The sequence below is a fragment of the Paramesorhizobium deserti genome, from assembly GCF_001558695.1.
In the GTDB taxonomy this organism is placed as follows: Bacteria; Pseudomonadota; Alphaproteobacteria; order Rhizobiales; family Rhizobiaceae; genus Paramesorhizobium; species Paramesorhizobium deserti.
The window spans coordinates 1-57,671 of sequence record NZ_LNTU01000012.1 but is presented as its reverse complement, the minus strand read 5'-3'; the positions used below and the strand labels follow the sequence as shown (position 1 = coordinate 57,671).

Annotated in this window: 49 protein-coding genes, 1 tRNA gene and 3 pseudogenes (1 of these 53 running past the window's edge); 25 read left to right on the top strand and 28 right to left on the bottom strand. The window is 60.5% G+C overall.

The annotated features are described in order from the left end of the window. Positions 1-26, bottom strand: partial view of a YciE/YciF ferroxidase family protein gene (locus ATN84_RS09360; RefSeq protein ID WP_068881401.1) — the 5' end (the start) only. 478 nt of this gene lie to the left of the window's left edge; 26 of the gene's 504 nt are visible here — the first part of the coding sequence; it begins with the start codon at positions 24-26; the stop codon falls past the left edge of the window. A 257-nt stretch (positions 27-283) separates the two neighbouring features. Between ATN84_RS09360 and gpt the strand changes: the two genes are divergently transcribed. Both gpt and ATN84_RS09345 read left to right on the top strand, forming a co-directional pair. Then, positions 284-781 (top strand): xanthine phosphoribosyltransferase, encoded by a 498-nt coding sequence (gene gpt, locus ATN84_RS09350; RefSeq protein WP_068881399.1) that lies wholly within the window; start codon positions 284-286, stop codon positions 779-781. Positions 782-924: 143 nt separating this feature from the next. Next, complete coding sequence (locus ATN84_RS09345) at positions 925-1,410, top strand: NUDIX hydrolase (RefSeq protein ID WP_425287387.1); 486 nt, start codon at positions 925-927, stop codon at positions 1,408-1,410. 13 nt (positions 1,411-1,423) lie between these two features. Here the strand turns inward: ATN84_RS09345 and ATN84_RS09340 are convergent, their stop codons facing one another. Then, positions 1,424-2,161, bottom strand: a complete 738-nt coding sequence (locus tag ATN84_RS09340; RefSeq protein ID WP_068881397.1) for a GGDEF domain-containing protein — start codon at positions 2,159-2,161, stop codon at positions 1,424-1,426. 713 nt (positions 2,162-2,874) lie between these two features. Here ATN84_RS09340 and ATN84_RS09335 point away from each other — a divergent pair. From ATN84_RS09335 to ATN84_RS09325, 3 genes are all read left to right on the top strand, one after another. Further along, positions 2,875-6,675: a vitamin B12-dependent ribonucleotide reductase gene (locus tag ATN84_RS09335; RefSeq protein WP_068881396.1), complete on the top strand. Its 3,801-nt coding sequence runs from the start codon at positions 2,875-2,877 to the stop codon at positions 6,673-6,675. 261 nt (positions 6,676-6,936) lie between these two features. Next, positions 6,937-7,308 (top strand): hypothetical protein, encoded by a 372-nt coding sequence (locus ATN84_RS09330; protein ID WP_068881395.1) that lies wholly within the window; start codon positions 6,937-6,939, stop codon positions 7,306-7,308. Next, positions 7,305-7,925 (top strand): TetR/AcrR family transcriptional regulator, encoded by a 621-nt coding sequence (locus ATN84_RS09325; RefSeq protein ID WP_068881394.1) that lies wholly within the window; start codon positions 7,305-7,307, stop codon positions 7,923-7,925. The genes ATN84_RS09330 and ATN84_RS09325 overlap by 4 nt, the downstream gene beginning before the upstream one ends. A 6-nt stretch (positions 7,926-7,931) precedes the next feature. On the opposite strand, the gene recJ is transcribed toward ATN84_RS09325, so the two are convergent. The 7 genes from recJ to ATN84_RS09290 form a co-directional block, all read right to left on the bottom strand. Beyond that, positions 7,932-9,743: a single-stranded-DNA-specific exonuclease RecJ gene (gene recJ / locus ATN84_RS09320; protein ID WP_068881393.1), complete on the bottom strand. Its 1,812-nt coding sequence runs from the start codon at positions 9,741-9,743 to the stop codon at positions 7,932-7,934. Between the two features lie 71 nt (positions 9,744-9,814). Continuing rightward, positions 9,815-10,222, bottom strand: coding sequence for a type II toxin-antitoxin system VapC family toxin (locus ATN84_RS09315; protein WP_068881392.1), 408 nt, complete (start codon positions 10,220-10,222; stop codon positions 9,815-9,817). Continuing rightward, positions 10,219-10,452, bottom strand: coding sequence for an AbrB/MazE/SpoVT family DNA-binding domain-containing protein (locus tag ATN84_RS09310; protein ID WP_068881391.1), 234 nt, complete (start codon positions 10,450-10,452; stop codon positions 10,219-10,221). Before ATN84_RS09310 ends, ATN84_RS09315 begins: the two co-directional genes overlap by 4 nt. 93 nt (positions 10,453-10,545) lie before the next feature. Next, a complete protein-coding gene (gene glpX, locus ATN84_RS09305) occupies positions 10,546-11,532 on the bottom strand; it encodes a class II fructose-bisphosphatase (RefSeq protein ID WP_068881390.1) in 987 nt (328 codons plus the stop codon). Between the two features lie 179 nt (positions 11,533-11,711). Then, positions 11,712-13,028, bottom strand: a complete 1,317-nt coding sequence (locus ATN84_RS09300) for a homoserine dehydrogenase (RefSeq protein WP_068881389.1) — start codon at positions 13,026-13,028, stop codon at positions 11,712-11,714. 50 nt (positions 13,029-13,078) lie between these two features. Then, positions 13,079-14,299 (bottom strand): LL-diaminopimelate aminotransferase, encoded by a 1,221-nt coding sequence (locus ATN84_RS09295; RefSeq protein ID WP_068881388.1) that lies wholly within the window; start codon positions 14,297-14,299, stop codon positions 13,079-13,081. Positions 14,300-14,437: 138 nt separating this feature from the next. Then, positions 14,438-14,785, bottom strand: a complete 348-nt coding sequence (locus ATN84_RS09290) for a hypothetical protein (protein ID WP_068881387.1) — start codon at positions 14,783-14,785, stop codon at positions 14,438-14,440. Between the two features lie 96 nt (positions 14,786-14,881). Here ATN84_RS09290 and ATN84_RS09285 point away from each other — a divergent pair, with 96 nt between their 5' ends. Continuing rightward, on the top strand, positions 14,882-16,714 hold the full coding sequence (locus ATN84_RS09285; RefSeq protein WP_068881386.1) for a PHA/PHB synthase family protein: 1,833 nt from the start codon (positions 14,882-14,884) through the stop codon (positions 16,712-16,714). A 272-nt stretch (positions 16,715-16,986) separates the two neighbouring features. After that, a complete protein-coding gene (locus ATN84_RS09280; protein ID WP_244491052.1) occupies positions 16,987-18,180 on the top strand; it encodes a YcbK family protein in 1,194 nt (397 codons plus the stop codon). Positions 18,181-18,224: 44 nt separating this feature from the next. On the opposite strand, the gene ATN84_RS09275 is transcribed toward ATN84_RS09280, so the two are convergent. Continuing rightward, positions 18,225-18,521 carry a hypothetical protein gene (locus ATN84_RS09275; RefSeq protein WP_068881385.1) on the bottom strand — a complete coding sequence of 99 codons (297 nt, stop codon included), beginning with the start codon at positions 18,519-18,521 and terminating at the stop codon, positions 18,225-18,227. A 174-nt stretch (positions 18,522-18,695) separates the two neighbouring features. Between ATN84_RS09275 and ATN84_RS09270 the strand changes: the two genes are divergently transcribed. The 7 genes and pseudogenes from ATN84_RS09270 to ATN84_RS09240 all read left to right on the top strand — a co-directional run bounded on the left by ATN84_RS09270 (position 18,696) and on the right by ATN84_RS09240 (position 29,507). Then, a tRNA-Glu gene (locus tag ATN84_RS09270) sits at positions 18,696-18,771 on the top strand. 118 nt (positions 18,772-18,889) lie between these two features. Beyond that, on the top strand, positions 18,890-19,597 hold the full coding sequence (gene sfsA / locus ATN84_RS09265; protein ID WP_068881384.1) for a DNA/RNA nuclease SfsA: 708 nt from the start codon (positions 18,890-18,892) through the stop codon (positions 19,595-19,597). A gap of 11 nt (positions 19,598-19,608) precedes the next feature. After that, a complete protein-coding gene (gene map, locus ATN84_RS09260) occupies positions 19,609-20,436 on the top strand; it encodes a type I methionyl aminopeptidase (RefSeq protein WP_068881383.1) in 828 nt (275 codons plus the stop codon). Positions 20,437-20,478: 42 nt separating this feature from the next. Beyond that, positions 20,479-21,129, top strand: a pseudogene (locus ATN84_RS09255) (JAB domain-containing protein); the annotation flags it as partial. 881 nt (positions 21,130-22,010) lie between these two features. Continuing rightward, positions 22,011-23,300 (top strand): pPIWI_RE_Y domain-containing protein, encoded by a 1,290-nt coding sequence (locus ATN84_RS09250; protein ID WP_201026350.1) that lies wholly within the window; start codon positions 22,011-22,013, stop codon positions 23,298-23,300. Further along, entirely contained in the window at positions 23,297-26,857 is a 3,561-nt protein-coding gene (locus tag ATN84_RS09245; protein WP_161939566.1) for a pPIWI_RE_Z domain-containing protein, read from the top strand. The genes ATN84_RS09250 and ATN84_RS09245 overlap by 4 nt, the downstream gene beginning before the upstream one ends. Then, a complete protein-coding gene (locus ATN84_RS09240; RefSeq protein ID WP_068881381.1) occupies positions 26,850-29,507 on the top strand; it encodes an RNaseH domain-containing protein in 2,658 nt (885 codons plus the stop codon). The genes ATN84_RS09245 and ATN84_RS09240 overlap by 8 nt, the downstream gene beginning before the upstream one ends. A gap of 7 nt (positions 29,508-29,514) precedes the next feature. Here the strand turns inward: ATN84_RS09240 and ATN84_RS09235 are convergent, their stop codons facing one another. The 10 genes from ATN84_RS09235 to ATN84_RS09190 all read right to left on the bottom strand — a co-directional run bounded on the left by ATN84_RS09235 (position 29,515) and on the right by ATN84_RS09190 (position 44,779). Further along, on the bottom strand, positions 29,515-32,802 hold the full coding sequence (locus ATN84_RS09235) for a UvrD-helicase domain-containing protein (RefSeq protein ID WP_068881380.1): 3,288 nt from the start codon (positions 32,800-32,802) through the stop codon (positions 29,515-29,517). Next, positions 32,799-35,450, bottom strand: a complete 2,652-nt coding sequence (locus ATN84_RS09230; RefSeq protein WP_082766202.1) for a PD-(D/E)XK nuclease family protein — start codon at positions 35,448-35,450, stop codon at positions 32,799-32,801. Before ATN84_RS09230 ends, ATN84_RS09235 begins: the two co-directional genes overlap by 4 nt. A 106-nt stretch (positions 35,451-35,556) precedes the next feature. After that, complete coding sequence (locus tag ATN84_RS09225; protein ID WP_068881379.1) at positions 35,557-37,218, bottom strand: UvrD-helicase domain-containing protein; 1,662 nt, start codon at positions 37,216-37,218, stop codon at positions 35,557-35,559. Next, a complete protein-coding gene (locus ATN84_RS09220) occupies positions 37,215-39,155 on the bottom strand; it encodes an ATP-dependent nuclease (protein WP_068881945.1) in 1,941 nt (646 codons plus the stop codon). The genes ATN84_RS09225 and ATN84_RS09220 overlap by 4 nt, the downstream gene beginning before the upstream one ends. A 166-nt stretch (positions 39,156-39,321) precedes the next feature. After that, positions 39,322-40,248: an HNH endonuclease gene (locus ATN84_RS09215; RefSeq protein ID WP_068881378.1), complete on the bottom strand. Its 927-nt coding sequence runs from the start codon at positions 40,246-40,248 to the stop codon at positions 39,322-39,324. Between the two features lie 45 nt (positions 40,249-40,293). Beyond that, positions 40,294-41,226, bottom strand: coding sequence for an HNH endonuclease (locus ATN84_RS09210; protein ID WP_068881377.1), 933 nt, complete (start codon positions 41,224-41,226; stop codon positions 40,294-40,296). 158 nt (positions 41,227-41,384) lie between these two features. Further along, the gene (locus ATN84_RS09205; RefSeq protein ID WP_068881376.1) at positions 41,385-42,302 is read right to left on the bottom strand and encodes a nucleotidyl transferase AbiEii/AbiGii toxin family protein; all 918 of its coding nucleotides are present in this window, start codon (positions 42,300-42,302) and stop codon (positions 41,385-41,387) included. Then, positions 42,289-43,080 carry a type IV toxin-antitoxin system AbiEi family antitoxin gene (locus ATN84_RS09200; RefSeq protein WP_068881375.1) on the bottom strand — a complete coding sequence of 264 codons (792 nt, stop codon included), beginning with the start codon at positions 43,078-43,080 and terminating at the stop codon, positions 42,289-42,291. Before ATN84_RS09200 ends, ATN84_RS09205 begins: the two co-directional genes overlap by 14 nt. Before the next feature lie 600 nt (positions 43,081-43,680). Further along, on the bottom strand, positions 43,681-43,950 hold the full coding sequence (locus ATN84_RS27460; protein ID WP_201026349.1) for a hypothetical protein: 270 nt from the start codon (positions 43,948-43,950) through the stop codon (positions 43,681-43,683). Beyond that, the gene (locus ATN84_RS09190) at positions 43,940-44,779 is read right to left on the bottom strand and encodes a hypothetical protein (protein ID WP_201026348.1); all 840 of its coding nucleotides are present in this window, start codon (positions 44,777-44,779) and stop codon (positions 43,940-43,942) included. The genes ATN84_RS27460 and ATN84_RS09190 overlap by 11 nt, the downstream gene beginning before the upstream one ends. A gap of 149 nt (positions 44,780-44,928) precedes the next feature. Here ATN84_RS09190 and ATN84_RS27780 point away from each other — a divergent pair, with 149 nt between their 5' ends. From ATN84_RS27780 to ATN84_RS28130, 5 genes and pseudogenes are all read left to right on the top strand, one after another. Then, positions 44,929-45,171: a helix-turn-helix domain-containing protein gene (locus ATN84_RS27780; RefSeq protein ID WP_082766201.1), complete on the top strand. Its 243-nt coding sequence runs from the start codon at positions 44,929-44,931 to the stop codon at positions 45,169-45,171. Positions 45,172-45,449: 278 nt separating this feature from the next. Beyond that, positions 45,450-45,833, top strand: a complete 384-nt coding sequence (locus ATN84_RS09185) for a transposase (protein WP_153020178.1) — start codon at positions 45,450-45,452, stop codon at positions 45,831-45,833. Next, the gene (gene tnpB, locus ATN84_RS09180; RefSeq protein WP_068881372.1) at positions 45,830-46,174 is read left to right on the top strand and encodes an IS66 family insertion sequence element accessory protein TnpB; all 345 of its coding nucleotides are present in this window, start codon (positions 45,830-45,832) and stop codon (positions 46,172-46,174) included. The genes ATN84_RS09185 and tnpB overlap by 4 nt, the downstream gene beginning before the upstream one ends. Positions 46,175-46,247: 73 nt before the next feature. After that, positions 46,248-47,840, top strand: coding sequence for an IS66 family transposase (gene tnpC, locus ATN84_RS09175; RefSeq protein WP_068881371.1), 1,593 nt, complete (start codon positions 46,248-46,250; stop codon positions 47,838-47,840). Positions 47,841-47,873: 33 nt separating this feature from the next. Beyond that, positions 47,874-47,954, top strand: a pseudogene (locus ATN84_RS28130) (transposase domain-containing protein); the annotation flags it as partial. A gap of 18 nt (positions 47,955-47,972) precedes the next feature. Here the strand turns inward: ATN84_RS28130 and ATN84_RS25950 are convergent. After that, positions 47,973-48,170 (bottom strand): annotated as a pseudogene (locus ATN84_RS25950) (helix-turn-helix domain-containing protein); the annotation flags it as partial. Between the two features lie 1,191 nt (positions 48,171-49,361). After that, positions 49,362-50,501 (bottom strand): RHE_PE00001 family protein, encoded by a 1,140-nt coding sequence (locus ATN84_RS09165; protein ID WP_068881369.1) that lies wholly within the window; start codon positions 50,499-50,501, stop codon positions 49,362-49,364. Between the two features lie 179 nt (positions 50,502-50,680). Between ATN84_RS09165 and ATN84_RS09160 the strand changes: the two genes are divergently transcribed. From ATN84_RS09160 to ATN84_RS09145, 4 genes are read left to right on the top strand one after another with little or no spacing between them, the layout of a single operon-like run. Continuing rightward, positions 50,681-50,938 (top strand): type II toxin-antitoxin system VapB family antitoxin, encoded by a 258-nt coding sequence (locus tag ATN84_RS09160; protein ID WP_068881368.1) that lies wholly within the window; start codon positions 50,681-50,683, stop codon positions 50,936-50,938. Beyond that, complete coding sequence (locus tag ATN84_RS09155; protein WP_068881367.1) at positions 50,935-51,336, top strand: type II toxin-antitoxin system VapC family toxin; 402 nt, start codon at positions 50,935-50,937, stop codon at positions 51,334-51,336. Before ATN84_RS09160 ends, ATN84_RS09155 begins: the two co-directional genes overlap by 4 nt. A gap of 31 nt (positions 51,337-51,367) precedes the next feature. Next, a complete protein-coding gene (locus ATN84_RS09150; RefSeq protein WP_068881366.1) occupies positions 51,368-51,655 on the top strand; it encodes a DUF7673 family protein in 288 nt (95 codons plus the stop codon). Continuing rightward, entirely contained in the window at positions 51,655-52,806 is a 1,152-nt protein-coding gene (locus ATN84_RS09145; protein WP_425287386.1) for a site-specific integrase, read from the top strand. The genes ATN84_RS09150 and ATN84_RS09145 overlap by 1 nt, the downstream gene beginning before the upstream one ends. Positions 52,807-52,887: 81 nt before the next feature. On the opposite strand, the gene ATN84_RS28005 is transcribed toward ATN84_RS09145, so the two are convergent. Genes ATN84_RS28005 through ATN84_RS09135 form a run of 4 tightly spaced genes read right to left on the bottom strand, consistent with a single transcriptional unit; the run spans position 52,888 to position 53,635 of the window. Continuing rightward, positions 52,888-53,019: a hypothetical protein gene (locus ATN84_RS28005; RefSeq protein ID WP_280139606.1), complete on the bottom strand. Its 132-nt coding sequence runs from the start codon at positions 53,017-53,019 to the stop codon at positions 52,888-52,890. A gap of 47 nt (positions 53,020-53,066) precedes the next feature. After that, complete coding sequence (locus tag ATN84_RS27775; RefSeq protein ID WP_244491050.1) at positions 53,067-53,213, bottom strand: hypothetical protein; 147 nt, start codon at positions 53,211-53,213, stop codon at positions 53,067-53,069. Then, complete coding sequence (locus tag ATN84_RS27455; RefSeq protein ID WP_201026364.1) at positions 53,206-53,367, bottom strand: hypothetical protein; 162 nt, start codon at positions 53,365-53,367, stop codon at positions 53,206-53,208. Before ATN84_RS27455 ends, ATN84_RS27775 begins: the two co-directional genes overlap by 8 nt. A 34-nt stretch (positions 53,368-53,401) precedes the next feature. Next, positions 53,402-53,635 carry a helix-turn-helix domain-containing protein gene (locus ATN84_RS09135; protein WP_068881365.1) on the bottom strand — a complete coding sequence of 78 codons (234 nt, stop codon included), beginning with the start codon at positions 53,633-53,635 and terminating at the stop codon, positions 53,402-53,404. A gap of 135 nt (positions 53,636-53,770) precedes the next feature. Here ATN84_RS09135 and ATN84_RS09130 point away from each other — a divergent pair, with 135 nt between their 5' ends. Together ATN84_RS09130 and ATN84_RS09125 are read left to right on the top strand one after the other, a co-directional pair. Beyond that, on the top strand, positions 53,771-54,604 hold the full coding sequence (locus ATN84_RS09130) for a hypothetical protein (RefSeq protein WP_068881364.1): 834 nt from the start codon (positions 53,771-53,773) through the stop codon (positions 54,602-54,604). Positions 54,605-54,667: 63 nt separating this feature from the next. Continuing rightward, positions 54,668-55,750: a HEPN domain-containing protein gene (locus ATN84_RS09125; RefSeq protein WP_068881363.1), complete on the top strand. Its 1,083-nt coding sequence runs from the start codon at positions 54,668-54,670 to the stop codon at positions 55,748-55,750. Positions 55,751-56,500: 750 nt separating this feature from the next. Here the strand turns inward: ATN84_RS09125 and ATN84_RS27765 are convergent. Then, complete coding sequence (locus ATN84_RS27765; protein WP_244491049.1) at positions 56,501-56,995, bottom strand: DUF3800 domain-containing protein; 495 nt, start codon at positions 56,993-56,995, stop codon at positions 56,501-56,503. A gap of 16 nt (positions 56,996-57,011) precedes the next feature. Then, positions 57,012-57,302, bottom strand: coding sequence for a DUF3800 domain-containing protein (locus ATN84_RS27760; protein ID WP_244491048.1), 291 nt, complete (start codon positions 57,300-57,302; stop codon positions 57,012-57,014). Positions 57,303-57,671 lie beyond the last annotated feature (369 nt).

Below are 57,671 nucleotides of genomic sequence, written 5' to 3'. Positions count from 1 at the left end.
TGGATGTCTTTTGAGAAAAAGCCCATGACCGTACCTTTCTTTTGGTTGTGGAACTGCCTTCAGCCCCGCGCGCTAAGGAACTTCTCTCGAACGTCGGCTCGGCGATTTGGTTCCGCCTCCGCAAGCTCATGGCGGCAAGAATGTTAAAGCCCCTCCCGGCGGGAGCGCCGGTCGGCATCTTCAACCGCCAGCGGGACTTGCAACGGGCGGATTTTTCCGGTTAACACCAGCCAATCCCCGGCGGTTTTACCGCAATCGTGAATTTGTGTGTTGGAGCGCGTCGATGTCCCTGCCCGAAAAAGCCTTTCCCGTTTCCTGGGACCAGTTCCACCGCGACGCGCGCGCCCTCGCCTGGCGCATCGCCGGCATGCAGCGCGAATGGCGCGCCATGGTCGCCATCACCCGCGGAGGCCTGGTACCGGCCGCCATTATCTGCCGGGAACTCGGCATCCGCCTCATCGAGACCGTCTGTGTCGCCTCCTATCATGACTATACCGAGCAGGGAAAACTCAAGATCCTGAAAGGCATCGGCGAAAGCCTTCTGGAAAATGGCGGTGAAGGCGTTCTGATCATCGACGATCTCACCGATACGGGCAAGACCGCGGCCATCGTGCGCGAGATGATGCCAAGGGCGCATTTCGCCACGGTCTACGCCAAGCCGCTCGGCCGTCCGCTGGTCGATACCTTCATCACCGAGGTAAGCCAGGACACCTGGATCTACTTCCCCTGGGATATGGGCTTCACCTATCAGGAGCCGATTTCGAAGTCGCATCGCGGCTGAACGCCGGATTTTTCAACTAAAATCGAACCAAAACGGCGCAAATCCTAGATTTTTCGGCGTATTCTTAGCGGTTTTTTCATTTACCGCATTGTTATCCTAACGAATCGACCCATGTTGTGAAGGATAAGTGGAAAGAAACTGCGGTGAAAATGGACCCGGCTCACATCATTGCCAGAGACAAACGGATCGAAACGCCTTCCGGCCGCTTGCGGCAGGTCGCGGCGCTCGTCTACCGTTATCACGACGGCAGGATGGACGTGCTCCTCATCACCAGCCGCGGTACGGGCCGCTGGATCATCCCCAAGGGCTGGCCGCAGGTCGGCAGGACGCTTTCGCAGGCCGCCCTTCGCGAGGCTTACGAGGAAGCGGGCGTGCGCGGCGCCGTCGCCCTGCAGCCGATCGGCAGCTACACCTATGAGAAGACAGATCTCCCGCCCCAGGCCAATGGTGCTTTCACGGTCGACGTTTTTCCCGTCCATTTCTCCCATCAGGAAGAAAAATTTCCCGAACGCGGCGAACGGCAGGACGAATGGGTGACGCCGGAGGAAGCGGCGGAGCGGGTAGATGAACCCGAGCTCAAGGCCCTTCTGCGTTCATTCGGGGCAGCCAGGGCAATGGCAGCCGAATAGGCCGGGTCGCGGTTCATGCCGTATAGCGCTGAAGATCGGCCACCACCGCGTTGCGCCCGCTCTCCTTGGCCACCCCCAGATTGCGGTCGGCCTGGCTCATCAGCACTTCCACGCTCTGCCCCGGCTTGTGCACGGCAAGCCCGATCGAGACCGACAGCTCCAACCCCTTGATTCCGAGTTCCGAGGACGCCTGGGAGACCTGCGTCCGCAGCCTTTCGGCGATGATCACCGCCTGCTTGAGATTGGCCCCTTCCAGAAACACCCCGAACTCCTGCCCACCGAGCCGCCCCATCAGATCGCTTGACCGCGAATTGTGGCGAATGCAGTCACCGATCAGCCGGATGGCGGCATCTCCCGCCTGATGACCGAACCGGTCGTTGATGATCTTGAAATGATCGGCGTCGATATAAGCCAGCACGCCGACGCTGCGATCCGCATCCCTGAGGAAAACGCTCAGGCGTTCCATGAAGACCTTGCGGTTGAGAAGACCGCTCATCCGGTCGCTTTGCAGAAGCTCGTGCATGGCGGCGTTGGCGAGTGTCAGCCGCTCGCGCAGAATCATGCCGTAGATGATGGCAGGCAGCGAGACCGCCGCGGTGATCAGGCCGGAAATGAGAAATTCCGAGCGCAGCCGCTCCGCGCCCATCGGGGCATAGTAGAGATAAACCAGCAACTCCACCCCCGCCAGAATGCAGGCGAACCAGATAACGACGTTCTTGGCGATCTCACCCGCCCTTAATTTCATTTCCATGTGCATGTTCCGGCCATTGCCGGACGAGCATATTTGAGAATACTTAAAAACAGGTTCAGGACGAAAAATCGCCGACGCCGAGCACAGGTCGACCCGTTCCACTGCCTCCAGTTTTCGGGAAATCAGCGCTTCGCGCAATAGCAATCCTCGCCCCTTGTCACCTATCCCTTCTCCCCGTTATCCACACCAGCCACACACAAGATATTGAGGTCACAAATTTGAAACAAACCAACCCTTGACGCTCGGGTCCGAGTCACCTTTTATGGTTTTTACGTTGAGTTTGTGACGTGGCCGGATATTCGAAAAGCCGGCTTTTCATCCGATATCAGAGCCTTATCGACGGGAAATGCATGTTCGTACATGCAGTTTTCGTGCGGGGTTCTTTGTGTCGGTTTTCGGGCATGCGATAAACGAGGATCGCCTGCTTAAAATGGACGGGGAACGATGCGTTAATACAAGATTTAGTATTTGCATCGATAATAAGCACCAGATAATGTAGGCGTCCCGTTGACGGGATCACAAAATATCAGGTGTCGACAGATGGGCCCGCGCGGCCTCCGACGACGGCCTTCATGGGCTGGATGACGAGGCGCGGTAAGGGAGAGCCGGTTTCGCGGGTGCGATGCCGGATGCGGCGGACATGCGGCCGCCCCGTGTCAGGGATATAAATGACATGGGAAAGCCGCTATATATACAAGATATGGATGGGACCAATGAAGATCGAACGTCGTTTCACGAAGGAGAATCAGTCGGCCTATGCGGATATCGCATTCCGTAAGGCGACGAGTGAGATCAAGAATCCCGACGGTTCCGTGGTGTTCCGCCTGGAAGGCATCGACGTGCCCGCCCAGTTTAGCCAGGTCGCGGCCGATATTCTGGCGCAGAAATATTTCCGCAAGGCCGGCGTGCCTGCACGGCTGAAGAAAGTCGAGGAGAATTCCGTTCCCTCCTGGCTGTGGCGCTCCGTGGCGGACGAAGAAGCGCTGGCGGCCCTCCCCGAGGACGAGCGCTACGGCTCGGAAATGGACGCCCGTCAGGTATTCGATCGTCTCGCCGGCACCTGGACCTATTGGGGCTGGAAGGGCGGCTATTTCGAGAGCGAAGCCGATGCCCTCGCCTTCCGCGACGAGCTTGCCTATATGCTCGCCACCCAGCGCGTCGCGCCCAACTCACCGCAATGGTTCAACACCGGCCTTCATTGGGCCTATGGCATCGACGGTCCCGGCCAGGGCCATTTCTATGTCGACTGGCAGACCGGCAAGCTGACGAAATCCAAATCGGCCTATGAGCATCCGCAGCCGCATGCCTGCTTCATCCAGTCCGTCGGCGACGACCTCGTCAACGAAGGCGGCATCATGGACCTCTGGGTGCGCGAGGCGCGCCTGTTCAAATATGGCTCCGGCACAGGCTCCAACTTCTCCTATCTGCGCGGCGAAGGCGAAAAGCTTTCCGGCGGCGGCAAGTCCTCCGGCCTCATGTCGTTCCTCAAGATCGGAGACCGCGCGGCGGGCGCCATCAAATCGGGCGGCACCACGCGCCGCGCCGCCAAGATGGTGGTGGTCGATATCGACCATCCGGATATCGAAGAATATATCGACTGGAAGGTGAAGGAGGAGCAGAAGGTCGCCGCCCTCGTCACCGGCTCCAAGATCGTCAAGCAGCACCTGACCGCCATCATGAAGGCCTGCGTCAATTGCGAGGCGGATAATGGCGATTGCTACGAACCGGCCAAGAACCCGGCGCTGAAGCGCGAGATCAAGGCCGCCAAGAAGAACCAGGTGCCGGAAAACTACATCAAGCGCGTCATCCAGTTCGCGCGTCAGGGCTATACCGACATCCAGTTCAAGACCTACGACACGGATTGGGATTCGGAAGCCTATCTCACCGTTTCGGGCCAGAACTCGAACAATTCCGTCTCGCTCAAGGATGAATTCCTGCGTGCCGTGGAGAATGACGGCGACTGGAATCTCACCGCCCGCAAGGACGGCAGGGTGCTGAAGACGCTGAAGGCCCGCGACCTCTGGGAGAAGATCGGCTATGCCGCCTGGGCCTCCGCCGATCCGGGCCTGCACTTCAACACCACGATGAACGACTGGCACACCTGCCCCGCCGCCGGCCCGATCCGCGCGTCGAACCCGTGCTCGGAATATATGTTCCTCGACGATACGGCCTGCAATCTGGCTTCCATCAACCTTCTGACCTATCGCCGGGCGGACGGCACCTTCGACATCGAGGCTTACGAGCATACGGTGCGTCTGTGGACCATCGTCCTCGAGATCTCGGTGATGATGGCGCAGTTCCCGTCGAAGGAAATCGCCCGCCTCTCCTATGAATACCGCACGCTCGGCCTGGGCTACGCCAATATCGGCGGCCTCCTGATGACCTCGGGCATCCCCTATGATTCCGACGAGGGTCGCGCCATCGGCGGTTCGCTGACGGCGATCATGACCGGCATCTCCTATGCCACGTCAGCCGAAATGGCGAGCGAGCTCGGCACCTTCCCCGGCTATGAGCCGAATGCGGCCAACATGCTGCGCGTCATTCGCAACCATCGCCGTGCCGCCCATGGCGAGTCTCAGGGCTATGAAGGCCTTGCCGTCAATCCCGTGCCGCTGAAGGCCGAGGATTGTCCGGATCAGGCGCTCATCACCCATGCCCGCGCCGCCTGGGACAAGGCGCTGGAGCTCGGCCAGAAGCATGGCTACCGCAACGCGCAGACGACCGTGATCGCGCCGACCGGCACGATCGGCCTCGTCATGGATTGCGACACGACAGGCATCGAGCCCGATTTCGCGCTGGTGAAGTTCAAGAAGCTCGCCGGCGGCGGCTATTTCAAGATCATCAACCGCGCCGTGCCGGAGGCGCTGCGTACCCTCGGGTACTCCGAGAGCCAGATCGCCGAGATCGAGGTCTATGCCGTCGGCCATGGCAATCTGAACCAGGCGCCGGCGATCAACCCCGGCTCGCTCAAGGCCAAGGGTTTCACCGACGAGAAGATCGAGGCGCTGAACGTGGCGCTGAAATCCGCCTTCGACATCAAGTTCGCCTTCAACCAGTGGACGCTCGGCGCCGACTGGCTGAAAGAGAACTTCGGCTTCACCCAGGAGCAGCTCGACGATTTCTCCTTCGAACTGCTCCCGGCGCTGGGTTTCTCCAGGAAGGATATCGAAGCGGCCAATATCCATGTCTGTGGCGCCATGACGCTGGAAGGCGCGCCGTTCCTGAAGGAAGAGCACTATCCGGTCTTCGATTGCGCCAATCCGTGCGGCAAGATCGGCAAGCGCTATCTCTCGGTGGAAAGCCACATCCGCATGATGGCGGCGGCGCAACCCTTCATATCGGGCGCGATCTCCAAGACGATCAACATGCCGAACGAGGCGACCGTCGAGGATTGCAAGAACGCCTATATGCTGTCCTGGAAGCTGGCACTCAAGGCGAACGCCCTTTATCGCGACGGCTCCAAGCTGTCGCAGCCGCTGAACAGCGCCCTCATCGCCGATGACGAGGAGGACGAGGACGATGCGGTCGAGGCGCTGATCGAGGCGCCGGCCAGCGCCCGCGCGGTGCAGGTAACCGAAAAGATCGTCGAGAAGATCGTCGAGAAGGTGGTGCGCGAGCGCGAGAAGCTCCCCAACCGCCGCCAGGGCTACACCCAGAAGGCGGTCGTCGGCGGCCACAAGGTCTACCTCAGAACCGGCGAGTTCGGTGATGGCCGCATCGGCGAAATCTTCATCGACATGCACAAGGAAGGCGCGGCCTTCCGCGCGATGATGAACAATTTCGCCATCGCCATCTCGCTCGGCCTGCAATATGGCGTGCCGCTGGAGGAATATGTGGAGGCCTTCACCTTCACCAAGTTCGAGCCGGCCGGCATCGTCCAGGGCAATGACGCGATCAAGAACGCCACGTCGATCCTCGACTATGTGTTCCGCGAGCTCGCCGTCTCCTATCTCGGCCGCCACGACCTCGCTCATGTCGATACCAGCGATTTCACCAACACATCGCTGGGCAAGGGCATCAAGGAAGGCAAGACCAACCTCGTCTCCACCGGCTGGACCCGCGGCTACAAGCCGACGCTGGTCTCCGCCAGCACCGAGCCGAAGGGATCGGCAGCCGCCTCCCCGGCCCCGAAGGCCTCCAATGTGACGGCGCTGAAATCCGCGTCCGCGACGGCAACGTCGGGCAACCGCCCGGCCATCGGTCTCGTGACCGACGGCGCCACCGCCTTCAAGCGCGATTATGAGGAGCAGGCCGAAAAGTCCGCTGCAGGCTTTGCCGAGGATGCTCCGGAGGACGCGACGGCGCTCTTCTCCGACCGGGCGGATGCCGAAGCGGCGAGCGCAAAGACGGAAGCGCAGACCGCCGCCAAGAAGGTCGAAGCCGACCGCCGGATGAAATCGATCATGCAGGGCTATACCGGAGACAGCTGCTCCGAATGCCAGAACTTCACCATGGTTCGCAACGGCACCTGCCTGAAATGCGACACCTGCGGCGCGACGAGCGGGTGCAGCTGATTGGTCGAAATTATTATCAGAAATCACAAAAATCCGGGCCGAAAGGCCCGGATTTCGTTTAAAGAACCCGCCGGTACGCAATGGGTGGGACGTTGCTGCTCCTGATATTCCATCACCGTTGGACCTATCGCACGTGCGAGGCCGTTTCGTAGCGCGTGCCCATTTTTGATGATGCGTATTGCAGGACAATTGTCCTTGACAAATCCGTACGCATCTATACGAATTATTTCCGTACGCATCAATACGGTTTGGAGGTTCCCGATGGCTGCAACCCGACCATATGCCCGCGCCCACGCGGCGTTGCTCGCACTCATCATCTTGCAGATCGTCATGCTGGCCGCGCTCTACACGCAGACGCCGCCGCATCCACCACGGGCGATTGCTTTATTCGCGCTCGGCCCGTTTCTCGGCGCATCCATAGCGATAGCCGCGGCAGCCATGGTGCTGGGCGCCATGGCGACGCGACAGGGAACGATTGCCAGCCTTTTGACGGCGATGCTCGCCCTTGTCTCTTTCGGGCCGCAGAAATGGGGTGATCCATCTATCGGCGAGATCTGGCCGGCCGTGCTCGTGGCGGAGATCGCCGCGGCTGTTCTCATTGTCGAAGCCTTCCCGGGGAAGCGAGCCGGATGACGCCGAAACAGGCCGCCCGGCGGGCGCGGATCGAGCAGGCCGCCTATGAGGTGCTCAGCGAAGTGGGCTACAACAGCGCCTCCCTCTTGACGATTGCCAAGCGGGCGTCGGCGTCCAACGAGACGCTCTATAAATGGTACGGCAACAAGCAGACCCTGTTCCGTTCCCTGGTCGAGGCCAATGCCAGCAAAGCCAGATCCATACTGGAAAAAGCGCTGGGGGAAGGAAGCGATCCGCTTGAGGCGCTGGCGCAGCTTGGCCCGGCGCTCCTTGCGCTGGTAACCGGCGAGCGGGCCGTTATCCTCAATCGTGCAGCGGCCGGCGATGTCAGCGACACGGGCACATTGGGCAAGGCGATCGCCAAGGCCGGCCGTGATATCATCGCACCATTGCTTCGCAAACTCTTGGACGGCGCACTGCAAAAAGGCCTGATCGACTGCGACGACCCGGCGGATGCGGCGGAAATCTATTTCCATCTTCTGATCGGCGATCTTCAGATCAGACGGGTGATCGGCACGATCGGCGAACTCTCGCAGCAGGAAGTCGAGCGCCGATCGGAGCGGGCCTTCAACCTGTTTTGCAAACTTTATGTGCCAGACGCAGAGAAGAGCAGCTGAAAGCCCCTAAACCGCTACGGCCGCATCCATGATGCGGATCTGCGCGGCTGACGATCCGTTCCAGTGGTTGATCGAGAGGTTGCCCGCGATATGGATCGACTGGCCGGACTGTCTCAAGAGGAACTCACCGAGCGCGCTTCCTGCGGAACGGAACGCGATGGCGTTGACACGCCTGCCGTCCGCACCTGCAAGCGTCGCGCGGATATGGTCCTTGCCGACGACGCTGGCACCAATGAGACGATGATGCGGCAGCACCAGCACCGGCTGCGGATGGCCCGAGCCGTAGGGACCCGCTCTTTCCAGCGCATCATGCAGGGCAAGCGTCGCGCCGGCGGCGGAGAGCGCGCCATCTATGGCGAGGCTCTGATTGTCACGCAGCCTGGCCACGGCCTCGCCGGCCGCTTCCTCGAAATAGGCGCGCAGCGCACCGAGCTTGTCGCGTTCGACGGTGATGCCTGCCGCCATTGCATGGCCCCCGCCTTTCACCAGCAGCCCCTTTTCCACCGCGCCGCGCACCATCCGCCCGAGATCGAAGCCGGTGATGGAGCGGCCCGAGCCGGTGCCGATGCCGTTCTGATTGAAGGCGATTGCAAAAGCCGGGCGCCGCGTCCGCTCCTTCAGCCGTGCGGCGATCAGCCCGACAATGCCCGGATGCCAGTCCTCGCTTGCGGTGACGATGATCGCCGGGCCCGGCCCTCCGCTCATCTCCACGGCGGCTTCGGCCTCCGCTTGCGCCAGCATCTGCAGTTCCATCGCCTGGCGTTCCTGATTGAGTCGGTCTAGTTCCTGCGCGATGCGCTCCGCCTCAACCGGATCGTCCAGGGTCAACAGGCGAGCGCCGAGCCCGGCATCGCCGATACGGCCGCCGGCATTGATACGCGGCCCGATAAGGAAGCCCAGATGAAAGCTGTTCAGCGGCTCGCCGATTCGCGCCACACGCGCCAGCGCCGCCAACCCGGCATTCTGCTGCGCACGCGCCACCATAAGGCCTTTGACGACAAAGGCCCGGTTCACCCCTTTAAGCGGCACCACGTCGCAGACCGTGGCAAGCGCCACCAGATCGAGAAGGCCGAGCAGATCCGGCGCACTGATATCGGCGGCGATCCGCCGTTCGCGCAAGGTCCGCAGCACCTGTACCAGCGTCAGAAATGTCACGCCCGCCGCACACAGATGCCCCTGTCCCGAAATATCGTCATCGCGATTGGGGTTCACCACCGCGAAGGCCGCCTGCGGCAAGAGGCCGCCGACCTGGTGATGGTCAATGACGACGACGTCGCTGCCCGCCTCGCGCGCCGCCTCGATGGCTGCGGCGCTGTTCGTCCCGCAATCGACGGTGACGATCAGGGATGCGCCCTTCTCCGCCAGCTCGCGCATCGCCTGGCTATTCGGCCCATAGCCTTCAAAGATGCGGTCGGGAATATAGATGGCGTTGGCGACGCCGTAATGGGTGAGAAAGCGCGACAGAAGCGCCGACGAACAGGCTCCATCGACATCATAATCGCCGAAGATCGCCACGCGTTCGCGCTTGGCAATGGCATCGGCAATGCGCCCCGCCGCCCGCTCCATGTCTGTCAGGGATGCCGGATCAGGCATCAGCGATTTGATCGTCGGCTCGACGAATAGCGGCGCCTCGTCGAGCGAAACGCCGCGTCCAGCGAGCACCCGCGCCACGAGATCGGGCATGCCGTGGTTCTGCGCGATCGCCAGCGCGATATTGGCCTCCCGCAGACCGAGGCGGTCAACCCATCTATAGCCGGTGACCGACTGGCTGACGCCGAGAAAGAAACGTTCCTGAACGAGGGTAGCAGAGCTTGGCATGCTCCGTTCAAACACGAGAGGCGGCATCTAGGCAATGGCGCGTCCGGGGTAATCCTCTGTTACCTGCGAGATCATGACAAACTGGGTGTGATCAGCGTAACTGTTGGAAAATAGGTCCGGTAACGGCCTTCATCACGCGTCAGTAACGACAGGTTCAGAACCGCTGCGTGAGCGCCGATGAAAAAATCAGACAAGACGCCAGTCCGTGTGCCGCCTGCCTTGCGATATCGGGTAAAAACCTTTCCAGCCAGAAACAGCGCTTCACGGGGAATGGCCTCCATTTCAACGCCGACCGTTTCGATGAAATTCTCCAGGTCGCGGATATGGTTATAACGAGCAGCAAGTTCCGCATAGATCACATCATTGATCAACAAGCGACCAATCATGCGCGCATCTTGAAGCTCTCCGAAGGACCATTCCGCCCAATGTGGATCCAGCGTTGCGATATCAAATAGAATATTGGTATCGACAAGGATCACGTTTCACCGCGCAACAGTTCCATGAGTTCGTCGGTGGTCGGCCCCGGCCCCGCATGGCCAAGAGCCTTTTCAAATCGGCTCGGTATCTTTTTTCCGTCTGCCCTGGCGATCACGATCTGCCCGTCAGCATTGCGACGAAACACCACTTCGGTACCTGGGGTGATCCCAAGATAGTCCCGAACTGCTTTTGGGATGGTGACCTGTCCCTTTGCAGTCGCTTTCGTAGCCATGTTTGCACCTCAAAGTAATACCAGTTTTAAATAAGGTATTACCTCGCAGGCGAAAGTTCAATGCCAGCGTAAGACGCCCGATCGGATCGCTCGCTAGAACTTCGTCAGATCCTGGTGGCGCGCCTTGATCTCGCGCACCGTCTGGGAATGGGCGCGCATGACGATGGTGTGAGTCTGGATATAGTCGCGGGCGAATTTGACGCCCGACAGCATGTTGCCGTCGGTGACGCCGGTGGCGGCGAACAGCACGTCGCCCTTCGCCATCTCCTCCATCGTATAGACCTTGTTGGGATCGGAAATACCCATCTTCGCCGCACGTGCGACCTTTTCGTCGGTGTTGAGCTGAAGGCGCCCCTGCATCTGGCCGCCGATGCAGCGCAATGCGGCGGCCGCCAGCACGCCCTCCGGCGCGCCGCCAATGCCGAGATAGATGTCGATGCCCGTTTCATCAGGATCGGTCGTGTGGATGACGCCCGCCACATCGCCATCGCCGATCAGGCGGATCGCCGCACCCGTGGCGCGAACTTCCTCGATGAGGCGCGCATGGCGCGGACGGTCCATGATGCAGGCCGTGATCTCATGGACAGGAACGCCCTTGGCCTTGGCGATGGCGTGGATGTTATCGGTCGGAGACGCGTCGATATCGACGACGCCAGCGGGATAGCCGGGGCCAACGGCGATCTTCTCCATATAGACGTCGGGCGCATAGAGCAGATTGCCCTTCTCGGCGATCGCGATGACCGCAAGCGAGTTGGGCAGGTTCTTGGCGCAGATCGTCGTGCCCTCGAGCGGGTCGAGCGCAATATCTACCTCTGGCCCCTGTCGGGTGCCGACCTCCTCGCCGATATAGAGCATAGGCGCCTCGTCGCGCTCGCCCTCGCCGATCACCACCGTTCCGTTAATCGGCAGACGGTTCAATTCCTGCCGCATGGCATCGACCGCCACCTGATCCGCGGCCTTCTCATCGCCCCTACCGCGCAGCCTTGCTGCGGCGACCGCCGCGCGCTCGGTCACGCGGACGAGTTCAAGCGTCAGGATACGATCGAGACCGTGGGAAGTCTGCTCAGCGGGTTTTGCCATGTGGGGAATGTCCTAACTCGAATTTCGTTGCTAACACCTGCACTGGAACATGGACCATATCAGGGCCATGCAAACCTTTTGTCAAAGTCGCAAAGGGGCCGCAAGTGCCGGACGAGCAGAAATCCGGCACAGCCAAAATCTTAATCGATTAAATGGGTTAGGCGGGGCAAGCCCGCCGATCAGCCGGCTCGCTCGATGCGGATCATCTGCGGCTTGTCCACCAGATGGCCATCGCGCAGAATGGCGTCGAGCGCCTTCTTCACCGCCGCTTCCGTGGTCTCGTGCGTCACCAGAATCACGGTCTTGCTGACCTCGCTTGCACCATTCATGGGCGGACGCTGCACGATGGATTCGAGCGAGATGTCGTTCTCCGCCATGCGCTTCGCGATCGCGGCGAAGACGCCGGTGCGGTCCTCAACCGTCAGGCGGATGAAATAACCACCTGCGTGCGAGCGCATCTTGGCCCGCTTATAAGGCTTCAGCGCCTTGGCCGGCGTGCCGAAGACAGGTCCGTGCTGGAAACCGGGGCGGCTCTTGGCGATGTCGGCGATATCGCCAAGCACTGCCGATGCCGTGGCATTGCCGCCGGCGCCGGGGCCGGAAAGCAACAGCTCGCCCAGGAGATCGGTTTCGATCGCCACCGCATTGGTGACGCCATGCACCTGCGCGATCACCGAAGAGGTCGGAACCATCGTCGGGTGGACGCGCTGCTCGATACCGGTATCGGTCTTCTGCGCAACGCCCAGGAGCTTGATACGGTAGCCAAGCTCGTCTGCGGCATGGATATCGGCGAGCGAGATGTTGCTGATGCCTTCCAGATAGATATCGTCGGCGGCGATCTGCGTGCCGAAGGCGAGGCTCGTCAGGAGAGCCAGCTTGTGCGCGGTGTCATTGCCCTCGATATCGAAAGTCGGATCGGCCTCGGCATAGCCCAGGCGCTGCGCGTCCTTCAGGCAGTCCTCGAACGATATGCCCTCGTCCCACATCCGTGTCAGGATGTAATTACAGGTACCGTTCATGATGCCATAGACGCGCGAGACCGTATTGCCGGTCAGCGATTCGCGCATCGCCTTGATGACGGGAATGCCGCCGGCGACCGCCGCCTCGAAATTCAAGAGCACGCCCTTGTCCTCGGCGATTTTCGCAAGCGCCACGCCATGTTTGGCAAGCAGCGCCTTGTTGGCCGTTACGACATGATGCCCGGCCTTCAGCGCCGCCTCGACCGATGCCCTGGCGGGGCCGTCATCACCGCCGATCAGTTCCACGAAGACGTCGATGTCGCCTGATTTGGCCAACGCAACCGGATCGTCGAACCATTCAACCGAGGAGAGATCGACCCCTCGATCGCGGGAGCGGTCGCGGGCCGAGACGGCTGCAACGACTATTTCCTTGCCGCATTGACGGGTCAGCATCTCGGCCTTGTCGCGCAAAATGCGTAAGACCGAACCGCCCACGGTGCCGAGTCCGGCAACGCCGATCCGCAATGCATCAGTCATGATCGTGCCTCTGAAATTATCCGAATGTCAGCTGAAAGCGCACCACCGGGTCAGCGGTGCGCATCAAGCGGGATGACGTTGTGCAGGTTTTCTTCCTTTGTGGCAAGGAAGCGCTTGATATTGCGCGCGGCCTGACGGATGCGGTGCTCGTTCTCGACGAGCGCGATGCGGACGTAATCGTCGCCATGCTCGCCGAAACCGACGCCAGGAGCAACGGCGACATCCGCCATCTCAATGAGAAGCTTCGAAAACTCAAGCGAACCGAGCGACCGGAAACGCTCCGGAATGGGCGCCCAGGCGAACATTGTGGCGGCGGGAGACGGGATGTCCCACCCCGCCCGCGCGAAACTGTCCACCAGCACATCGCGACGGCGCTTGTAGACGGCGCGGACTTCCGCGATGTCCGAGCCGTCGCCGTTAAGCGCGGCCGTCGCCGCCACCTGGATCGGCGTGAACGCGCCATAATCGAGATAGGATTTCACCCGCGTCAACGCCGCGATCAGCCGCTCGTTGCCGACGGCGAAGCCCATGCGCCAGCCGGGCATGGAGAAGGTCTTCGACATGGAGGTGAACTCGACGGCGACATCCATCGCGCCCGGTATCTGCAGCACCGACGGCGGCGGCGTATCGTCAAAATAGATTTCCGAATAGGCGAGATCGGAAAGGATGATGATCTCGTGCTTGCGCGCGAAAGCCACCACATCCCGATAGAAGTCGAGCGTGGCGACATGCGCGGTCGGATTGGATGGATAATTGAGGATCAGCGCCAGAGGCTTCGGGATCGAATGGCGCACCGCACGCTCCAGCGCCGGGATGAAATTCTCATCCGGCTTTGCCTGGATCGAACGGATGACGCCGCCGGACATGATGAAGCCGAACGCATGGATCGGATAGGTCGGGTCTGGACACAGCACCACATCGCCCGGCGCGGTGATCGCCTGCGCCATGTTGGCGAAGCCTTCCTTGGAGCCGAGCGTGGCGACGATCTGTGTTTCAGGATTAAGCTTCACGCCGAAGCGGCGCGCATAATATTGCGCCTGGGCGCGCCGCAGTCCGGGAATGCCCTTGGAAGCGGAATAGCGGTGCGTGCGCGGGTCCTGCACCGCCTCGCACAGCTTGTCGACGATGCTCTGAGGCGTCGGAAGATCAGGATTGCCCATGCCGAGATCGATGATATCCGCACCGGCGGCTCGCGCGCTGGCCTTCAGGCGATTGACCTGTTCGAAGACATAGGGCGGCAGACGGCGAACTTTATGAAACTCTTCAGACATTGTCCTGGTTCCGGTGCGGGTTGAAATTGCGTTTTCGCTATACACCTGTTCGCGCCGGGGGTCGATAGATCAGTGTTTCTTCACTGCATTATGCGGCACCAAGCGATTCTGCCTGGCTGCAAATGGAAAACCTATGCCCTAGTTGCTGCCGGTCTTCTCGATTTCCTTCAGCGTCTCCTCGGCCGCTTGCTGGGCTTGGCGGCGCGCCGCATCCAATTGCGCCTGGGTTGCCGGAGGCGGCGCGGCAACGCCCTGCTGAAGCCGCTTGTCGGCGTCGAGCGCGGAGGTGACGCTTGCGGTCTCCTGCGCCGTCAGCTGCTTGGTTTCGCCGCGCGGCGTGCGGGCAAATGTGGGAAAGGCGCCCGTATTGGCTGCACCCTGTTGCGGCACGCCCTGGAACTCGGGCCCGCGCGCGCAGGCGGAAAGACCGGCCAGCACGAGGGATATCATGAGGAAACGGGCGGAAAGCCCTGCGTGCTGTGACATAATATCTTACCCCTGCAGGAATGCTTTTGAGTGTTGAACCGATAGCATCAACTCATGCTACTATGTCAATAAGAGGTGTCGGAGGAAAAGCAGATCATGTCTGATACCGGGGATCGCAGCCGGAAAAAGCCGACTGACGAACCTTCCCTTGATGATTATCTTATCAAGGATCCCAGCAGCTTTGCGCTCAATCTTGCCCGCATGGTCGAGCAGGCGGGAAAGGCTGCGGCCGCCTGGATCGAACCGCGCGAAAAGGGGCTGAAGAGCGATCTTCTCGCGGAGCCGCTGACCGACATGGTCAGGACGCTTTCCAAGCTGTCGGAGTACTGGCTTTCCGATCCCGCGCGCGCCGTCGAGGCGCAGACGCTCCTCTTTTCAAACTATCTCGCCATCTGGACGAATTCCATTCGCCGTATGACAGGCGAGCCGACCGAAGATATCGCAGCGCCCGATCCGAAAGACAAGCGCTTTCAGGACGAGGACTGGTCGAAGAACGCCTTTTTCGATTTCCTCAAGCAGGTCTATCTCGTCACCGCCAAATGGGGCCTCGATCTGGTGGAAAAGGCGGAAGGGCTCGACGACCACACCCGCCGCAAGGCCGCCTTCTACGTGCGCCAACTCGTCAACGCCGCCTCACCCACCAATTTCGTTCTGACCAATCCTGAGCTCTTCAAGGAGACGGTCACCTCCAACGGTATGAACCTCGTCAACGGCATGCGGATGCTGACTGAGGACATCATCGCCGGCCAGGGCGATCTGCGGCTGCGCCAGGCAGATCACACGCATTTCCGGCTCGGCGAGAACGTGGCGACGACGCCGGGCAAGGTCGTGGCGCGTAACGATCTGGCGGAGATCATCCAGTATGCGCCCGCGACGGACAAGGTCTTCAAGCAGCCTCTCCTCATCTGCCCGCCATGGATCAACAAATTCTACATTCTCGATCTTAGCCCGGAGAGATCCTTCATACGCTGGCTCGTCGGACAGGGGCACACCGTGTTCGTGATCTCCTGGATCAATCCCGACGCCCGTCATGCGCACAAGGATTGGGAAGCCTATATCCGCGAAGGCATCCAGTTTGCGCTGGATACGATCGAGAGGAGAACCGGCGAGAAGAAGATCAATGCCGCCGGCTATTGCGTCGGCGGCACCCTGCTTGCCGCCGCCCTCGCCCTGATGGCGAAGGAGGGCGACAACCGGGTCAAAAGCGCGACCTTCTTCACCACACAGGTCGATTTCGAGCATGCCGGAGACCTCAAGGTCTTCGTCGACGAGGAGCAGATCAGCGCGCTCGAAGAGGCGATGTTCCGCGATGGGTACCTTGACGGAACAAAAATGCTGAGCGCGTTCAATATGTTGCGATCAAGCGATCTCATCTGGCCTTATGTCGTTAACAACTACATGAAAGGGAAAAGCCCCCTTCCCTTCGACCTTCTCTACTGGAACGCCGACGCCACGCGGATGAGCGCGGCCAACCATTCCTATTATCTGCGCAACTGCTATCTCGAGAACCGGCTTTCGCGAGGAAAGATGATGCTGGCGCGGCACAGGATTTCGCTCGCTGACATCAATATCCCGGTTTACAGCCTCGCAGCGAAGGAAGACCACATCGCGCCGGCGCTATCGGTCTTTGTCGGGAGCCAGTGTTTCGGCGGCGATGTCACCTATGTGCTTGCCGGGTCCGGCCATATCGCCGGGGTCATCAACCCGCCCGAAAAGCAGAAATACCAGTATTGGACCGGCGGCAAGGCCGAAGGCAATCTGAGCGACTGGCTTGATAACGCCGAAGAACATCCGGGATCATGGTGGCTGCACTGGCAGGATTGGATAGAAGCCCAAAGCGCGAAAAAAGTATCGCCTCGACATATCCGCGATAACGATTCGGACGTGCTTGGAGATGCGCCCGGATCTTACGTAATGATACGCATCTGAAACTATTCGTGATCGACCTTTGATGTCGATTCCGTGACACGACGATGTTTGCCGCGCTCCGATCTTGCCCGGGGTCATTGCGATTTTTCGGGAAAAGTAATATCAATCCAGACGCTTGCACCTTAACAAGCGCGTGCAGGTGCTGTTGCGAAGGTGGAATTTTCGGCTTTCGGCAAATTCGAAGCAAACGTCGCAAGGGTTTCTGCCCTCCTAAGAACGACCCATCCGGACCCAGTTCTGTGCCAGTCCGGAATAAAGCCCAGGGGATGGCATTGAGCGGACTGACGAAACATGCGGGGACCGGAAGACGCCGTTCTGTCGCATGGCTGATCGCCATGCTTTCGTTCGCCGTCACCTCCTGCACGTCCACCGGTCCGGGACTAACCCCACAGCTGCAGTCCCAGGGCGAGGAATCGTCCCTCCTTGCCGATACCATGGCGAGTGCAGCGGAAAGCGCCGAAAAATCCGCATCCGCCACCACCGACAAATCCTCCGAAAAGCCTGCCGGCGACGCGACATTGGCGATGGCGGAAGCCAAGCCTGACAATCCGGCTGAACAGAGCCGCGCCCAGGAAACTGCGTCAACGGAACAGGTCAAGCCGGACACGGCTGAGACCGCTGCCGTCGCAGCCGCCACACCACCTGCCACCGAACCGAACCCGACGCCCTCGCCAATCGTGGCAAATGCCGCGCAAGACGCCGAGCAGAAAGAAATCGCCCAGACAACGGCATCCAAGCCCGAGGCAAAGGGCACCGAGGCTGTTTCGTTTGCAACTTCGCCGCGTCAGGTCGCCTTTGCAACGCCGCCCAGCCGGACGTCGCAATCGGGCGGCACGATCATGCGCCTTTTCTCCGACCGTACGAAAAAGAACGAATCGGCGAAAATATTGAACAAGTCGGTGGAGAAGAAAGCCGCCGTGATGTCTTTGGCATCGAAGGCGAGCGATACGCCCAAACGTCAATTTAACGATGCCTTGCCTGGTGTGCGGGAAAATTTCGGCATTGAAATCAAGCGGCGCGCCAGCCTCGACGACGACAGCGATATCGATGCGCATGAAGAGGATGATGCCTTTCCAATCCAGCTGGCATCGGCCGGCGGTCTCGCCCGATTGGCGCCGAACGGTCTGAAAACGCAGCGCGAATCGGTCGACGTGGCCTGCCTGAAGCCGCAGCTCGTGGCCATGCTCAAGACGATCGAACGCCGCTTCGGACGCCCCGTCATGGTTACGTCGGGCTATCGCAGCCCTTCGCATAACCGCGCCGTGAATGGGGCGAGACGATCGTTGCACATGATGTGTGCCGCGGCCGACATCCAGGTCGATGGCGTCTCCAAATGGGAAATTGCCCGTTTCGTCCGCAACATGCCCAAGCGTGGCGGCGTCGGCACCTATTGCCATACGAACTCCGTCCACGTCGATATCGGCCCGGAGCGCGACTGGAACTGGCGTTGCATGCGCAGGAATTAGGCCAGCCGATCCTCAGATCATCACTGCGGCATGGCTTTTTGCGACTATTGCTTCGTTTTCGGCGCCGGTTGGGCCGTTAGTTTTTTCCTGTCATCATCGCTGGGATTGCACTCCCGGTCGGTCCCCGGAATGTAGAATTTCCCGTCCGGGGACGGATCTGTTCCGCCGTCACATCCCGGCAATCCCGGGCGGCCGTCCTGGCCCTCGGCGCCACGGGCTCCGCTGTCGATGCCTTGCCCGCCGGCACCACCCTTTCCACCGGCCTCGCCGGAGCCCGCCCAAGTGTTTTGCGTGGCGCTTGCTGTCAGAAACAGCGAAATTACAACCGCAATGATTTTCATTCTCAAATCTCCTTGTCATCAAACACGCACAAGCTGGCTCCAAAGAGCGGCGGAAATTGGCCATTTACACACCGGCGCATCATGACGGGGGCGACCCGCATTTTTTTCCAGAAAAATCACTTTTAGCTGTTGCGGGAAAAAAACTTCCTCTCTATAAGCCACCTCACCTGCGGGGCGCCCATCGTCTAGCGGTCTAGGACGCCGCCCTTTCACGGCGGAAACAGGGGTTCGATTCCCCTTGGGCGTACCAACAGTTTCAAGCCCTTAGGCTCCGCAGGTTCAATTCTCCTCTTCAATAATCGATGAAGATATGCCGGTTTGCGCCAGCAACCGTTGCAGAACGTCTCACGCTCGACTAACTGCATCTCATGCAGTTCATTCTCCCGATGGTTTCCGGACGGCTCGAACGCCGTTACAAGCGCTTCCTCGCCGATGTCACCCTTGATGACGGACGTTTCATAACGGCGTCGGTACCAAATACCGGCTCGATGCTGGGCCTCAATGCGCCCGGCTCCCGCGTCTGGCTCAGCGTATCTGACGGCCAGAAGCGCAAATATGCCCATGCGCTGCAGATCGTTGAGGCGGACGGGACGCTTGTCGGAATCAATACGGGCCTTCCCAACCGGATCGCCGAGGAGGCAATCCTTGCCGGCATGCTGCCCTCGCTCTCAGGCTATGCCGATCTCAAGCGCGAACAGAGATATGGTCGCAACTCCCGCATCGACATCCTGCTTTCCGATGATGCACGCCCCATGTCCTATGTCGAGGTGAAGAACGTGCATTTCATGCGCGAGCCCGGCCTTGCCGAATTTCCCGATACGGTGACGGCGCGCGGTGCAAAACATCTGGACGAACTTGGCGACATGGTGGAAGCTGGCCATCGAGGTGTTATGCTGTTCGTCATACAGCGTAATGATTGCAGCAGCTTTCGCCTTTGCCAGGATCTCGATCCTACCTATGTCAGGGCATTCGACCGGGCACGACAGCGTGGGGTTGAGGCATATGCGATACGATGCCACATAACGCCGGAGGGCATTGCCGCAGACTGCGTGGTGCCGATCGACGAAAGATTGTAAACGGATAAGCAATGGTCACCTATCTCGACGCGGCAAGCGCACCTCTGAAATTCACCGGCCAGATACGCCTTTACGATGAGGAGGCGTTCGAGGGCATGCGCAAGGCATGCAATCTGACGGCGCGCTGCCTCGACGAGCTCGCATCGATTGTCAGGCCGGGCCTGGCCACCGACGAGATCGACCGCTTCGTTCGCGAATTCGGTGCTGATCACGGCGCGATCCCCGCCACGCTCAACTATCGCGGCTTCACCAAATCAGTCTGCACCTCGATCAATCATGTGGTCTGCCACGGCATCCCCAATGAAAAGCCATTGCGCGAGGGCGATATCGTCAATATCGACGTCACCTATCTTCTCGATGGCTGGCACGGGGATTCGAGCCGCATGTATGCGGTCGGCGAAATCAAGCGTGCGGCGGAACGCCTGCTCGAGGTAACGCATGAATCGCTGATGCGCGGCATCGCGGCAGTCAGGCCCGGTGCACGCACCGGAGCGATCGGCGCAGCTATCCAGACTTATGCGGAGGCAGAGCGCTGCTCCGTCGTCCGCGATTTCTGCGGCCACGGCGTCGGTCGGCTCTTCCACGACGCACCGAACATTCTCCACTACGGCTCTCCGAACGAGGGCGTAGAGATGCGAGAAGGCATGATCTTCACGATCGAGCCGATGATCAATCTCGGCAAACCGCATGTGAAGGTGCTTGCCGATGGCTGGACGGCGGTAACACGCGACCGGTCGCTTTCCGCCCAGTATGAGCATACGGTGGGCGTGACGAAGGACGGATGCGAGATTTTCACGCTTTCGCCCGCTGGAATATTCGGCCCAAAGCAGGCATCTTGACGGGGTAAATCCAGCTATTCGTTTTCGGGGGGGCGGTAAGGAATGGCGGACGACAAGGATCGCGAAGGTGGCTTTCTCGAGGAAAGCACACGGAGCAAGTTTGAAGAAACTGCCGTCGAATCCGTTTCACCAGTCACTGCGATCAAGCCATCCCGTCCCCATTATGCAGGCCATCGCGAGCGGCTGCGGCAACGCTTTCGCGAAAGCGGCGGCGATGCGCTCGCTGATTACGAGCTGCTAGAGCTCCTGCTCTTTCGTACCATCCCTCGCGCCGATACCAAGCCGCTCGCCAAGGCGCTGCTTGCGCGCTTCGGCTCCTTTGCCGAGGTGCTCGGGGCACCGGAGCGACTGCTGATGGAGGTGCCCGGCTGTGGCCCGTCGATCGCCGCCGACATTAAAATTGTTGCCGCCGCCGCCCATCGCATGGGCAGAAGCACGATAAAGGGTCGGGAGGTGCTTGGTTCCTGGAGCAAGGTCATCGAATATTGCACGGCGGCCATGGCTTACGAAGACCGTGAGCAATTCCGTATCCTGTTCCTCGACAAGAAGAACGGATTGATCGCCGACGAGGTGCAGCAGGTCGGCACTGTCGACCATACGCCTGTCTATCCCCGTGAAATCGTCCGCCGTGCGCTGGAACTTTCGTCCTCAGCTATTATTCTGGTGCACAACTATCCCGCTCGACACCCTTCGTGCATGGGGGGCGCATGTACGATCCCGGACGATCACGGAAATGATGTATTTTCAGCATGTTACTGGCGGCATGCCTCAAGCTGAGTGGGATGATCAATTACCAGTTTTCGTCCATGTTCCCAAAGCAGTGCTTTCACTACCGACAATAAGAATTTTTTTAATCTAAACAAACCATTTTGGGAATTCCTGAAAACATTGAAAGCGACCGGAACGAGAACATCACTTCTATCTCTCGACCGCCAAGTTTGTTTCCATCACCCTCAATGTAGAGCGGCTTGAACTTGGCCGGTTGACTATTTGCCGGGTAGCCGTTTCCGGCCCGCCTATCCGATGGCTGACATTTTCGCACCTCGACCAGCATCTGAACATTCAGTGAGGTCCTCCAGGCGGCCTGAAGAAACGCGGGCATGCGAGAGATGAAGACTTCGCAAGACGGTACGAGCCGCTCTGATTGCGTACGGGTTGTCGGACCGAGGTTCGTCGAAAGCCGATCGCGCGGCTGACCAATCGTCTCTTCCTTAGCAAGGCAGCCGCACGCCTCTCCTAGGTCGCCACGCGCGTTCGGGCGAACTCCTGCTTGGAACAGCCGCGAGCCAACGCGTTACATCGGCGAACTTTCAGAATTCGCCAGCGACAAGCTGCGTTTCAAGACGATTTGTGCCGATAACCTGGGTCATGCCCGTTTGCTGGTCACTTGTGCGAGTCGAACGGACACCAGAGGCACGGCGCATACATCCTTCTGAGGACGTATCACCCAAGGTCAAACTCGCCGTCATAATCACGGTGCCAGGACAGCTTCCGCTCGCCAGCCAATAATCGCACCCACTTGATGTGAGACACTTGAGACGCTACTATCCCATTTGTCTCACGGAGATGATTCTTTGGTCGATACACCACCCTTTCCCCAGCGCGCCCAGGCGCTCTTCTCGGAGAAGCTCGGCTATGGCCGCCGCTGGAAGACGGCCGCTGCCGAGCAACTCGGCATCGGCCGCGCGACCCTTTACCGCTATCTCGATGATCCAGCGGGCGTGGCGCCGGATGTACTTGCCAAACTCTCGCAGCTTGAAGGTCCCCAGGCGCCCGTCCACGCCGTTCGCGAAATGGTCACTCTGATCGCCAGTGCCATCATCCAAATTCAGACCTGTATCGACGCCGAAGGGTGGTTGAGGGCGCCGTATCCGATGTCCGTCCGGCGTGTGTTCGACCTGGGCGCTGCCCGCAACCTCGCGGACGGAGGTGACGTCTGGCCTACTGATCTTCACGGACTGATGCGCCGAGCTCAGGAACCTCTCTTCCGGTGGCTTCCGGATATTAGCTGGGATGTTGGCGGCGACTACCTTGCCGTGCGGTTGGTGGAGTCCGGTGAGGCGAGCACTGCGTGCCGTGCCTTGGCCCTGCCTGGGGGGGATCCTGAATCCGAGATCGAGGAGAACCTGGGCTATGAGATGCTGGTAGGCCTCTGCCGCGACCGGGTCGATGGTGAGGAGCTCTACCGGACCTGGCGGAAGACCGTCATCGAGAATGTGGTCATGACGAGCTGGTCCACAGCCATCCTCATGGACCCGTTGCTCGCCACCCTCGAACGATCGGACGAAATCGTCGAGGCTTTCTATGACCGGATCCCCGAGAGCTTCGCGATTAACGGTGAGCTGCCGACCTGCACTATAAGCGGGACGATTCTACGGCGTGACGGGCGCGCCTTCCACACCGAGTGTCGCCAGCCTGAGGCAATCCGCAGGGCCCGCGAAGGCGTACATGGAAGGCTCAAGTACCGCCCTGGCATGCTCTACTTGAAGCGCGCTTTCCGCACCTTCTGGGCGCTTCCGGGCCTGACGGAGCTTGAACTCAAGCGCCGGTTGGACGCGCTCGGTTGGACGACCAACCTATGGCCAGCCCTAGATCGAGTTGACCTTATAGCAATCGCACCGGACGGCAGCCGACGGTTGGCCATCGACGTTAAGGACTATATTTCGCCGGCGCGCCTTGCCAGTCGTTTCAATGGCTTCAAGACTTTTGAGGCCGACCACCACTGCTACCTCGTGATCCCCGACTATATCATCGAGACGGATCCTCGCTTTGAGGCTCGATTCGAGGCTCTGCGCGCGGCCAACGGCCGTCCTACCGTCTCGCTCGCCGCCGTGTCCGACTTCCTCGAAGGGTTAGCGCCATGAGAACCGATCGCACCTTCGTGGCAGCCTACCGCAAGGCGCTACGAAGCGCCGACCCTGCTGCACGGAACCTGTCCGCGACCGAGGACCGCACGCTGGGGCTCACCGAGCTCTGCCTTCATTTCCTCGCCCGTCATTGTCCGGACGAGGACGTATCGGCTCTTCCCTATCTGTTGCTTGGCTATGCGAAGGTTATGGCGGACGGTGCCGATTCAGTCTTCCTGCGGGATCTGACCAGCTTGCGGCACTTGGCGAGCCGCTACATGTCAGCGTCGGCCTGGCTAGACGCCTGCCGGCTACACAGCCTCACCCCCGAGACGATGCGCTGCTACGCCGTCAATGGTCGCATCCCGACCCTGCGGCGTAGCGCTCCCGATGGCGTGCTCGCCGTCCTTGCCGAACATCTGGAGACCCCGGCGCCTTGGGTAAGCCGTATCCTGCAGCCGGCCAGCGCGGGCGAGGCACTGGTACGTACCAACCGCGGTGAGACGCTGCTGGCCTACCAGATCCCGCCGGTCGACCCGGAGGCGACAACCACGACCGAGCACACCCTGCCGCGCCGGCGCCTGAATCCGCCGATCACCTTGACCTTGGCGCAGCTGCAAGCCACCGCCGAAACGGTCGACGCGCGAGAAGCGCAGCCGGACTGGCCCTCGACACTCCCGCCGCTTCGGCTGCGCGACCGCCTCACTAAACTCAAGCTCGAAGGCCTTAAGGACGGTTTCTTTGACGGTGAGACCCTGACCCTAGACGGCGCTGTACATGTTCTCGGCATGTTGTCCTCCGGCAAATCCACCCTGGTGTGGCTTGTCGTAATGGCCCTGACCCTCGGCGGCGGAGGGAAACGCATCGGCATCCTGGTCACCGACACCATCCAGGGTGCGACCCTTATCGCCCGACTGCGGATGCACGGTGTCGACGCGACTGTGCTCTCAAGCTTCTACAATCGCGACCGCCACCTGAACTCCATTCACTGGCAGCAGGGCCTGTCGTCCTCGGGCTGGTCGGTGGCGGCCCTCGGCGACGTCGCCGAGAACTTCAGCGTCGCTTGTCCGCTCGACGGCTTCCAGCGCGATCCGGTCGTCGTCCGCGGATCGAGCCAGCGGCCTGCCTTCCCAACCTTCAAGGAAAAGCCCTGCCACCGCATCTATCAGCGTCGCCGGGATGCCGAGCTCGCCGATGACGCGGAGATCGACGACAACGCCGATGTCGGCGCCGAGCGGTCGTGTCCCCTTTGGGCACAATGCCCGGCTCAGGGACAGCAGCGCAGTGCCGTCACCGCCAAGGTCATCGCCCTGACGCCCCAGGCCTTCGTTCACATGACGCCAGACAAATGGACCTCGGCGCGGCACCTCACCCTGCCGGAACTGTTCCAACACACCCTTGACCTGATGATCGTCGACGAAGTCGATTCCGTGCAGAAGACCCTCGATGACATCTTCGCCCCTCGCTCTCCGATCATGGGCGACGAGCGCGACGTTTACGCGCCGGCCATCGGCGCCAAGTCGTCCGAGGCGCTACGCGAGCGCAGTGGCGTGCAGTTCCGTCGCCAAGTGAACGCCCGTTGGCAAGCAAACTTCCACATTTTCTATCGCCTGATCGGGACCCTCTACGCTCTTCTCCAGAACGAGCAGGCCTATGTGGCCGACTTCTATCGTAACAGCCCCTTCACCGCCGGTGGAATCCTCTACGAGATCTGGCGTCGGCGGCAGGACGTGAAGGGCCTCGCACGTCCCGGTCGCAGCTTCGACGATCCGGACTTTGAAGAGGACTTCCTGGAGGTCATCAAGGTCGCGGCGAGCATCTCGCGTTACTCGCAGGGCTCCGCCGTCAGCCGGGATGAGACTGAGGAACAGGCCGACGAGGCGCACCAGGCTTTCCGTGACGCTACCTTTCAGTCAGCCAGCGAAGCCCTGCAGGGCATCGCCAGAGACATGGTGGTCAGCGACTACTATGAGGACCTGGCCGAACGGGTCCAGGATCTATTGGATGGTCCACTCGCGGCCTTCAACGCCACCGCCCCCGACAACAAGGCAGCCATGAGCCCTCGCGGCAATGCGCTCGCGTTGGTATTGGCTGTTGTCACTGACCTAGTCCTGTCCCACTACTACTGGCTGGTAAAGGCCCAGCCAGCGGTGGCCACAGACCTCGGGATCGACGACGCTCAGCTGCTGAGCCAGGCCAACAACCTAATTCGCCATTACCGTACCCTACTGCCATCAAACCCGGCCGGAGCGGTGTTCGGGCTGCTCTATGACGAGCCTAGTGAGGACCGGCGCGACACGATGGGTGGCAAGCTGACCCTCATCAACCACCTGGGGGTCGGCCGCCACCTACTCACCCACCTACATGACCTGCTTGCCAGCGAAGGACAGGCGGGGCCCCATGTACTGATGCTTAGCGGCACGAGCTGGGCCGGCGGTTCCCAACGTCAGTTCAATCCGCGCACTGGCAAACCCATGGACTGCGCCTCGCCGAGCTTCGACGTGCAAATCCCAGCCCAAGGAGTGCTGCTGCAGCCGCAGGCCGAACTCGATGCGATCGGGCGGTCGGTGTTTGAGCTGGTGAGCCTACGCAACGAGGAGGGAAAGCAGGTCCGGATTTCCGGTCTGCGGGAAGCAGACCGTCGCAAGGCTTTGAGCGGCGTAGCCGTGCGCCTATCCACGCGCCGCGACAACCTGAACCTCATCGAGGAGAACTGGCTGCGCATGGCTCGTGAATGGGGCGAGGAGCACTTGCGGGGGCGTCGCCGAGCCCTCCTGGTCACCAATTCCTATGCCGATGCTGCGATCGTCGCTGACATCCTGCTAGAGAGTCTCGAGACTCACGGCTTCGCCGACTGGCGGGTGTTCGGCCTGACCCGGGACCAAGCCGATGACGCCGACGCGCCAGACGATCAGCGCTTGCGGCGTGCCCGGCCCCTCCCCCGCTCCTTGATCGAACGCTTCGGCGAGGAACCCGAAAAATCGATTTTGGTCGCACCGATGCAGGTGGTCGCCCGTGGCCACAACATCCTCAACAGCCAAAGTCGTGCGGCGATTGCTTCGGTCTATTTTCTGCACCGACCCCATCCGCGGCCAGACGACCTTGCCGCAGTGATCGGCCGTCTGAACCGCTACGGCGTGGAACGCTTTGACCGCGGTATGGCCGAGAATCCGGAACAGCCGGACGAGCGGTTGTCCCAACGCGCTCGCCGAATGCGTTACGCCGCGACCAACATCGTTCGCTACAGCCTCTATTCGCGCAGCGGCTACAGTAGCCTGTCCACTGAGTACAAAGCCCAGTTCGCCTGGGACATGCTGACCCCACTCTGGCAGACCATCGGCCGCGGCATTCGCAACGGCTGTCCCGTGCACATCGGTTTTGTGGATCGCCAGTTCGCGCCACTTTCTTTCGACGGTGCCACCGATTCCTCCGACAGCAGCGTCCTCGTTCAAGCGCTTCGCCAGCTCGACGTCGCAATGGCATCATCCGATCTCACCGCCAGAACCCTCGCGAAATTGCTCTACCAGCCCTTCCGCGATGCGCTCTCCAAGACCAAGGGTCTCGCCTATGGCTAGCAACGTGAATTCGCTCAATCTAAATGTCTGGGAGGCCAGCTTCACGGCTCAGGACACCCTGATCCTGACACGCTACCGCCTCTCTCCGGACGCGCAGGAGACCCTTCAGGCCTGGTCACGGGAGAAGTCCAAGCGCGCGGATGACGCCCCGTCGACCTTACGCCTCGATGGGCTTTCGGAAATCTTAGCCTGGTTTGTACCTGAGATCGCTTTCATGCGGCGCCATCATTGGGACCCCGAGACCCAGAGCAAACCTCTTTCCTTCTTTCTGGTAGGCGATGTCGCCGCCAACGAGGGACTGCGTCTCCGGGTCCAAGCGGCTATCGGCCTGTGGCTGACCCTGATCTATCCCGACAAGCCTGCTCCCACGCGCGCAGCGATCGCAGCGACCGCTATGGACGCCGCCAGCTGGAGCAGACTGTCGGTTAATGGCGCGCTTCAGCAGCAGGTAAGCGCCTGTCCGAGTCCGGCAGACAGTTTGATGTTCGATGCAATCGCCGCGCACGCCCTGTACGCATTAGCCGGACAAGACCTGCGCTTCAAAAGTGGCACGCAGCGCGTGCTCGTGGCCAAAGCCGCACAAGCGGATGCCTTTACAGGGGTGGAGCTGGTCGCCTTTCCGCCGCGCCAGACCCAACGAGGCCTTTGGAGTGAAGTCATCACTCTCTACACGCCCACTTATCCCGAACGTGCTCGACTCCACCTGTTGGCGCGGCCTTCCATCCGCAATTGGGGTTCGGTGAGCCGATGGACGGGTCGCAACGATCCGAATCGCGCGCTTGACGTCTTCATGCCCGCAATGGAGATCGCCTCTGGCGACACCTATCGCCACACGTCCTTCGACTTTCGTGCCAAGGCCGGCCCGGCACCCGCTGAAGGCGGATACGGGCCAACTGTTGCCTATTGGCCGCACAAGGACGATCAGAAGGTCTTTGACCTGGTCCGTCGCCTCACCGGCCGGGCCGCCCTCGCTCCGCATGAGTTGGCCCAACCCGTAGTCGACGAGGACGGCCTATGGGTGTTGCCGCGCCTCGGAACCGTACATGGCGATGACTGGCTGCCTGGCGGCACCGGTATCTCCTGGCCAGACCGCCACGACATCGGTGAGTCTTTGAACCAGGCCCTTTCCAAAGCGGGCTTTGCGGCGGTTGAGCCGATGACGCGCGCCCGAGTCGTGATGCCGCTCGACAAACCGTTCAACAGCAAGGCGGACGGAGAGATCTTCGCCGCGCGCCGGCGCGCTGTCCGCATGGCCCTAGAGGCGGCGGGTGCGCCCACCGCCGAGGTCGATCTCTTCATTTTCCAGCGGCGGGAGGACGCACCCCAACGGCTCGCCAGCGCCCTCCTCGATGAGCTCGGCCCGCCGGAGATACAGGAGCCCGGTGTGCTATCGTGGAGCTGCGGGCTCACAGTCCGACTACGTTCAGTCAACGCCAGCGTTTTGGCAGAGGAAATCTCGTGGGACGAGGCGACGATAGAAGAGGCAAAAGTCCTCAACCCTGCCCAACTGCGCAGCATTCGCGAGTTGAACCGCTCGCAGGCGTTCGACGAAGCGCAAAAGGCGATGGCGGCATACGTGGCCGCGGCCCGCGCCGGAACGACTGGAATCGGCTGGGCCATTTTGGAAATGCCCGAGGCATTGAAGGGACGCATGGGCGATCCGTTTCAGCTTGCCCGACGGGTGCTCGCATATGCAAATCTTCTGCCTCAGATCGTGCTGACCTCCGTCGAGGCGCTGTCCGAAAACACGATGAAAGCCAAATATGGATCGGCCCTCAGCGACTGCCTGCGCATGCTGGGCGTTCTGCCCGTGGAGGACCTGCCGCAGGACTTGCAGCCGGCCGCTCTGACGGTCATCCAAAGAAATGCAGACTTCGTGGCAGGCCAGCAGCGCAAGGGTCACGCCTTCCCGCTTGCCGCCCGCACTAAGGAGGGACACCTGGAGTGTGCAATTCCGGACGAAGCCGGGACGCCACAATGGGCGCCCTATGCGGTCGCCGTTCTGCGGATTCTGAAGGGCGACTATGGCAAGTTCGGTCGAGGCCGTCAGGAAGAGAACCTCGCCAAGTTCGAGACCTTCTTCACCATGGCAATGGAGGATATCAATCGAGTCGGCCCCGCTCTAGTGATTTGCGAGGGTGAAACCCTGACGCACAAGTTTTCGGCGCTGGCGAACGGAAGGTTGGTCTTCGACCAGCTGACGATCGCCAATAGAACGCTCACGCCGAACGACCTGCCTAATCTGCGGATGGTTCGCACGAGCCCCGATCCTAAGCGGCAGCCCTACTATCACCACGATACGAACAACAGCTGGCCGAGCGGTCTCTTCAGCTGGGGCGCGGCGAAGCGCACCTACTACGCTCTGAAGCAGAAGCCGATTACGGTCTCCAATGCTCAGCATTTCGCCGCCCGCGTCTCCAGGCACACCGAGTTGGAAGAGGGCGTCCGCCCGCCAAAGGAGAATTTAGGCCGGGTCAGTTCGCAAATGGACGAGATCTGCATTGCCTTCCACCAGGAGGGGGATGATCCTCTGACTTTGGCGACTTTGGTCCACCGCTTGCGTGGCGCGCATGCACAATACGACGCCGACACCGCTCGCCCTTTCCCCTTGCACGAACTTCGTAAGCTAGGCGGTGGCGTGACACTCTAGGAAGCCATCAAGTCGAGGACTCGACCCACCTGACCCTTCCGAGGCTCATATACACCAAGGCACCACGCGGAGCGCCAGTCGCCTCCAGGTATAGCCGCAGCTGGTCCACATGATCGGCCAGTTGCTGCGGCCCCGGCGCGATGTCGCTCTTCCAATCGACGACCGCCTCAAACGCGCCGTTCTCCGCGCGTGTCGCTGCGTCCACCCTGCCGGCCATCGGCTGGGCCTCGCCGGCTGCTCCGATGAGAGCGTAGATCGGCAGCTCCGCGCGCAGCCGCGGCCGCAAGGCCGCGACATCGGGCAATGCGAGCGTGCGAAGTACGGTCTGAGCGAGCTCGGAGATATCCGCGAGGCTCTCGTCGGTCTCGCCCGGAGCGAGGATCTGCGCGCTCAGCTCCCGCGCTCGCCCGGTCAGCGCGCTGGTCTCTTCGGCCAACCCCTCTTCCAGGATTTCCTCCATCAGCTTGTGCAGCACGAGGCCCCTCAGGCGCCCGCCGGTGGCGATCCATGCCTCGGCCTCCTCATCGAGGGAGTCCGACACCATCTCCACCCTCTGGGCTCGATCGGCATCATGGTCGCTGGGCCGCAGCCAGGTGATGGGCGGACTCGCCGCGGCGATGCGTTCGGCCTCATCTGCGAAGGTCGCAGCGTCCTGGCTGTTAGCGGGCGTTGCGTCGGGGGCCGGTGGGTTTCCTGCAAACGCGCCCAGATCGATCTCCGGCAGACCGGCAGCGCCGAGATCGAGTACTCGTCCCCAAGACCGCGCATTCGCGTCCGGGTGATGCGGCAAGATCAAGAAATCCCGGGCGCGCGTGCACGCCACGTACCAGAGTCGCACCCTTTCACGCTGCTGGCTTGCAGTGTCCTGCCGGACCGTCTCGGCGAGCTCCGGAGCAGAGATGTCCCCGACCAGCCAGTGGAGCGTACCAAGATCTGGATGGCGGACGAACCGCTCAGGCGAGCGCAGCTGCACGACCCCGTTGATGGGGATCACAACCGGCCACTCGAGCCCCTTGGCACTATGCATAGTAACGATCGAAATTGCGTCGCCATCGACCTCGCCCCAACCCTCGGACGCCTCGCGGTTGTCCCGCCAGTCTGCGTGCAGGTCCGCGGCTAACCGGCGGAGCCCGCGGACCCCGTAGCGGGCCGCACGCTCCAGGATCACGTCGATATTGGCGGTGGCCGCCGCCGCGTGGCGCGGATCGTCGCGTAGGGAAAGCACGACGCGCACGCCCAGACGCTCGATCGCCTCACCGAGGAGCTGGGCGGGACTGGTGAACCGCGCGCGACGGCGAAGCGCCACCAGCTCAGCTACCACCGCACGCGCTTCCGTATCGGCGATGTCGTCGAGCGGGGTGGCCACCGTGAAGACACCGGGCCGCCCGTTCCGCTCAGGCAGAGCTGCCGTAATGTCGAGCAAGGTCTGATCGGTGAAGCCGACCAGCGGGCCTCGCATCAAGGCGCCGAACGCGACAGTGTCCTTGGCGTCGGCCAGCACCCGCAGCAGCGTTATGATATCCTGGGTCTCTTGGCGGCGATAGAGTCCCTTGCCCGCTTGCGAGGTGATGGGAAGTCCGACACGGCGCAGCGCGCGCTCGAACAGCCAGAGGCTGTTGCTGGTCGGCGCAAGCAAAGCGATATCGCGCGCCGCCACCGGCCGAATGCGGCCCTCGGCATCCCGCAGGAGCCGCGCGCCCACCAACTTCGCGCAGACTGCCGCAACGGCATCAGCCTCCTCGATCTGCAGAACTTCGCGTTTGGAAGCAGGAGGCGCGCCGATCGTCAGACGAGCAGCGCTCGGCCGCGCAGGATCGTCTCTGCGGGTGGCCTCCAGCTCGACATAACCCGGCTGCGACGCCGCGTTGAGGGCTGCGCGAAAAGCGCCGTTGACATAAGTCAGCACGCCCTCACGTGAGCGGAAATTCGCGCTTATCTGGAGGACGTTGTCGGGCCACGTGCGCACGATCAGCGCCTTCGCGAGCTCGTAGTTGGCGATGTGAGCGCCGCGGAACTGGAAGATTGCCTGCTTGGGGTCGCCAACCAGAAAGAGAGCGCCCGCGCGGGGCGTGAGTTCTGTCCATTCCTCCGCCGGCTCGGCCGCCGCAATCCGGAAAATGATGTCGCACTGCCCTGGATCGGTATCCTGGAATTCATCCACGAGCAGGTAGCAATAGCACGCCGCCAAATGCTGCCGAACCGGTTCATGGGTGCGCAACAGGCGCCGGGTGCGAATTAGAAGATCGTCGAAATCGAGGAGCGCTGCCCGTCGCTTGTAGGCCTCATAGTCGGCCAGCACCTCGTCCAACTCCGGGAACAGGGTGGCGAAAACGCCGCTGCCGATGCCGCCCATCAACTGCCGATAGGCAGCTTCGGTCTCCTCATAGGCCGTTACCAGCTGGAGATGCTCGGCTGCAGCATTTGGCCCCGGCGCCCCAAGGTGTCGCGGGCGCTGGAGGTCGAATGAGTCCTTAGCCATACAGCTCAGCTGCGGCGGATGGGCAAGTCGCCACAGACGGGCGAAGTCCGGAGTGACGGCGAAGCCGTCCCGAAAGTGAAGGTCCAGCGCCTCCAGATTCTCCAAAACAACAGTGTTGCGATTGTCAGGCGGCCCAGCGGCCACGGCCCGTCTGAACGCGTCCACGGCGCTGCTGAACACGGAGTCCGGCCGATCAGTCAGGTCAAGCAAGGGCGCCGTCGCGTCACGGTGTTTGCGACGGAAATCGGCCATCTGCCGCAAGGTTTTTGTGGACTTGCGCGGATCTCGCTGCGCCAGGATTGCGATTGGATCTTCCGCCCGCCGGCCGTCGCCAAGCCGACGGCCGAGCCAGGCCTCAAACACCTGTCCGAATGCCAGGTCTTCCCCGTCCCTGTCCAAGACGTCCGCGCCGGGGTCGACATCGGCCTCGACGGCGTAGCGACGCAGAATTTCCTGGCAAAAACCGTGGATGGTGGTGGTCGTCAGGCCGTCGAGTCCCGCGGACGCCGCTTCCAGCGCCCTACGCTGGTCGTCGGTGAGCCCTCCCGGGAGAACCGCCTGCAGCGGACGCGGGACCCTCTTCGCCAAGAGCTCGTCGATGGTCTCGCGCACCCGACCTGCGAGTTCGTCGGCCGCGAGCCGCGTGAAGGTGATGGCGGCAATGGACGGCGGCGACACGCCGCTCGCCAGCAGTAGCGCTATCCGCCCGGCTAGCAGCGAGGTCTTGCCCGTACCGGCGGCCGCCTCCACCAGCAGGGTCGAGCCGAAGTCCGACAAGGCCCGCACCCGAGCAGCGGCGTCTCGAAGCTCCGTCATCGCGCCCGCCAGACTGCGGCGAAGTCGCCGAATGCGCGACGGAAGGCCGCGTCCTTGATCCTGATGAAAGGCTCACCGATCGCCGGCAGGGCGATACGCAGCTCGTTCCACTCCTCCCAGGGATCGGTCGGACCTGGCAAACTGGTCCCCGCCCGGGCGAGGGCTACGCCCGCGTTGAGATGCTGAGTAGCGGCAGCAAGGGCTTGGTCCAGATCTTCGCCCCGAAGCGGGTAAGGCTGCGGGGTCTCCTCCGCCAAGAAGACCAGTCGCGCCTGGATCCGGGTCTCCGGCCGATGGTGGGCCACCGCGACAGCGTACAACACACGCTGCAGCTCGGCGCCGCCTCCGAGCCGCAGGTCTTGGGGCGTCTTGGGGACCGCTCCGGTCTTGTAATCGGTGACCCGGGCTCGCCGGTCGCCGGTATCGAGTTCGAGGCGATCAATGGCGCCGCGGATCGTGAGCGGCGTGCCAGGAACCGGAACGATCTCGTGCGGATCCCATGGCGCCCTCGGGTCCGCCGCGTCGCCCTCGGGGTCACCGAATCGCACTTCTGTCCAGCTGCGCGTCCCCGCCTCGAAGCTCGGATCCAGCTGTAGGGCTCGCAACGCCACCGTCCAAGCGTGATCGAGGGTGTAGCGCCACAGCAGCGGCGGCGGCGCCGATCGTTCGAGCGGCCACTCGACAAGGACCGCGTCGCGGGCCGTGTCTAGGGCGGCCTCGACCTCGTCCGCGGACGCCCGGCCGAAGCCGGATCCTTGCTCGAGAACATTCACAGTCCGCTGGAGCAACGAGTGAACCAGGTCGCCAAAGGCTCGTGGGTCCAGGTCGAACGCCTGGTCGGTGACAACGGCCTCCCGCCAGCCGAGGGCGTAGCGCCACACGAATCCCTGCGGGTCGCGCAGCAGCCGCCGCAAGGAGGTCGCCGATTGCGGCTGGTCCAACGCGCGGATCACCACCGGATGGTCGGCTTGAATGATACCGTCATGCGCACTGGCTTCCGCCGAGCGGCGGGCCTGCCAGCATCCGACGGCGCGGGCGATGCGCGGGCTCTGCCGGGCCTCCTCGGGCCGAGCGGCCAGCCGGTCTGCCTCGCTGAACGCATGCTCTGGAACACGCTGACGGGCCAGCCGAACCGGTGTCAGGTTCGCGGGCAACAGCGGACTGGGCGTCTGCAACCCTCCGCGGCCATTGCGCCGACTATAGGAGAGGGAAAGATTCTCGGCGTGGCGCACGATCGAGGCGAACGACCGCCGATCGAGCTGTGGCCGCGTCGGCGCTTGATCGTCGTCCAGTGAGAGGATGTGGTCAGGCAGGAGCGGATCGGAGGAAACGCCTCGGGGCCAACCTCCGGCAGTGAGACCGATCAGCCGCACGAAGCGTCGTGGGGCGCCCGCCAGATGCGCGGCCGGGCACCAGACGACACTATTGCCCGGTTCGGCGCCGTCAGGGATCCGCAATGCCGCCAGCGAGAAGGCGAGCGCTTCCGCCGGCCCGGCGCGCAGGGCCACGCTCCAGACCCGCGCTGCGGAGGCCGGCAATAGTCTTTGTCCCGCCTCTTCAGCTGCCGCCCATCCTCTGCTCGTCAGTTCCAGAGCCGGCAGGAGCGAGAGCGCCGGCCGCGCACCATCGGTCCGCTGTCCCTGAGCCAAGTCGAGCGCGCGCCGCCAATGGACCAAGTCGTTAAGATGGACTTGGGCCTGGATTCCAGCCAGCGGATGCTCGGGAAGTGCCGCCAAGGCTGCACAGCGCCCCGCGCTATGGGCCAGCCAGCGCCGCACTCGCTCCTGCGAGAGCCCTTGTCCCAAGAGCTCGGCCAGAGCCGCGCATGCCTGCCCATCGACCGTCGAAAGGATCGGCGTTCCGTGGGAGAAATGGACAGGCAACTCGGCGCTCGCCACCAGAGTCTGCATGGATTCGTCCCAAGCACCGGGGGCGGCGGTGGCGATCGCGATCTCCTCGGGCTTGGCCCTGCCAGTCGCGATCAGTTCGCGCGCCCATCGCAAGGCCTCGACCACTTCCGAATGGGGATCGGCACAGACCCAGGCGGCTATGGCGGACGGCGCGCCGCCCACCTCTTCAGCGGGGAGCTTCATCATGCTCGTCACCCCACCGACGGCCGCAACGAGACTCCGCCAGACCGGAGCGACCCAGACGATGTGTTCGAAAGCGACGGGCCCGAGCAGATCGGCGGCAAGGTGGACCCGCGCTTTGGCAGCCGCCACCAGGTCGGGGGGTGTGAGGACGCCAGGCCCGAGCCGCGTCCTGACCCTGCGGTCGATGAGGGCGAGGTCTGAAATCCGCGGCTCAGGGCTCAACGAAGCCAAATCGACCCCAGCGGACCACAGCCGCTCGAAGGTCCGCACCAGGGCACGCACTGTCCCTGGCAGACTCTGTAGTGGCGTCAGCTCCGCGAACCCGCCTTCGGCAAGCGCATCGGCGAGCACGGGCTCTAACTCTTCTCGTTGAGCTGGGCGCACGAACCCTCCCGCCAACCGAGCGGCCAACTGCGGAAGGGTCATGATCTGAAGGCCGACCACGCCCGCACGTGCGGCTTTTAGCCGAGCCATGCGCAGGGCGAGCGGACCGTCTACAACAACGGTCCGGAAAAGTTCAGATCGCGCTTGTTCCCTCAGAATGGCAGCAGCCATCGATATTCCTCATCCATTATCGCACGTCACCCCTGTCCTCTATCCAACCACCGCCTCATCAAGTGCGGCCGGGGACGGAATCGCGGAGCAGCGCTTCGGCGATGGACTAGGCGTAAGCTTCCGCATAGCCGAGAAACTCCGTCTGATCCGTCCGTTCTGAAGTCCACCGTGACGCCCCTTCTGGCTTGTCGCGACGATCGCACGCAGTGAGCACGAGCCTTTGCTTGGCGCGCGAAATCCCGACGAAATATGCGGCGCGTTCCTCTTCGATCTTTCCCCAGAAGGTCTCCTTCTCGATGCCCATCACTATCACGGTGTGGAATTCCAGGCCCTTGCTCTTGTGGATCGACATGATCCTGACGGCGCGATCTGCCGAAAAGGCAGTCAGCGCCGCGGAGAGGTCACTTCCATCGTCAAGCAAATCGGAAATTCGGGCTACCGTGCCCTCGATCAACTGATCTAGCCTGTTGCCTTGCGCATAGTCCGGTGAAAAAGCCACAACAGCATCTCGACCGATCATGTCGATGAGCTCCTGGGCGAGTTTTGTCAGCGCATCGTAGTCGCCAGGATTGATCTGCCCTGTCGCTATTTGCTGGCGAACGTCGCCAACATAGCGGTCCCACCGAGAACGAGCACGGTATTCCTGCTCATCATCGAGACTTTCGCTGTAAATGACGGCTTCCAGCAACCGCCGAAACGCCTCCGGTTGCGCGCCACCGCTGACCACGAGGAGAAAGTCAGTTAGCAGCCTCACGGCCGGCTCGGAGGCGAAATCCTGCGCCTGGTCTTCCTCACGGAATGGGACCTTTAGCTCTCGCAGAGCAACACGCAGTTCTTGGCAATAGAGGTTCTGCTGCTTGCTGACGAGCACTGCGATTTCGGAGGGCTCGATGGCATCCTTCTCTATCCAGCCGCTGATCGCGTCAGCAAGATACGAGGCTTCCGCGGTGGCATCCTTGAAGTGAAGAATTTCGATCTCGCCATCTTCGCCCGGCAGCTCCGCATCGTCGAGCGCAGCGGGAGGATCCATGACGCGCACCATCGCATTTTGCATACGACGAAGCCGGGGGGCTGACCGAAAGTTCTGATAGAGGTTCAGCGGTTCTGCTTCGAAATCTGCTGCATAGGTCTCAAAGATACCCTCCAGCGCTCCGGCCCAGCCCATGATCCTCTGCTTGGTGTCGCCGACTGCAACTAACTTAGCGCCAGAGTCTAGGAAGCAGGCTGTGATCAGTGCGTACTGCTCTTTGTTGCAATCCTGGAACTCATCGAGAAAGACATGGCTATAGGTCTGTCGGATGGCGTTCCTCGCAATATCACTGGACTCGATGATTGTTACCGCCAGCGGAACCATGTCTTGGAACGTGATCGACTGCCTTTGGACCCGCGCTGGCCCGATACTATAGTCTGGATCGAGAGCATCCTTTCCCGTCAGTGCCAGCCGGAAGCGGTCAATGATCCGCTTGGCGAAGGCGTGAAACGTATGGCTGTCGAACCGCGCTGCTAGCTCGTGACCGCACCGCTTCCGAACTCTTGCCTTGAGGTTCTGGCTCGCGTCCACCTTAAACGAGATCGCTAGAATTCGCTTGGGATATCGACAGCTGCCCGTGCGAAGGAGGAAGTCCGCCCGCTGCGCAAGCGTTTCTGTCTTGCCAGCTCCCGGACCTGCGGTCAGTGCCAAGTTTCGATCAATTTCGGTTGCCGCGACAAGGGCATTCGGCTCGAGCTTGAGATTATCCGACGGCGTCCATCGGTCAACGCGCATCATTCGGGCAACGCCTTCAGATCTTCGCGGATGCGCTCCAGCAGGCGCTTGAGAACGTCCGGCAAGTCGTCTGCTAGATCTTTGTCCGTCAGGTTTGCCATCGCCTGAATATGCCACGCAGGCTTGCTGCCGAGCTTAAATCGCGTGTTGTAAGCGTCAAAGAATTTGAGTTGGTCATCCTTGTATTGACCTTTGACAGTATCGCGTTTCTTGCCGAGCACGGCCTTGAGCGCACCCTCGTCCGGAGCCTCAAGCTCGTCGTCCTCCACGCCATACGCGCCGGGATAGGCAGTCATCATAAGAAAATCGAGATCAAGCGGCGAAGAGAAGAACACACTGTGCTCTTCAAGGAGTTCGAACCAGCCATCGTCGGCCAACATCAGTCCCTGCTCGCTATTCCAGTCGGGGATTGATTTAACCTGCGCGCCGTCGAATCCAATCTTCTCCACGTCGCGATATGCCCGCAATTGCTTCGCCGCGTATTTGATTCTCCCCCACCCGCCTTGGTACCGTGCGAGATCCAAGTCCAGCAGCGTGACATGGGGTATTCCTAGGCCATGTAGAAGTCGCCAAAAGTGGTTAACGTGTCGTCCGCCCAAGGGCACGACCGATATCGATGCATCGTCGGCGAGTATCCCTCCGGCAGCCAGTAGCCTCGGCAGGACAACCTCCTCGCTGTCACCTTCGCCCAGAACCACGAAGCGCGAGAAATAGAGTTCAGGAAAGGCTTGCACCGCCTCGCGAACGAATTTGTGCGCCTCCTCGTCCTCAGGCAACTGGATGCATCTGACAACCGTGGTGCGTTTTTCATCAAGCCGCATATATCGGACGGATTCCGGCTGAACCCGCCGCATCAATGAAGGAGAGTGCGTGGCGAGCACCGCCTGAGCGTCCTGCCCACCAGCGAATTGTTCGAGTGTTCGGACGACGCGGCCCAGATAGTGCGGCGAAAGGCTGTTCTCCGGCTCCTCTACTGCGATCAGTGTGAAAACTGCGGGTCGCAGCTTGTCGATATCAAAAGCATCCCCCAGTTTGCCACTGAGTACCTCGACCCCGATCTGGTGCATGCCCAGCACAATCGACAAATAGAGGAGCGACTGCTGCCCGTCGCTCAGCCGGGAGAAGTCGACCAATTGCTCGCCGTGGCCTGGTGTGAAGCCTACGCTCATGTGGCGCAGAAGGTTTTCAACCTCGCTCCGGTCGAATGAAATCGCCGGGTCCACGAAATAGTCGCCCTTGTGCAGCTTGCCCCACTGGGTCGACAGCGTGTCTGTCATTCCCTCGATCGCGCTGTTCCCGGCGAGGGTCGCGCTGATCTCCTCAGTTAGATCGGATATCTTGTCGCGCTCCCCTGCCCAATCCGCAGAACGCAACGCACGACCCAACAGCGCATTGGCCGAGTAGGAAATATGATCCGCAGGGTCACGACGGGCGGGCAGGTAATGCACCTGAATGGCATTGCGATCGTGCTTTGCGACCCGGCTCTGCTCCAGGGGCTTCCCGTCGCCGTCCACCTTCATGACGAAGGTGAAGGTCTCTTCGATGTCATCATCCTGGTCGATCTTGGCATGCAGCCGGAATCGGACCTGCGCCGGCCCCTCAATCCCCATTAGCTGCATGTGGGCGAAATTTCCAGGAACCGCAGGAGCTTCCTTTTCGCCTTTACCTAACAGTTCGGGGAACTCAAAATCAGCCTCGATCCAAAGCTCTCGTTCGGCAGGCAACTTATCGGGCTTCTCGTCATGCGGAACGTGAAAATCGGATTTCCTGACCTTGCGTTGCGCCGGATCCAGACTGAACAGTCTGGCCAATGCTTGTAGAACCGCAGTCTTGCCAGCACCGTTTGGCCCGAGCAGGAAAGTCAAATCGTCAAGTTCTAATTCTGTTGAATCCGCTTCAAACGATCTGAAGTTGCTTATACGCAACCGCACTAGCTTCATATCCACCGCCCCGCCCAATATGTTTCAGCCAGAATTTGTTATAATAAGGCACCGCACTTTTATAGCATGGTGAAGCTTGCCCAAATCTCTACTTCACGACCACGGAAGCAATTTTTTTCGAGAGAAACCAATAGCTGACAACACTAAGCTGTGCTCAACATTCAACCTATCGATCTCGAAACTGCGAAAACCTTTCTTCGAGACGGCCTCTGTCGGGATAGTCCTGACCACGGGTCGGCAGCTTGATAAGCTGCCCTGCCATAGCTTTAAGCCCATACTCGAACATGGGGCCATCGTTTATCGAAAGCAGAGCGTCGCTCACATGGATCCGGTAATCTGCATCGATGCCAATCAAATTGGCATCAAACGCCGCATGATGAATTTTCGAGAGCGGAAGGCCGTTTTGGACGATCGGTTGTCCGAGTTCTTCGTCTTTGTCTGGCATGATGTGGGCAGCGTCGAGCAGTCGCGCTTCCGGCAATCCTGTAATCGCACACTTATTGCCGTACGCGCTTAAAATTGCCTCACGGAACGTGGCTTGATGAAGACGCTGCCGGACCAGCCGCAAACCGTATCGTCGCTCCGGTGCATCTGGAATGGACCAATCCTTATTCGTTGTGGCTGGAGCGCCGAAGGCAAGGCGTACCTTCAAATCCGTTGCTGACCATTCGGCGACATAAGTTGGCCAGATGAATGTGTAGCGCTGAGGCGCCACACCAAGGAAGTAGAGGATGGGAATTTGACCATCTCGTGCTTCGCGCAGCCACCGATTGTCAGCGGCACCTGCGTCCGTACCCATGAATGCATAGTCAATGAGTTCATCGCCACGCTCAATTTGTGCATGAACCGTACGTTGGTCGTCATACCAGACACGCGCGCCAGTTCGCGGATAGACGGTCCGCACACTGAGCAAATACTTCATGGACGCCGGCTTGAATATTCCTCGCTGGGGGTTGATCAGCGGAACTCGCTGCCCGTCTATAAGGAATCCCGCCCGTAAATCGTCTGCTGTGATCACCCCACCGGCGCTCGCACGTTTGATGTGCTCGACCGCTGCCAATCGAATGCGCGTATCTATCGGAGCCTCACTCATGGCATCGTCCAGTCGGCAGCAAAAGGCCGGTTATGAGAGAGGCGTTCATCCCAGATACCGGTGCTCTCGATGCCACGACAGCGCGTCGGCTGACGGCGCAGCATGTCGGTTCTTGGGAGGGCGAATGGGCGTTCCCTGAAGATCATAGTAGTGCCGACCGTTATCAAAATCAGCTTTCAGACGGCCACTGACCTCGAACCGGCCATCCGGTGAGACAGTCACATATCCGAGGTCGAAAAGCCGATGGATGTCAGTGCGAAGGAGCAAACCGTTCGAAGCTGCGTGCTCTCCACCAGCCTCGAAAGCACGGATGTGGGCGGCATCCAAAATCGGCAGGGTCTTTTCACCCGAGACAGCGCAACGGCGTTCATAGTTATCGGTGATCGTCAGGCGAAACGCGCCCTGCCCTAATCTCGGCTTGATCAGCGTCGGATTACCGAAGCGCTCAACCATCACCGGCTCTGTATTGCGAATCTCAGGAACCGAGTTCAATCGATCTGTGACTGCGGACCATAGATATTGTCCCTCCCCTTCCTCCGCGTTGAATCCCTTACCGGTCACGATGTTTGGCGACCAGCTCTCCGGAACAGGCAGCCAGAGCTCTTTCGGCCAAAAGAACGGCTGGGTCAGTATCCGACAACCGATGACGGGATCCTGTCGATCGTCCAGGGCAATCGGATCGCGGCGATAGCTCGCAATTCGCGCCCGCATTTCAGAGCGACTGGAAACGCCGTTCTTAAGGCCAAAGGCTTCCCAGGCCAGAGACAGTGGCGCGATTGACGCGTGACCGAAGATGCCGCCTCCAACGATGAAGTTGTTTGGCGAATGCAGCTTGAAGAGGAACAGCTCGCCGGGCTGAAGCGCGCGAAACTGCGTCGTCCCGCTGGGTTGCCAGAAATTGACTTCGTCATGTGGAACAGAGGCGCTCAACTGATCGAACCAAGCCTTGTCCGTAACGCCGACGAAGAGACGGACCATGGTCTAGCCTCTCAGCTCGGCTGTGTTTTGAAGCGCCGACGTTCTGGCAATCCACATCGTCAGCGCTGCAGCCTGAGAGCCAACTACTGCGGAGCATAGCCTGCAGATCGTCGTTTTGTTCCTTTTCACTTCGGCGCTCCCCACGCGTCCCTCGTGTCTCATGTCGCGAGCACCCGCCTGAGATCAGACAACAGCTTTTCGCGTCGGCCCTCCGAAAGTTTGGCCAAGTTGTCGACCTTCCAGCGCACCGCCGGCAAGTCAGCGGCTCCAGGCACGCCTAGCAAGTCCCACTCTGGCTCGCTGGCTTTGAAGGAGAGAAGAAAGCGCCGGTGCTCGGCGGGCATCTTGCCAACGACCTCGACGATTAGAGCTTCACGAGCATCGTACAGCGCCTCCAGGGTCACGGGCTCTTCCGTCATGCCGGCAAACCCCGCGTCAAATTCGTGGCGCAAGTCCTTGCGCGTCGGCGCCAAGACCTCGCCCATCGGCCTGTTGTGGCTCAGGATGTAGACAATGAAGGCACGCCGCAGCTCATCGGATATTCCCTCATTCGCGAGCAGATCCCTGACATCGAACAAATCTCGCGGATGCTGCCGATCCAAAGCGGCGACGATCTTGCCAGCGTAGAGGTCCGGGAAGGACACAACGGGCACCTCGGCATAGCCGAAGAGCTCTTCGACCCGGTCGCAAACCGCCCGTGTTTCAGGAGAGTAGACGCAGCCACGAATGACAGGCGTCACCTCGATCTTGATCTGCACACCGTCGGAGGTAACCAGCACCTTTGTTGCAGTGCCTTCGCTGTGCAGCGGCACGACCTGGGTGCGGCTGTGCGGTACATTCTCGGCTATTCGGGCAGCAATCCGTCGTATGGCGGCATCGATATTGGCGAGAGAAGTCGCGCGATCTTCGACCGGCAGATAGGTCAGATCGATATCGACCGACAGACGTGGAAGGTCTCTAACGAAAAGATTGATGGCCGTGCCACCCTTCAATGCAAAAACGTTCTCCTCTGCAACGAGCGGAAGAACTCGAACAAGGAGGCCGACTTGCGCGCGATAGGCTTCAGACGCCGGCATCGAGTGTCTCCGGCACAGTGATCTGATACTTGCTGTCCAGCCGACCACCCACCTCGATCTGGCGCTTGCCACGACCGAGGTCGATACGTTTGAGATCGAGCCGGCCGAACCATGGATGGGCGTGCCGCTCGGCGAACCAGAGGAACAGCCGCTTCACCTTCACGCTACGGCACGCTTCCAGCACGGCCTGAACTCGCTTCGGGCTTAGAGTGCGAACCGACTCCATTAGGACGTCCGCTTGATGGAAGGTCTCCCGGGACGGGAGCAGGTCGAGAAGCTCGCAAAATGCTCGCTCCGGCGCGGAGACATCAAGCTCCCACCCCCAGTGTCCCCATGCCAGGCGCGTCCTTCCAGGTGCGTCGGCATCGAAGAGCTTGTCTGCCTTGTGTTCGACAAACTGAGCGTCGGTCGGTATTCGCTCGACCCAGCCAGGCAAGCTGCCATAGGCATACAGATGGACTTCTGGCTTGCCCGAAAAGCGGAGGTAGTGCGTCAGGCCTTGTAGCTCGAGGGCACTGCGGCCACCGACGTGCACGGATTTGTCCAGAAGTCGCTGGAGCGAGATGATCACGCGCTGCCACGCTATCGCCTGATCAACGTTGCCGGTCGGTCGCTGATAGACGCCACGAACGACACCTTCGAGCCAGCCCTGCGCCACGTACTTTTCGCGCCACTGCCGACGGTAGCCGTGCTTTTCCAGCCAAGCGGTGTCAACCACCAGCCCCTCGGGGAGCAGGCGATGCAATTGGTTTATCTTTTCGTTCTTTTGACCTACCATTAGTGGGTGAAAATAGCATGAGTCTAAACCGAAGGACAAGTTCGGGGTTTCGCATTTTCGACCCATCAATGGTAGGCATAAAAGCGCAATATTCAAACCAGAGAGATGGAGCGCTTCTGGAGGAGGAAATGGCCAAGCTGCCGAAATTCATGCTTATCCATAACGAGAAGAAGGATCGGTGGGATCTGACCAAAGACGGCGCGAGTCGTCCCAAGAAATCGCCGGGCTGACCCGTATCCATTTCCCGGCACTTCAACGAAAGCAACCCGCATGCCTCGCACGATCGACGAAGTCATGGCCGATCTTCCACCGGCCCAGCAGGAGGAAATCGAGAGGCGATATCACGCGTTGCGTCAAGTCCTGCCACCCCCGCAGCGCGACAAGGTGCCAGACAACCCGCCTGCAGCCAAAAGCATCGGCCCTCGCCTGCCGCGCCATCAATAACCTATCGAGACTTCCTCACCTCGCCAGCCTACCACCGCGAGGGCGCGAAGCCGTGATCATCATCATCGCCGAATAGACGCTCCGCCTCGAACCGCTCCTCCATCGCCTGCGGTGATAGGCGAGCCTCACGCTTCGCTAAATGCTCCCTCGCCCAGGTCAGGAACGCCGACAACCGGGGGCGCGGCTCAGCCAAACCTCCTCCGTGAGCATGGCAATGAGACGACGAAGCCGATCCAGTTCGTCGAGTTCGGAGAGAATCGCTCCCAGGCCGGTGGTACGGCGATCCTCAACATGTTTGATGCGCGCAGCCAGTTCGCGGCGACGGCGTTCCTCCTCGATCCTCCGCTGCTCCGCTTCACGCCTGAGCCGCTCTTCCGTCTTCGCCGCTGCGAGCACCGCGAGGCCTACAGCGATATCACTGGCCATATTCTCCAGCCGCTGAACTTTGGCGTCGCGGAAACTCCGGCGCGGCGCAGTGCCCCCGGAAAACATAGACCTGCTCGAATTCAAACGAGAGCTGACCGGTCGGACGGTAGTCCCATTCCGGAAAACGAGGTCTGTCGAAGAAAACGTCGTCCCAAGAGTTTCGCCTCGCCGCGCGATCTCTCTTTCGTTCCCAGGCCTCCTCTTTGGCCCGCTCAGCATCAGTCAGTACATGTTTCTCCCGCCTGATCGTTTCTGTGATCGAGAAGCCGACGGTCTCAGTTTCGGATTTGAATTTCGCCAAGCCCTCGCCTGCAACGAGCTCGAAGCCTTGGAGTGATGCTGCCCGGACAATCCGCGGCAGGGCGACGGCAAGACGGTCGATCGACGACGACGCCACCTCACACTTGATGAGCCCAGGCCTGTCAGCAGCGACGATACCGATATCGGATGGCTTCGCCTTTCTGAGCCATGCGAGCGTCCGCTCGATGACCGGGTGCGGCGGGGCTGCCTGGCTATCATCGCCTTCAGACGCGAGAATACGTGCCTGTTCGCGCACGCCCGCGAGCGCGGCAGCTTCACGGCTGAGGTCTGCACTGGCAATTGTGATCCTGTCAGCACTTCCCGCCTTGGCCTTCGGCAGCGGCGTTTGCTTCACCTTCTTCCCGGCTGCCTTCTTCGCCCACCAGCCAAGCGGTGGATTGGGGATGTCATGCTTCCTGCAAATCTTGTGAAGCGCGACATCGGAGATCGCGAAGTCCTTTGCTAAATGTGTCAACGGCTTGGACCAGACGAGTTCGTAAAATTCTTCGCGCGTAAAAACTTGTGCCACGGTGATTCCTTCGATGCTCTCTCTGTCTGCCCCCTCAGAGGTCCAATGCCGCTTCAAGCATCATAGAATCCTCCTTGGCATCGCCTAGTTTCATCATCCGTTATTGTGCAACAGGCTGCCGCACAATTGCGAAAGCCCAGGAGTATTTTGTGTCTGTTCCTATTTATCTAACGCTGGATGAGGTCGTCGAACGTTATCGCAATCAAATCAGCGACGGCACGCTGCGCAATTGGCGATCTAAGAGGATCGGGCCATCGTTCATCAAAATTGGCAAAGCAGTCCTATACCCAATCGATGAGCTAGATCGCTGGGACCGTTCAAACCTCGTCGTATGCCAACGCACGCGACATCTTCCTTTCGATACCGTTGGGACCGAGACCGGCGAGCTGTGAGCGTGGGGATGAGCCCGTCTCATTAGCGGGCGCAAAGTCTGCTCATCCGGCGCCCGGGAGCTAACATTGACGCTAAACGCATACATTATAACCGGGGTATCTAGCGACGGTAAAAGCGCTTCCGGTTGCGGGCTGGATCGACAAAAGTGAAGCAGTCTATGCTGTGATTATCTTAGCCTTGATCGAGGTGAATTGTAAGCGACAAGGAGACCCCGTCTGGCGTAGGGAGTGAGCGGTCGTATATTGGTAGCGGACACGATGAGCTGCTGTGAGCTTCTATGTCTGCGCCTAGTTCTGAAACTAGAACCTTCCACATGATTGAAGCGGTTGCTGAGCGCCTCGAGGGCGCCCCACGGCAACTTCGCCGGCGTTGGTCGGATGCGTTCAAGGCGCAGGTTGTGGCGGAGGCAATGGAGCCTGGCGCGAGCGTCTCGGCGATCGCGCATCGGGTTGGCATTCACCCGTCGCAACTCTTCACCTGGCGTCGTGATGTTCGGAACAGGCGACGTGCTTCATCGCGGCTTTCGAGTTGCGAAGCGGCCGTGGTGCAGGCGGCAGGCGCGGTGGTCGAGGTCGTCATTGGCGATGTTGTCGTGCGCGCCGGCGCGGACGTCGACGAGGCGCACTTGCAGCGGGTGATCCGGGCGGTGCGATCGGCATGATCCCCTCCGGCGTGAAGGTGTTCCTGGCCAGTCATCCTGTCGACTTCCGCAAGGGTCCGGACAGCTTGCTGTCGCTGGTGCGGGATGCCGGCAATGATCCGTTCAACGGTGCGCTTTACGTCTTCCGGGCCAAACGTGTAGACAGGGTCAAGATCGTCTGGTGGGATGGATCAGGGGTCTGTCTCTATTCCAAGCGACTGGAGAAGGCGCAGTTCTGCTGGCCCCGCATCGGGCATAACCGGATCCAGCTCAATCATGCCCAGCTTCTGGCGCTCATCGATGGCATGGACTGGAAGCGGGTCCGCGCCGTACCGGTCAAGCCGCCGGAGATTGTTGGGTAAAGCCTTGCGGCGAAGTGAATCAGTGGCCTGAAAGGGCAGGAAAACCGGCGCAAAATGTGCTCTGGTCGAACCGATGACGCCACCCGATCTCAACCTTCCAGACGACATTGAAGCGCTGAAAGCTTTTGCGCTTGCCATGGCCGAGAAGGCGGCGCGCGCCGATGTCCTGGAGAGTGAGGTCGCCGATCTGAAGGCCCGCAACGCCGATGCCGATGAGCGCATCGAGCGGCTGACGCAGATCCTGAAGGCCTTTGATCGTGCCCGCTTCGGCCGGCGATCGGAAAAACTCGGCTCCTCCACCATTGACGACGAGCAGCAGGTCTTTGTCTTCGAGGAGATCGAGACCGGCATCGCCGCGATCAAGGCACAGATCAACAAGGGCCGCGAGCGCCCGGATGTCAAACGTCCGCCGCGGCCGCGCAAGGGCTTCGCACCCCATCTTGAGCGGGTCGAAGTGGTGATCGAGCCGGAAGATCTGCCCGAGCATGCCGGCAAACGGAAGGTGCTGATCGGCGAGGATGTGTCGGAGCGGCTGGATGTGGTGCCGGCGAGGTTCCGCGTCATCGTCACCCGGCGGCCGAAATATGCCTTCAAAAACGAAGACGGCGTCATCCAGGCGGCGGCCCCGGCGCACATCATCGAAGGCGGCATTCCCACGGAAGCGCTTCTGGCCCAGATCGCCGTCTCCAAATATGCCGATGGCCTGCCGCTCTATCGGCAGGAAGCGATCTACGCCCGCGACAAGGTCGAGCTCGACCGCAAGCTGATGGCGCAATGGATGGGCAAGCTCGGGTTCGAGCTGGAGATCCTCGTCGACTACCTCTTTGATGAGATCAAGAAGGGGGGGCGGATCTTCGCCGACGAAACCACCTTGCCGACGCTCGCTCCCGGCTCCGGATCGACGAAGACAGCCTGGCTTTGGGCCTATGCCAGGGATGACCGACCATTTGGCGGCAGCGGTCCGCCGATGGTGGCCTATCGCTTCGAGGATAGTCGAGCCGGCGAGTGCGTAGCCCGTCATCTGAACGGCTATCGCGGCATTCTCCAGGTCGATGGGTATGCCGCCTACAACAAGCTGGTCCGCTCCGATCGCGGCAATGACGGCGTCACATTGGCTGGCTGCTGGTCACACAGTCGGCGCAAGTTCTATGAGCTGCATGTCGCGGAAAGCTCGAAGGTCGCAACGGAAGCAGTCGAGCGGATGGCGAAGCTCTGGCAGATTGAGGAGACCGTGCGCGGGCAAAGCCCTGAGGCCCGCGTCGCGGCGCGTCAGCAAACCTCAGCCGCGATCGTTGCTGAGCTCTTTGCCCTCTGGCAGAAAACCCTGCCGCGGATCTCCGGAAAATCGAAGCTCGCCGAGGCGATCCGCTACGCCATCTCGCGTCGCGCCATCTTCGAGCGCTTCCTGACCGACGGCCACATCGAGCTCGACTCCAACATCGTTGAACGAGCAATCCGGCCCCAGGCCATCACGAGAAAGAACTCACTCTTCGCCGGCAGCGACGGCGGTGGAAGGACCTGGGCAACCATCGCCACACTGCTGCAGACGGCGAAGATGAACAACGTCGATCCACTCGCCTGGCTCACGCAAACCCTCGAGCGCATTGCCAATGGCTGGCCGAGCAGCGAAATCGACGCGCTCATGCCGTGGAACTACGCCGCCTAAACGGCCTCAGCTTGTCGCTTACTCGCCTGGCTCACGCAAACCCTCGAGCGCATTGCCAATGGCTGGCCGAGCAGCGAAATCGACGCGCTCATGCCGTGGAACTACGCCGCCTAAACGGCCTCAGCTTGTCGCTTACGGTCGATCAAAGGCTACGCTTCTAAACAATCCCCTATGTCCGAAACCTCCCCTCCCCGTCATCTCCCTCAAGCCCAGTTCCAAAACGATCCGCCGCGCCGCTTGCGGCGTGTCGTCGAGCATTTCCGCCACCATCCCGGCCGACACAAGTGGTTTCGCCATCGCCAGCTCGACCAGCTCCGGCAATTTCGACGTAGCCATGTAGGCGATGCGGGGCACATGATTTGAATACGGCGCCTTGCTGGTGATGCTTTGTCGAGAGAATCGCTGGCAGCTTTTCGATCACAAGGTGTGTATCTGAATAACCAGCCGAACGCGCACCGTTCTTGAAAAATGGGTAATGCCGAAAGAGTTTTTTGTTGTACTCCGGTTTGAACAAGTGGATTAGCAAAGCCTCGACTTCGTTCGTTAACTCGGCCGCGCCCGGCTGGAGTTGCGGATTGTAAAACCGCTCGAATGAGTCGTTAGCGTCGTCAAAGTCGAACTCGTACAAGATCGGATTGCCATGCTTTGGTTCGAACGCGTCGTTATATGGAAACAGCGGATTGTCACTGATGCCCCCGATGGACAACATCAAGATCGAGATTTCTAGCGCAGGTCGCGTCGTTAGAGCGCTCAAAGGCTCCTCTAGCGTCAAAATCTTTTGCAGTTTTTCGTGACCAGTCAGCCTTTTCCATATTTTTTGGGAGAAGGCCTGACCAATGTAATGCACATGATAGTTCAGGTAGGGTGTCACGTCACCTTTGATGAAAACAGGAAGGCCGTTGGCGAATTTTTCATAAATAAGCTTCTGCGGTGTTTCCCATACGATAAGTTTCCCATTTACATCGAGCAGGCGGAACCCAGCGACCTCCTTGAATGGGACCTCACGGGTTTCTGGATCACGGTACCAAAGGATTTCCAGTTCGCAATCTGAAGCATTTGGAACACCAAGATCACTGAGTCTGACTTCGCATTGCAGCGGCGCATTGAGCCCATCCACGATATCGAACGACAATGCTCCATCTTCCGGCACAAGATTGTCGAAGTAAATGAGCGGCCTTTGCAGAATGAAATAGATTGTCGAGGCGTTCATTCTTGCTTGAACAACGGCTTCCTCTTTCAAAAATTCATATTCAAATGCGGAAACGATCGGGTATGTCGTGCTCGCAAAAATATCGAGCAGCTTTATTCCCCTGGTCTTTGCGTCCATTTTCGTCTTTTTCCTCAAACGCAATTTTCTGTCCATTTCGCCGGCCTTATGCTGGCGTATTTGCTTTTAATAACTAGAACTTATCAAAAATGCCGTTTTCGGCCGTGGAAAGGGCTTCAGCTGATCGCGGCGTAATTGGCCCACCAGCGTCAACCGGGAGATCGGAAGCAAGACTCAATAAATCAAAGTCTACGTCAGATCACCCCCCATGCCCGAAACCTCCCCCTCCCCGTCATCTCCCTCAAGCCAAGCTCCAATACGATCCGCCGCGCCGCCTGCGGCGTCATCTCGAGCGTTTTCGCGACCATCCCGGCCGACACCAGCGGCTTGGCCATGACGAGCTCGACCAGCTCCGGCAATTTCGAAGACGTTCGTCTTCCCGACAATTTGCGTTCCATCATCTGCCGAGCAAGCGTCAGTCGGTCATGTTCCTTGATGCCGATCTCGGCGGCAGCCAACAAGCCGTGGGCGATGGCGAACAGCCGCGTCTCCCGGTCGCGATGCCGGCGTTGATCGACCGGAATGGTTTTGAGGCCGAGGTTGACCGCCGCAAGATGGGCACCTGACGTAATGCCGGCTTGACGCAGGATCGACGCGGCGAACAGCCGGCCGAGCCAAGGCGCATGCTGAAGGACGGAAAGCTCGTTCCAGGCATCGAGGGCAATGATCGCCTGCAGCACCGCCGGCAGGTTTTCGGCCTGGCGCGAAACGCCACGCCATTCCTCCAGCCGGGCATCCTCGTCCCAGTCAAGATCATAGACCAGTGCGTCTCTGTCTGCCGAGGTGGCGCGGCCGGGCCGCGTTGCGTTTTCGATCGCGGCCTCCGACCGAGCCAGCACTGCATCGATGGCCGCATAGTCGACGCCGGGGAGATTTTTGCCAAGGTCGGCGCCATCCCCCTCCCCTTCCGGATCGATTGTGACCGCACGCCGGATGGCATCGATCGTCTGCGCCTCTTCCGTGTCAGCCGACCCGATCTCCGAGGTTTTCCGCAGCGAGCGGATGCCGTCGGCAGAGAGCGCCCAATCAGGGGATTGGCCGGCGATCCGCCGGCGGGTGCGCAACACGTCCCGGGCGATTGTCAGCTCATGGGTCGGGGTGCGGATATCGCGGGTGGCATCGTGGAGGACGAGATCTTCGAGATGCACCAGTTCGCCATCGATCCACAGCGAGGCGCAGGCGTCGGTGAACTGGGATCGTTCGAGGAAGCCTTGGCCGACCGGCGAACGGGCGATCCGCTCGTCGAGACGAGCCAAGGCGATACCGGCTTCGAAAGCCGGCCGCATCAGGGTGTTCATGCTGATTTTCGCGAAATCGTAAGCCATTGAAATCATGGTAGATGATTTGTTAAAAGAACTCTATTAGGAAGTTCCAGTTCCCCACTTGTTATGATTGGTGGTTGATGTAGTCACTTCCGATAAGTTTCTTATCGGAAGTCAGCCATCTAACGCATCTTTCTTGCCATCTCGCGCCTCGATCGCTATATTGGAGGCAAAATTTCAGCGAGGAAGTCATGTCCGAACCGCAACTCTCCGTGCGTAGCACAAAAGCAAGGGATCTAGCGCATGCTCTGGCCAAACGCACCGGCCAGCCGATCAACAAACTGGTGGAATTGGCGCTCGAGCGCTACGATGTCGAACTCCGACAACAGAGCAATCTCCATCCCCTGGATGCCGTCTGGGAACTCGCCGCCGAAGGCCGGCGGAGCGTACCGGCGGGCACCACGTCGGCGCATGACGATCTCTATGACGAGAATGGGCTGCCAAAGTGATTGCTCTCGATACCTCGGTTCTTGTCGCGATCATGCTCGATGAGCCCGAATCCGAAACATTCAAGGCGGTATTGCGGCGGGAGACGGTCATCATCGGCTGGCCGACACTGTTCGAAACACGAACGGTGCTGACCGCCAAGCGGTTTTCCAACCCGGGCGACATCGTCGCGCGTTTCTCCGAGGCGCCCAACATCACTGCCGTCGCCTTTGACGGACAGCATTACCATGCGGCCGAGCGAGCGCTGGAGCGTTACGGCAAGGGCCGGCATTCGGCCAGCCTGAATATGGGGGATTGCTTCTCCTACGCGGTGGCTTGGGTCGCCAGGGCGCCGCTGCTGTTCAAGGGCAATGATTTCGGCCAGACGGACCTGAAGCTTCATACGGCATCAGCCGGCTGAAGAAAGATCGCCAATCAAGCCCGAGGATGCCATGGAAGACCGCGTCAGATTTGCCCTCGAAAAACTGCTGAACGTCGCCCATGAGGACACCGGCCAGGGGCTCCGGGTGGCCAATTTTCTGCTCGCCTGGTGGAACGCCGAGGTGCATGGCGGCTTTGATCTGACCGATCTCTCCAACGTCGACCCGCACATCGGCGAGGACATGGCGACGATCTTCACCTTTCTCGCCCGCGAGGACGATGTCGTTTATCCCTATGACTATCGCAGCGAGATCGAACAGATCATCGGACGCTGGCGACCACAGGCGGAGAGCGCCTGATGGCAATGTCGCCGGACCCGCTTTCCGCCGATGTCGCACGCCGGACCGAAGCGCTCGACACCATCGCCGCGGTGCTGCCGATCGACCGCCGCGACAAGCTTGCCGAATTGCTGACGGATCAGGATGTCGAAACCCTCCGCCATCTCGTCAATCAAGGCATGGGCGCAAATACCCTGCGCGCGCTGACCTCTGATCTTGCCTATCTCGAAGCCTGGTCGCTGGCGGCCGTCAGCAGCCCCCTCCCCTGGCCGGCGCCGGAAGCGCTGCTCCTGAAATTCGTCGCCCATCATCTGTGGGATCCGGCGCGGCGTGAAAGCGATCCCGAGCACGGCATGCCAGCCGAGGTCGACCGAGAATTGCGGGACGGCGGCTTCCTCCGCTCAGCCGGGCCGCACGCGCCCGACACGGTACGGCGGCGGCTGGCCAGTTGGTCAACGCTGACGAAATGGCGCGGGCTCGACGGCGCTTTCGCCTCCCCTGCCTTGAAGTCGGCGATCCGGCTCGTGGTCCGCGCCGTGCCGCGGCCACGTCGTCGCAAGAGCGCCAAGGCGGTGACCGGTGACGTCTTGGCCAAACTGCTGTCGACCTGTGACAGCGGCAGCCTGCGCGATCTACGCGACCGGGCGATCCTGATGCTCGCCTTTGCCTCCGGGGGGCGCCGGCGCAGCGAGGTCGCCGGTCTGCGCAAGGAGCAACTGGCGGTCGAAGCGCCGGTCGCCGGCGAGGACGGGAGCGCCCTGCCCTCGCTCGCTATCCATCTCGGCCGCACCAAGAATTCGGGCGCCAGCCAGGACGAGGTCGTCTATCTGACCGGTCGGCCGGTGGAGGTTCTGAGCGCCTGGCTAGATGCGGCAAAGATTGACAGCGGCAGTGTGTTCCGGGCAATCGATCGTTGGGGCAATGTTTCGCGCCGGGCGCTCGATCCGAAGGCGGTCAACGATATCGTCAAGCAGCGGGTGAAAATGGCTGGCCTCGAGCCGGGGGAGTTTTCCGCGCACGGGTTGCGGTCGGGCTATTTGACGGAGGCCGCCAATCGCGGCATCCCCCTCCCGGAGGCGATGGAGCAATCGCGCCATCGCTCGGTCCAGCAGGCATCGAGCTACTACAACAATGCGACGCGTAGAAGCGGGCGGGCCACTCGAATGCTCTAGTTGCGGCTCTCTGACATGAACCTGCGCTTGCGGCGAAGACGGTACGGGCTATAGGGCCCCTGCTTTGCGGACATAAACTGCTCAGACCTTTGAACCGTGCCGCGAGCGCTCAGCGATGCTCGAAAGATCGACCTTCTTGCCCGCGACATCCGCGACGATTTTCAACGTGCCACCGAGGGATTCAACATAATCGCGAAGCGTCGACAGCTTCATGTCGGCGCGCTTCTCCAGTCTTGAGACGTTGGTCGGCTTGAAACCGGTTACAGCAGAAACATCTTCCTGCGTCCGTCCAGCAGTGCCCGCAATTCCCGCAGATTGTGCGCCGTGACGAGGTCGTCGGCACGCTTCGCAACGGCGCGCTGTTCATCCTCAGGCAGCGTCTGTATCAGCTTATCGAGATCATCCATGTCTCTTCTCCAACTCGATCAAATGCTCGTCGTACCGTTTGCCCACCAGATCGATCAGCCGTTTGTAGAAGAACTTCTGGTTCACACCGCTCTTCACACCACCGCAGAGAACCACAGCCTTTCGCTCCAGATCGAAGGCTAAGGCGAACAGCACCCGTGATACCGGGTCGCATCCGGACTGCCTATCATCAACGCGTGGTCGTCTTCGCCAGTCGTATACCCGGACCGCCGCCGTTCTCCGGGATGAACTCGATGCCGGCAGCCTCTAAAACGTTGCGTAGATGATCGATTGTGCTCGATTTGAGCTGTTCGCCCTTTTCGAGGCGAACTACAGTTTGCGTGGAAACCTGAGCTGCTTTTGCGAGGTCCCGAACTCCCCAGCCCAGTGCGACACGCGCCATCTTGCACTGAACCGGCTTCATTTCACAACACTGTAGTGATTTTTGTTGCCCATCCGCATTTCAACTTGTATTCTGCCAACACTTAGACGGCTGGACGATGTGTTTGCCCACACCATCCAGCCTGACCACAACCCAAGCTGATAGGAGCTCGGATCAATGGCTGATTCGGACGATACCACGACTTTGCCTTCCGTCACGCGCAGGATGTTGCTGACGGGCACGATGGCAGCGACAGTGACATGGCCGTTTGAAACTGGCGCGGACGCCGCCGGGGCGCTGGCCGGCAATGCCACTGCCGATCCCGCGCTGGACCTTTGGCGGCAATGGCTGGCAGCCTATAATGAAACGCAGCGTCTTTGGAAAAGGCAGCTGGCCCTTGAACGCAGGATGGTTGCGGCGGTTGGATTTCCGGAAGTGGAAATGACATTGCCCGGAAAGAAGCAGCCGGTCCGTGCTTTCAGTCTGGAAGACATAGACCGGATATGCGGCGATGCATCCGGGGAACGCAGGATGGTCGCGGCGGTTGGATTTCCGCGGGTGGAAATCACATTGCCCGGAGAAAGGCAGCCGGTCCGTGCTTTCAGTCTGGAAGACATAGACCGGATATGCGGCGATGCATCCGGGCATCAGGCCGTGAAGACGCGAGCGATCGCAGCCTTCCGGCAACGGCAGGAAGCCTGGGATCGTCTGGATGACGCCTTGGGATATAGTCGTGCCGAGAAAGCCGAGATACGAGCTGACCGCACTGAAATGAAACTGGCCGACGCCCTGATGGCCACGCCAGCCACGACGCTTGCCGGCGTGGCGGGCAAGCTCGATGCGGTCCTGCGCAGGGGCGAATATTTCGAGGCGGGCCCGGATTTCCCCTGGCCGCAGCTGCGCGCGGCGCTGGCCGATCTGGTGCGCATCGGGCAGGCTTGGCAGCCGGGCCTCTTCATGCCCGGCTGCGACGTCAAGGGCTTCCCCGCAGCCAATGGGCGCGCATCATGAAAAGCCTGCTCGGGGAAACAAGACGGCGAAGCCCTCCACGGCACACTTGCACCGGAGGCTGCCATGTCCGTGACACTGCCTGAACGCCTCGGCCATCTTCCCGGGAACAGGCGCCGTGAACTGGAACGGATCGCACGGATCCTCTTCGATGAATTCGAGGAGGCGCAAAAGGGCAGGCTGACGGACAGGGAGAAGGGCGGCAGTATCCTGAAACTGGTGCTCTTTGGCTCCCGTGGACACGGTAACCGGATCGGAGCGTGCGAGGGTGATGATCGCTGCGCATATAACCTGCTCGTCGTCGTCAGCACCAAAGCCTTCGCCGATCCGCGTTTCTGGCACCGGGCCACGGATCGCCTGCTGCGGGAACGGACGCTCACCAGGCATCTGGCGACGCCGGTCAACTTCATCGTTCATTCCATCATGGACCTGAACAACCAGCTCGTGCTCGGTCGCCCCTTCTTCGTGGACATCGTCCGCGACGGCATCATCCTCCATGACACGCCGGGTTTTCCCTTCGTCGAACCCAGGCCACTGGATCCAGAGGTCGCCAGGGCCGAGGCGCGCCGGCGTTTCGACCACTGGTTCCCGAGCGCCACGCATCGCTTCGAACTGGCGAAGGAGGCCATGGGGCGTGGCTACCACAGGGAAGCAGCCTTTGACCTGCATCAGACCGTCGAACGGCTCTATCATGGCACCCTCAATGTCCTGACGCTCCATAGCCCGAAATCCCACCGACTGACCTTCCTGCGCACGCATGCGGAGCGGGTGGCGCCCCTGCTGACTGCGGTCTGGCCCCGCGACAGCCATTTTGCCAGGCAGTGCCTTGCCCGCCTGCTCCATAGCCCGAAATCCCACCGACTGACCTTCCTGCGCACGCATGCGGAGCGGGTGGCGCCCCTGCTGACTGCGGTCTGGCCCCGCGACAGCCATTTTGCCAGGCAGTGCCTTGCCCGCCTCGAGCGGGCCTATGTCGAGGCCCGCTATGCGCACCGCTACGAAATCACCGGTGAAGAACTGGTTTGGCTCACCGAACGTGTGAAGGTGCAGCAGGAAACCACCACCGCGATCTGTGCTGCACGCCTCAATGGGGTGGACTTCGCGGGAATGGAGAAAGCCGAGCCACGCCATGACCATCAGGAGGCCTGAGCGTCAATCACTGTCATGGATCAGAGTCCGAGCCCCCTGCCCCTGCCGCGCCCAAGGCTGAGAACGCGTTTCGAAGGATTTGCAGCGAGGTTTCATGCCGCGCCGACGCATCTGTGCTTGCCAGCGTCGCCTGAGCTTCCGGATCGATGTCATGTGATCTCCAATTGATATTGAAGATTACGCGTAGGATGCCCCAATAGGGGAGCCAAGGAGATTATTCCGGCGCATTAAATGAGCCGCTATCTCGTTCTAGGCAATAAAGTTGCTTCGCCGCTTTCAGTGAGGAAACGCTGTTTGGCCTGCTGCCGGTTTCATGGACGCCGAGTTAAGGTGTTTCCAATGAAACTGGAGCGCATGAATGCAACGAAGGAAGTTCAGCCGCGGCCGGCCACCATTCCAGAATGAAGCCAGCCACGATTCCGATCAATATCCGGCCGGTTAACTTCGGAATCCGCAGGCCGAGTGTTCTGGTTACCTCAGCGGATACGAATATCGCGGGAGATCAGCCGCCAAATGGACGGTAGGATCGGTATCCATAGCGCTCGAAAACGTGGTTCAGGATATAATTTTCGACGTAAACAGCGAAAGACCACGCCGATGACCGTGCGGGTGGTGTTACCGTTTTGGGGTCGAAATATTGGAATGAATTTCTGGAATTCTGGAATTCAGCGTGCTATATAATAAATAAATGGATTGGGGTTTGTTCCTGGTCGGCGTTATGGCCTCGGTTTCACCGGGGCCTTTCGCTTTTCAAGGGAACACTTTAAGTCCATGAAAGATGCTTTGTGACTTAGGGCCGCGCCAAAGCTTTTTCGAAATAATATCAAAGGCCCTGTTTTCTTGTTTTCCTTTGAATATCCTCAAGCCTATCGGGCGCGCAATTAAATCGGCAATTTGAAGCCCCGTTGAGTTTGCCAGCTTGGATGCGAACACGATATCAAAACACGGCATTGGCCTGCGTCCGTTCCTTGCTTGTAAATAATGGTCGCCAGCTACGATACGTCTAAATTCAAGCTCCAAAGCTGCGTCTTCTTTTCCTTTTCCGGCTTTCTCTCTCGGGCTTCTGGACTCACAGACAATATGGCATCTGTTTTCATGGGCAGCATTGTGTTCGATGAATTCATGGGCCTTTTCCATGCAGAACAGCAGCCCCAACTGGTATGGGTTTTCAGGATTGACGTACCGTCGCTTTAAGCTTTCCTTCCTGATAACGGATGCCACAACTGTCATTGGTATGGCGTCCATAACGGAACTCAGGTCTTCAAAGGAACCTGTCCTTGATTTTATCATACTGTAGGAAGTGGAAAGGACCGCGTTTTTTAACTATATCAGACTCGTGTAGAACAACATTGTCGTGACCAAACCAGCGAAACTTAAAGGCTTGCATCGCTGGTACTGCTAAATTGACGTATTCTTCTTTCTTGAAGATGCAAAAAGCTAGGGAAAATATGGGATAATTTTTGTCTATCGACGTTAGGCTATGGTCACCGCTTTCGTCTACATAAATGATATAATCGCCGAAGTTCAATTTTCGGTGCCCCCGAATCTCCACGGTCTATTTTCTTACGGTGCGGGCGAAAAGCAAGCCAATCCGTCGGCAACAGCCAACTCCTAAGCGCGCTTGGCATATGACGAGAGGAGATAGAGGAAGTGCTGCCCTACCAGGGAGGCCACACGCACCGCCATCAAGGCGCTTTTAAAGGACTGTGATTTTCTCCTGCGCGAGATCAAGAAGCTGCCGGGGCCATGTCACCGGGTTATACGCGCGGCTGGAGACCGCTCTCTTCCTACAGGCAGTGATTAGGCGCACGCCCATGGAATGCCCTCTACTTGCAAGCCCTCGGCATTCATGATTACCTATGGTTGTTTTCAGCCATGGGGGGTTTTTATGAAAACGGTTCTCACTCTGCTTGCCGTATTG

What these genes read in the sequence shown, in the direction of transcription:
- ATN84_RS09225 (WP_068881379.1), bottom strand. Translation starts at nt 37,218, where the DNA reads ATGATGCGCGTTGACCGATGGACGCCGTCGGATAATCTCAAGCTCGAG.
- ATN84_RS27775 (WP_244491050.1), bottom strand. Translation starts at nt 53,213, where the DNA reads ATGGATGATCTCGATAAGCTGATACAGACGCTGCCTGAGGATGAACAG.
- recJ (WP_068881393.1), bottom strand. Translation starts at nt 9,743, where the DNA reads ATGCCAAGCTCTGCTACCCTCGTTCAGGAACGTTTCTTTCTCGGCGTC.
- ATN84_RS09310 (WP_068881391.1), bottom strand. Translation starts at nt 10,452, where the DNA reads ATGGCTACGAAAGCGACTGCAAAGGGACAGGTCACCATCCCAAAAGCA.
- ATN84_RS09125 (WP_068881363.1), top strand. Translation starts at nt 54,668, where the DNA reads ATGTCCGTGACACTGCCTGAACGCCTCGGCCATCTTCCCGGGAACAGG.
- ATN84_RS09145 (WP_425287386.1), top strand. Translation starts at nt 51,655, where the DNA reads ATGGCAATGTCGCCGGACCCGCTTTCCGCCGATGTCGCACGCCGGACC.
- ATN84_RS09285 (WP_068881386.1), top strand. Translation starts at nt 14,882, where the DNA reads ATGTCTGATACCGGGGATCGCAGCCGGAAAAAGCCGACTGACGAACCT.
- sfsA (WP_068881384.1), top strand. Translation starts at nt 18,890, where the DNA reads ATGCAGTTCATTCTCCCGATGGTTTCCGGACGGCTCGAACGCCGTTAC.
- ATN84_RS09165 (WP_068881369.1), bottom strand. Translation starts at nt 50,501, where the DNA reads ATGATTTCAATGGCTTACGATTTCGCGAAAATCAGCATGAACACCCTG.
- ATN84_RS09290 (WP_068881387.1), bottom strand. Translation starts at nt 14,785, where the DNA reads ATGTCACAGCACGCAGGGCTTTCCGCCCGTTTCCTCATGATATCCCTC.
- ATN84_RS09185 (WP_153020178.1), top strand. Translation starts at nt 45,450, where the DNA reads ATGTCTGCGCCTAGTTCTGAAACTAGAACCTTCCACATGATTGAAGCG.
- ATN84_RS27765 (WP_244491049.1), bottom strand. Translation starts at nt 56,995, where the DNA reads ATGGACGCCATACCAATGACAGTTGTGGCATCCGTTATCAGGAAGGAA.
- ATN84_RS09235 (WP_068881380.1), bottom strand. Translation starts at nt 32,802, where the DNA reads ATGACGGAGCTTCGAGACGCCGCTGCTCGGGTGCGGGCCTTGTCGGAC.
- ATN84_RS27460 (WP_201026349.1), bottom strand. Translation starts at nt 43,950, where the DNA reads ATGGCCAGTGATATCGCTGTAGGCCTCGCGGTGCTCGCAGCGGCGAAG.
- ATN84_RS09210 (WP_068881377.1), bottom strand. Translation starts at nt 41,226, where the DNA reads ATGGTCCGTCTCTTCGTCGGCGTTACGGACAAGGCTTGGTTCGATCAG.
- ATN84_RS09215 (WP_068881378.1), bottom strand. Translation starts at nt 40,248, where the DNA reads ATGAGTGAGGCTCCGATAGATACGCGCATTCGATTGGCAGCGGTCGAG.
- ATN84_RS09220 (WP_068881945.1), bottom strand. Translation starts at nt 39,155, where the DNA reads ATGAAGCTAGTGCGGTTGCGTATAAGCAACTTCAGATCGTTTGAAGCG.
- ATN84_RS09205 (WP_068881376.1), bottom strand. Translation starts at nt 42,302, where the DNA reads ATGCCGGCGTCTGAAGCCTATCGCGCGCAAGTCGGCCTCCTTGTTCGA.
- tnpB (WP_068881372.1), top strand. Translation starts at nt 45,830, where the DNA reads ATGATCCCCTCCGGCGTGAAGGTGTTCCTGGCCAGTCATCCTGTCGAC.
- ATN84_RS09240 (WP_068881381.1), top strand. Translation starts at nt 26,850, where the DNA reads ATGGCTAGCAACGTGAATTCGCTCAATCTAAATGTCTGGGAGGCCAGC.
- ATN84_RS09275 (WP_068881385.1), bottom strand. Translation starts at nt 18,521, where the DNA reads ATGAAAATCATTGCGGTTGTAATTTCGCTGTTTCTGACAGCAAGCGCC.
- ATN84_RS09340 (WP_068881397.1), bottom strand. Translation starts at nt 2,161, where the DNA reads ATGGAAATGAAATTAAGGGCGGGTGAGATCGCCAAGAACGTCGTTATC.
- ATN84_RS09135 (WP_068881365.1), bottom strand. Translation starts at nt 53,635, where the DNA reads ATGAAGCCGGTTCAGTGCAAGATGGCGCGTGTCGCACTGGGCTGGGGA.
- ATN84_RS09150 (WP_068881366.1), top strand. Translation starts at nt 51,368, where the DNA reads ATGGAAGACCGCGTCAGATTTGCCCTCGAAAAACTGCTGAACGTCGCC.
- ATN84_RS09245 (WP_161939566.1), top strand. Translation starts at nt 23,297, where the DNA reads ATGAGAACCGATCGCACCTTCGTGGCAGCCTACCGCAAGGCGCTACGA.
- ATN84_RS09330 (WP_068881395.1), top strand. Translation starts at nt 6,937, where the DNA reads ATGGCTGCAACCCGACCATATGCCCGCGCCCACGCGGCGTTGCTCGCA.
- ATN84_RS28005 (WP_280139606.1), bottom strand. Translation starts at nt 53,019, where the DNA reads ATGAAGCTGTCGACGCTTCGCGATTATGTTGAATCCCTCGGTGGCACG.
- ATN84_RS09160 (WP_068881368.1), top strand. Translation starts at nt 50,681, where the DNA reads ATGTCCGAACCGCAACTCTCCGTGCGTAGCACAAAAGCAAGGGATCTA.
- ATN84_RS09300 (WP_068881389.1), bottom strand. Translation starts at nt 13,028, where the DNA reads ATGACTGATGCATTGCGGATCGGCGTTGCCGGACTCGGCACCGTGGGC.
- map (WP_068881383.1), top strand. Translation starts at nt 19,609, where the DNA reads ATGGTCACCTATCTCGACGCGGCAAGCGCACCTCTGAAATTCACCGGC.
- ATN84_RS09200 (WP_068881375.1), bottom strand. Translation starts at nt 43,080, where the DNA reads ATGGTAGGTCAAAAGAACGAAAAGATAAACCAATTGCATCGCCTGCTC.
- tnpC (WP_068881371.1), top strand. Translation starts at nt 46,248, where the DNA reads ATGACGCCACCCGATCTCAACCTTCCAGACGACATTGAAGCGCTGAAA.
- ATN84_RS09335 (WP_068881396.1), top strand. Translation starts at nt 2,875, where the DNA reads ATGAAGATCGAACGTCGTTTCACGAAGGAGAATCAGTCGGCCTATGCG.
- ATN84_RS09295 (WP_068881388.1), bottom strand. Translation starts at nt 14,299, where the DNA reads ATGTCTGAAGAGTTTCATAAAGTTCGCCGTCTGCCGCCCTATGTCTTC.
- gpt (WP_068881399.1), top strand. Translation starts at nt 284, where the DNA reads ATGTCCCTGCCCGAAAAAGCCTTTCCCGTTTCCTGGGACCAGTTCCAC.
- ATN84_RS09230 (WP_082766202.1), bottom strand. Translation starts at nt 35,450, where the DNA reads ATGGCTGCTGCCATTCTGAGGGAACAAGCGCGATCTGAACTTTTCCGG.
- glpX (WP_068881390.1), bottom strand. Translation starts at nt 11,532, where the DNA reads ATGGCAAAACCCGCTGAGCAGACTTCCCACGGTCTCGATCGTATCCTG.
- ATN84_RS09325 (WP_068881394.1), top strand. Translation starts at nt 7,305, where the DNA reads ATGACGCCGAAACAGGCCGCCCGGCGGGCGCGGATCGAGCAGGCCGCC.
- ATN84_RS09130 (WP_068881364.1), top strand. Translation starts at nt 53,771, where the DNA reads ATGGCTGATTCGGACGATACCACGACTTTGCCTTCCGTCACGCGCAGG.